The sequence below is a fragment of the Pedobacter panaciterrae genome (assembly GCF_013204795.1).
GTDB classification, from domain to species: domain Bacteria; phylum Bacteroidota; class Bacteroidia; order Sphingobacteriales; family Sphingobacteriaceae; genus Pedobacter; species Pedobacter panaciterrae.
Genome location: NZ_JABMKW010000018.1, coordinates 288,358 through 346,028 on the forward strand (window position 1 = coordinate 288,358; position 57,671 = coordinate 346,028).

General features: G+C 38.9%; 65 protein-coding genes (2 of these 65 only partly in view). 25 read left to right on the plus strand and 40 right to left on the minus strand.

Going from position 1 to position 57,671, the window contains the following annotated elements; all coding sequences use genetic code 11:
• The 4 genes from HQN86_RS16890 to uvrB form a co-directional block, all read right to left on the minus strand.
• On the minus strand, positions 1–2,001 hold the 5' portion of the coding sequence (locus tag HQN86_RS16890) for a YfhO family protein (protein ID WP_172662103.1). Its footprint begins 483 nt before the window's first position; the window shows 2,001 of its 2,484 coding nt (coding positions 1–2,001); its start codon is at positions 1,999–2,001; its stop codon lies off the left edge, out of view.
• Between the two features lie 84 nt (positions 2,002–2,085).
• Positions 2,086–2,346 (minus strand): DUF4834 family protein, encoded by a 261-nt coding sequence (locus tag HQN86_RS16895; RefSeq protein ID WP_172662104.1) that lies wholly within the window; start codon positions 2,344–2,346, stop codon positions 2,086–2,088.
• A gap of 167 nt (positions 2,347–2,513) precedes the next feature.
• On the minus strand, positions 2,514–2,714 hold the full coding sequence (locus HQN86_RS16900) for a YwbE family protein (protein WP_048903438.1): 201 nt from the start codon (positions 2,712–2,714) through the stop codon (positions 2,514–2,516).
• Positions 2,714–4,750 carry an excinuclease ABC subunit UvrB gene (uvrB, locus tag HQN86_RS16905; protein WP_172662105.1) on the minus strand — a complete coding sequence of 679 codons (2,037 nt, stop codon included), beginning with the start codon at positions 4,748–4,750 and terminating at the stop codon, positions 2,714–2,716. Before uvrB ends, HQN86_RS16900 begins: the two co-directional genes overlap by 1 nt.
• A gap of 172 nt (positions 4,751–4,922) precedes the next feature.
• Between uvrB and upp the strand changes: the two genes are divergently transcribed.
• The 7 genes from upp (at position 4,923) to HQN86_RS16940 (ending at position 10,458) form a co-directional block, all read left to right on the plus strand.
• Positions 4,923–5,567, plus strand: coding sequence for a uracil phosphoribosyltransferase (gene upp, locus HQN86_RS16910; RefSeq protein ID WP_172662106.1), 645 nt, complete (start codon positions 4,923–4,925; stop codon positions 5,565–5,567).
• 12 nt (positions 5,568–5,579) lie between these two features.
• Positions 5,580–6,269: a YjjG family noncanonical pyrimidine nucleotidase gene (locus HQN86_RS16915; protein WP_172662107.1), complete on the plus strand. Its 690-nt coding sequence runs from the start codon at positions 5,580–5,582 to the stop codon at positions 6,267–6,269.
• Positions 6,270–6,321: 52 nt separating this feature from the next.
• On the plus strand, positions 6,322–7,065 hold the full coding sequence (locus HQN86_RS16920) for a DUF4476 domain-containing protein (protein ID WP_172662108.1): 744 nt from the start codon (positions 6,322–6,324) through the stop codon (positions 7,063–7,065).
• Between the two features lie 30 nt (positions 7,066–7,095).
• Positions 7,096–7,485, plus strand: coding sequence for a hypothetical protein (locus HQN86_RS16925; protein WP_172662109.1), 390 nt, complete (start codon positions 7,096–7,098; stop codon positions 7,483–7,485).
• A gap of 22 nt (positions 7,486–7,507) precedes the next feature.
• Positions 7,508–8,848 (plus strand): flippase, encoded by a 1,341-nt coding sequence (locus HQN86_RS16930; protein ID WP_172662421.1) that lies wholly within the window; start codon positions 7,508–7,510, stop codon positions 8,846–8,848.
• Positions 8,849–8,930: 82 nt separating this feature from the next.
• A complete protein-coding gene (locus tag HQN86_RS16935; protein WP_172662110.1) occupies positions 8,931–9,554 on the plus strand; it encodes a class I SAM-dependent methyltransferase in 624 nt (207 codons plus the stop codon).
• Between the two features lie 4 nt (positions 9,555–9,558).
• The gene (locus HQN86_RS16940; protein ID WP_172662111.1) at positions 9,559–10,458 is read left to right on the plus strand and encodes a glycosyltransferase family protein; all 900 of its coding nucleotides are present in this window, start codon (positions 9,559–9,561) and stop codon (positions 10,456–10,458) included.
• A gap of 3 nt (positions 10,459–10,461) precedes the next feature.
• On the opposite strand, the gene HQN86_RS16945 is transcribed toward HQN86_RS16940, so the two are convergent.
• Positions 10,462–11,211 carry a class I SAM-dependent methyltransferase gene (locus tag HQN86_RS16945; RefSeq protein ID WP_172662112.1) on the minus strand — a complete coding sequence of 250 codons (750 nt, stop codon included), beginning with the start codon at positions 11,209–11,211 and terminating at the stop codon, positions 10,462–10,464.
• 169 nt (positions 11,212–11,380) lie between these two features.
• On the opposite strand from HQN86_RS16945, the gene HQN86_RS16950 reads away from it, so the two are divergent.
• The 3 genes from HQN86_RS16950 to HQN86_RS16960 are packed head-to-tail and all read left to right on the plus strand — an operon-like array spanning position 11,381 to position 14,162.
• A complete protein-coding gene (locus HQN86_RS16950) occupies positions 11,381–12,652 on the plus strand; it encodes a glycosyltransferase family 4 protein (RefSeq protein ID WP_172662113.1) in 1,272 nt (423 codons plus the stop codon).
• Positions 12,653–12,672: 20 nt separating this feature from the next.
• Positions 12,673–13,422 carry a glycosyltransferase family 2 protein gene (locus tag HQN86_RS16955; protein WP_172662114.1) on the plus strand — a complete coding sequence of 250 codons (750 nt, stop codon included), beginning with the start codon at positions 12,673–12,675 and terminating at the stop codon, positions 13,420–13,422.
• Positions 13,423–13,430: 8 nt separating this feature from the next.
• Complete coding sequence (locus HQN86_RS16960) at positions 13,431–14,162, plus strand: AAA family ATPase (RefSeq protein WP_172662115.1); 732 nt, start codon at positions 13,431–13,433, stop codon at positions 14,160–14,162.
• Positions 14,163–14,167: 5 nt separating this feature from the next.
• Here the strand turns inward: HQN86_RS16960 and HQN86_RS16965 are convergent, their stop codons facing one another.
• The gene (locus tag HQN86_RS16965; protein ID WP_172662116.1) at positions 14,168–14,884 is read right to left on the minus strand and encodes a 3-ketoacyl-ACP reductase; all 717 of its coding nucleotides are present in this window, start codon (positions 14,882–14,884) and stop codon (positions 14,168–14,170) included.
• A gap of 92 nt (positions 14,885–14,976) precedes the next feature.
• Positions 14,977–16,776, minus strand: a complete 1,800-nt coding sequence (gene typA / locus HQN86_RS16970; protein WP_172662117.1) for a translational GTPase TypA — start codon at positions 16,774–16,776, stop codon at positions 14,977–14,979.
• A gap of 138 nt (positions 16,777–16,914) precedes the next feature.
• Between typA and HQN86_RS16975 the strand changes: the two genes are divergently transcribed.
• Together HQN86_RS16975 and HQN86_RS16980 are read left to right on the plus strand one after the other, a co-directional pair.
• Positions 16,915–17,124 (plus strand): hypothetical protein, encoded by a 210-nt coding sequence (locus HQN86_RS16975; protein WP_172661890.1) that lies wholly within the window; start codon positions 16,915–16,917, stop codon positions 17,122–17,124.
• Positions 17,125–17,133: 9 nt separating this feature from the next.
• Positions 17,134–17,790: an oxidoreductase gene (locus HQN86_RS16980; protein ID WP_172662118.1), complete on the plus strand. Its 657-nt coding sequence runs from the start codon at positions 17,134–17,136 to the stop codon at positions 17,788–17,790.
• Positions 17,791–17,792: 2 nt separating this feature from the next.
• Here the strand turns inward: HQN86_RS16980 and HQN86_RS16985 are convergent, their stop codons facing one another.
• A complete protein-coding gene (locus HQN86_RS16985) occupies positions 17,793–18,614 on the minus strand; it encodes an alpha/beta hydrolase (RefSeq protein WP_172662119.1) in 822 nt (273 codons plus the stop codon).
• A gap of 207 nt (positions 18,615–18,821) precedes the next feature.
• Between HQN86_RS16985 and vapB the strand changes: the two genes are divergently transcribed.
• The 11 genes from vapB to HQN86_RS17040 all read left to right on the plus strand — a co-directional run bounded on the left by vapB (position 18,822) and on the right by HQN86_RS17040 (position 27,198).
• Positions 18,822–19,028, plus strand: coding sequence for a type II toxin-antitoxin system VapB family antitoxin (gene vapB, locus HQN86_RS16990; RefSeq protein WP_172662120.1), 207 nt, complete (start codon positions 18,822–18,824; stop codon positions 19,026–19,028).
• A 129-nt stretch (positions 19,029–19,157) separates the two neighbouring features.
• On the plus strand, positions 19,158–19,409 hold the full coding sequence (locus HQN86_RS27185) for a type II toxin-antitoxin system VapC family toxin (RefSeq protein ID WP_394367897.1): 252 nt from the start codon (positions 19,158–19,160) through the stop codon (positions 19,407–19,409).
• Positions 19,410–19,964: 555 nt separating this feature from the next.
• Positions 19,965–20,678, plus strand: a complete 714-nt coding sequence (locus HQN86_RS17000; protein WP_172662121.1) for an esterase family protein — start codon at positions 19,965–19,967, stop codon at positions 20,676–20,678.
• A gap of 20 nt (positions 20,679–20,698) precedes the next feature.
• Entirely contained in the window at positions 20,699–21,694 is a 996-nt protein-coding gene (locus HQN86_RS17005) for an ATP-grasp domain-containing protein (protein WP_172662122.1), read from the plus strand.
• A 27-nt stretch (positions 21,695–21,721) separates the two neighbouring features.
• Positions 21,722–22,828 carry a carboxylate-amine ligase gene (locus HQN86_RS17010; RefSeq protein WP_048903419.1) on the plus strand — a complete coding sequence of 369 codons (1,107 nt, stop codon included), beginning with the start codon at positions 21,722–21,724 and terminating at the stop codon, positions 22,826–22,828.
• On the plus strand, positions 22,825–23,658 hold the full coding sequence (locus HQN86_RS17015; protein WP_317171717.1) for a type 1 glutamine amidotransferase: 834 nt from the start codon (positions 22,825–22,827) through the stop codon (positions 23,656–23,658). The genes HQN86_RS17010 and HQN86_RS17015 overlap by 4 nt, the downstream gene beginning before the upstream one ends.
• 2 nt (positions 23,659–23,660) lie before the next feature.
• Positions 23,661–24,848, plus strand: a complete 1,188-nt coding sequence (locus HQN86_RS17020) for a hypothetical protein (RefSeq protein ID WP_172662123.1) — start codon at positions 23,661–23,663, stop codon at positions 24,846–24,848.
• Between the two features lie 50 nt (positions 24,849–24,898).
• Positions 24,899–25,057, plus strand: a complete 159-nt coding sequence (locus tag HQN86_RS17025) for a FeoB-associated Cys-rich membrane protein (protein WP_172662124.1) — start codon at positions 24,899–24,901, stop codon at positions 25,055–25,057.
• Between the two features lie 9 nt (positions 25,058–25,066).
• Complete coding sequence (locus HQN86_RS17030; RefSeq protein WP_172662125.1) at positions 25,067–25,663, plus strand: Crp/Fnr family transcriptional regulator; 597 nt, start codon at positions 25,067–25,069, stop codon at positions 25,661–25,663.
• A gap of 88 nt (positions 25,664–25,751) precedes the next feature.
• The gene (locus HQN86_RS17035) at positions 25,752–26,282 is read left to right on the plus strand and encodes a YceI family protein (RefSeq protein WP_172662126.1); all 531 of its coding nucleotides are present in this window, start codon (positions 25,752–25,754) and stop codon (positions 26,280–26,282) included.
• A gap of 40 nt (positions 26,283–26,322) precedes the next feature.
• Positions 26,323–27,198, plus strand: a complete 876-nt coding sequence (locus HQN86_RS17040) for a pirin family protein (protein WP_172662127.1) — start codon at positions 26,323–26,325, stop codon at positions 27,196–27,198.
• A 55-nt stretch (positions 27,199–27,253) separates the two neighbouring features.
• Here HQN86_RS17040 and ispF read toward each other — a convergent pair whose 3' ends face one another.
• Together ispF and porV are read right to left on the minus strand one after the other, a co-directional pair.
• Positions 27,254–27,730, minus strand: a complete 477-nt coding sequence (ispF, locus tag HQN86_RS17045) for a 2-C-methyl-D-erythritol 2,4-cyclodiphosphate synthase (RefSeq protein ID WP_172662128.1) — start codon at positions 27,728–27,730, stop codon at positions 27,254–27,256.
• Between the two features lie 26 nt (positions 27,731–27,756).
• Positions 27,757–28,935 carry a type IX secretion system outer membrane channel protein PorV gene (gene porV, locus HQN86_RS17050; RefSeq protein ID WP_172662129.1) on the minus strand — a complete coding sequence of 393 codons (1,179 nt, stop codon included), beginning with the start codon at positions 28,933–28,935 and terminating at the stop codon, positions 27,757–27,759.
• 213 nt (positions 28,936–29,148) lie between these two features.
• Here porV and HQN86_RS17055 point away from each other — a divergent pair, with 213 nt between their 5' ends.
• Entirely contained in the window at positions 29,149–30,735 is a 1,587-nt protein-coding gene (locus HQN86_RS17055) for an SUMF1/EgtB/PvdO family nonheme iron enzyme (RefSeq protein ID WP_172662130.1), read from the plus strand.
• Positions 30,736–30,790: 55 nt separating this feature from the next.
• Here the strand turns inward: HQN86_RS17055 and HQN86_RS17060 are convergent, their stop codons facing one another.
• The 30 genes from HQN86_RS17060 to HQN86_RS17205 form a co-directional block, all read right to left on the minus strand.
• On the minus strand, positions 30,791–31,288 hold the full coding sequence (locus tag HQN86_RS17060) for a biotin/lipoyl-containing protein (RefSeq protein ID WP_172662131.1): 498 nt from the start codon (positions 31,286–31,288) through the stop codon (positions 30,791–30,793).
• Positions 31,289–31,290: 2 nt separating this feature from the next.
• Positions 31,291–31,947, minus strand: a complete 657-nt coding sequence (locus HQN86_RS17065) for a DUF4159 domain-containing protein (RefSeq protein WP_172662132.1) — start codon at positions 31,945–31,947, stop codon at positions 31,291–31,293.
• Positions 31,944–32,648 carry a 16S rRNA (uracil(1498)-N(3))-methyltransferase gene (locus HQN86_RS17070; protein WP_172662133.1) on the minus strand — a complete coding sequence of 235 codons (705 nt, stop codon included), beginning with the start codon at positions 32,646–32,648 and terminating at the stop codon, positions 31,944–31,946. The genes HQN86_RS17065 and HQN86_RS17070 overlap by 4 nt, the downstream gene beginning before the upstream one ends.
• Positions 32,649–32,659: 11 nt before the next feature.
• Positions 32,660–33,976 (minus strand): hemolysin family protein, encoded by a 1,317-nt coding sequence (locus tag HQN86_RS17075; RefSeq protein ID WP_172662134.1) that lies wholly within the window; start codon positions 33,974–33,976, stop codon positions 32,660–32,662.
• Positions 33,976–34,530: an inorganic diphosphatase gene (locus HQN86_RS17080; RefSeq protein WP_048903407.1), complete on the minus strand. Its 555-nt coding sequence runs from the start codon at positions 34,528–34,530 to the stop codon at positions 33,976–33,978. Before HQN86_RS17080 ends, HQN86_RS17075 begins: the two co-directional genes overlap by 1 nt.
• A gap of 8 nt (positions 34,531–34,538) precedes the next feature.
• Positions 34,539–35,201: a DedA family protein gene (locus HQN86_RS17085; RefSeq protein ID WP_172662135.1), complete on the minus strand. Its 663-nt coding sequence runs from the start codon at positions 35,199–35,201 to the stop codon at positions 34,539–34,541.
• 45 nt (positions 35,202–35,246) lie between these two features.
• Positions 35,247–36,620: an NADH-quinone oxidoreductase subunit N gene (locus HQN86_RS17090; RefSeq protein ID WP_172662136.1), complete on the minus strand. Its 1,374-nt coding sequence runs from the start codon at positions 36,618–36,620 to the stop codon at positions 35,247–35,249.
• Positions 36,621–36,624: 4 nt separating this feature from the next.
• Complete coding sequence (locus HQN86_RS17095) at positions 36,625–38,091, minus strand: complex I subunit 4 family protein (protein ID WP_172662137.1); 1,467 nt, start codon at positions 38,089–38,091, stop codon at positions 36,625–36,627.
• A gap of 21 nt (positions 38,092–38,112) precedes the next feature.
• The gene (nuoL, locus tag HQN86_RS17100) at positions 38,113–40,005 is read right to left on the minus strand and encodes an NADH-quinone oxidoreductase subunit L (protein ID WP_172662424.1); all 1,893 of its coding nucleotides are present in this window, start codon (positions 40,003–40,005) and stop codon (positions 38,113–38,115) included.
• Positions 40,006–40,027: 22 nt separating this feature from the next.
• A complete protein-coding gene (gene nuoK / locus HQN86_RS17105; protein ID WP_216854440.1) occupies positions 40,028–40,348 on the minus strand; it encodes an NADH-quinone oxidoreductase subunit NuoK in 321 nt (106 codons plus the stop codon).
• Between the two features lie 8 nt (positions 40,349–40,356).
• On the minus strand, positions 40,357–40,854 hold the full coding sequence (locus tag HQN86_RS17110; protein WP_048903402.1) for an NADH-quinone oxidoreductase subunit J family protein: 498 nt from the start codon (positions 40,852–40,854) through the stop codon (positions 40,357–40,359).
• Between the two features lie 59 nt (positions 40,855–40,913).
• Positions 40,914–41,411, minus strand: coding sequence for a NuoI/complex I 23 kDa subunit family protein (locus HQN86_RS17115; protein WP_048903401.1), 498 nt, complete (start codon positions 41,409–41,411; stop codon positions 40,914–40,916).
• Positions 41,412–41,447: 36 nt separating this feature from the next.
• Positions 41,448–42,485: an NADH-quinone oxidoreductase subunit NuoH gene (gene nuoH / locus HQN86_RS17120; RefSeq protein WP_172662138.1), complete on the minus strand. Its 1,038-nt coding sequence runs from the start codon at positions 42,483–42,485 to the stop codon at positions 41,448–41,450.
• Positions 42,485–43,489, minus strand: a complete 1,005-nt coding sequence (locus HQN86_RS17125) for a 2Fe-2S iron-sulfur cluster-binding protein (RefSeq protein WP_048903399.1) — start codon at positions 43,487–43,489, stop codon at positions 42,485–42,487. Before HQN86_RS17125 ends, nuoH begins: the two co-directional genes overlap by 1 nt.
• A 5-nt stretch (positions 43,490–43,494) precedes the next feature.
• Positions 43,495–44,862: an NADH-quinone oxidoreductase subunit NuoF gene (nuoF, locus tag HQN86_RS17130; protein ID WP_172662139.1), complete on the minus strand. Its 1,368-nt coding sequence runs from the start codon at positions 44,860–44,862 to the stop codon at positions 43,495–43,497.
• Positions 44,862–45,374: an NADH-quinone oxidoreductase subunit NuoE family protein gene (locus HQN86_RS17135; RefSeq protein ID WP_172662140.1), complete on the minus strand. Its 513-nt coding sequence runs from the start codon at positions 45,372–45,374 to the stop codon at positions 44,862–44,864. Before HQN86_RS17135 ends, nuoF begins: the two co-directional genes overlap by 1 nt.
• Complete coding sequence (locus HQN86_RS17140) at positions 45,367–46,575, minus strand: NADH-quinone oxidoreductase subunit D (RefSeq protein ID WP_048903397.1); 1,209 nt, start codon at positions 46,573–46,575, stop codon at positions 45,367–45,369. The genes HQN86_RS17135 and HQN86_RS17140 overlap by 8 nt, the downstream gene beginning before the upstream one ends.
• 6 nt (positions 46,576–46,581) lie before the next feature.
• A complete protein-coding gene (locus tag HQN86_RS17145; RefSeq protein WP_172662141.1) occupies positions 46,582–47,085 on the minus strand; it encodes an NADH-quinone oxidoreductase subunit C in 504 nt (167 codons plus the stop codon).
• Positions 47,085–47,627, minus strand: coding sequence for an NADH-quinone oxidoreductase subunit B (locus HQN86_RS17150; protein WP_172662142.1), 543 nt, complete (start codon positions 47,625–47,627; stop codon positions 47,085–47,087). Before HQN86_RS17150 ends, HQN86_RS17145 begins: the two co-directional genes overlap by 1 nt.
• Before the next feature lie 107 nt (positions 47,628–47,734).
• Positions 47,735–48,106 carry an NADH-quinone oxidoreductase subunit A gene (locus HQN86_RS17155; protein WP_048903394.1) on the minus strand — a complete coding sequence of 124 codons (372 nt, stop codon included), beginning with the start codon at positions 48,104–48,106 and terminating at the stop codon, positions 47,735–47,737.
• A gap of 78 nt (positions 48,107–48,184) precedes the next feature.
• Positions 48,185–49,921: a tetratricopeptide repeat protein gene (locus tag HQN86_RS17160; RefSeq protein WP_172662143.1), complete on the minus strand. Its 1,737-nt coding sequence runs from the start codon at positions 49,919–49,921 to the stop codon at positions 48,185–48,187.
• 150 nt (positions 49,922–50,071) lie between these two features.
• On the minus strand, positions 50,072–50,977 hold the full coding sequence (locus HQN86_RS17165; RefSeq protein ID WP_172662144.1) for a substrate-binding domain-containing protein: 906 nt from the start codon (positions 50,975–50,977) through the stop codon (positions 50,072–50,074).
• Positions 50,978–50,980: 3 nt separating this feature from the next.
• Positions 50,981–51,184 carry a hypothetical protein gene (locus HQN86_RS17170; protein WP_246269676.1) on the minus strand — a complete coding sequence of 68 codons (204 nt, stop codon included), beginning with the start codon at positions 51,182–51,184 and terminating at the stop codon, positions 50,981–50,983.
• Between the two features lie 27 nt (positions 51,185–51,211).
• On the minus strand, positions 51,212–52,033 hold the full coding sequence (locus HQN86_RS17175; RefSeq protein ID WP_048903390.1) for an energy transducer TonB: 822 nt from the start codon (positions 52,031–52,033) through the stop codon (positions 51,212–51,214).
• 28 nt (positions 52,034–52,061) lie between these two features.
• Positions 52,062–52,595, minus strand: coding sequence for an ExbD/TolR family protein (locus tag HQN86_RS17180; protein ID WP_172662146.1), 534 nt, complete (start codon positions 52,593–52,595; stop codon positions 52,062–52,064).
• Positions 52,596–52,604: 9 nt separating this feature from the next.
• Positions 52,605–53,222, minus strand: a complete 618-nt coding sequence (locus tag HQN86_RS17185) for a biopolymer transporter ExbD (RefSeq protein ID WP_172662147.1) — start codon at positions 53,220–53,222, stop codon at positions 52,605–52,607.
• Positions 53,223–53,309: 87 nt separating this feature from the next.
• Positions 53,310–54,152: a MotA/TolQ/ExbB proton channel family protein gene (locus HQN86_RS17190; protein ID WP_172662148.1), complete on the minus strand. Its 843-nt coding sequence runs from the start codon at positions 54,150–54,152 to the stop codon at positions 53,310–53,312.
• A gap of 306 nt (positions 54,153–54,458) precedes the next feature.
• Entirely contained in the window at positions 54,459–56,063 is a 1,605-nt protein-coding gene (pckA, locus tag HQN86_RS17195) for a phosphoenolpyruvate carboxykinase (ATP) (protein WP_172662149.1), read from the minus strand.
• Positions 56,064–56,197: 134 nt separating this feature from the next.
• Complete coding sequence (locus HQN86_RS17200; protein ID WP_172662150.1) at positions 56,198–56,551, minus strand: translation initiation factor; 354 nt, start codon at positions 56,549–56,551, stop codon at positions 56,198–56,200.
• A complete protein-coding gene (locus HQN86_RS17205; protein WP_172662151.1) occupies positions 56,541–57,431 on the minus strand; it encodes a diacylglycerol/lipid kinase family protein in 891 nt (296 codons plus the stop codon). The genes HQN86_RS17200 and HQN86_RS17205 overlap by 11 nt, the downstream gene beginning before the upstream one ends.
• A 233-nt stretch (positions 57,432–57,664) precedes the next feature.
• Here HQN86_RS17205 and metK point away from each other — a divergent pair, with 233 nt between their 5' ends.
• Positions 57,665–57,671: the beginning of a methionine adenosyltransferase gene (gene metK / locus HQN86_RS17210; protein WP_172662152.1), read on the plus strand. It continues 1,244 nt past the right edge of the window; only the first 7 of its 1,251 coding nucleotides appear in the window; it begins with the start codon at positions 57,665–57,667; the stop codon falls past the right edge of the window.

Genomic DNA, 57,671 nt, shown 5'->3' on the forward strand with positions numbered 1-57,671 from the left:
TGCTGTTGCGTTATTTTTCATCTGGTAAGATCCATTTTTAGGGTCCTGAGTGATGATATATTTGGTATTCAACATATCCAATACGTCCTGATTTACGCTTTTGGTAAGCTGGTTGTCTATCAGTTCCTGATATCTTTTCAGTTTTGCGGCATGATACCCACCAATGGTTTTGTGGAAAGCGGAAGTACTCGCATCTGAGAAGGTGTTAATGGTTAAATCCATTACCCTAAAATCAGGATCTTTATCTGATGAGATGAAAGTATCTACTTCACGCGGCTGGAAATGGTTGTTTAAATCCGTTTTACTCGCAAAATTGCTGTTGTTCAAGTAACGGCGATCTACCTGCCACATGTCGATCATAACCGCGCATCCCAACAAGATAAAGGCAAGTTGTATGTTGATCTTTTTAGTGATAAGTGCCCATACCAAAGCGTATCCAACAGCAATAAACAGGAACGAACGAATGGCATCAGCGCGGGCAATATCAGCTCTATCGGCAATAAGTGCATTCGCGATAGATTGTGCTACACCTGCATTATTTTGAAGCATCTGTGTAAGCGCCTGCACCATTAACTGATGATTAGCAGTTGTGAAGCTAAACAGGGCTGTAGGCATGATGGCTACAATTAGTGTAAAACCACCGGTTATTCCACCTGCTATGCTTAGTTTTTTGACAAGTGTTTTTTGATCATAAGTACCTTCCTGAGCTTCTTTAATGGCAAGAAAAGCTAAAACAGGAACCATTAAGCCCACGAGGGCCAAAATAGACTCTACTGCTCTAAACTTATTATATAATGGAAAATACTCGAAGAAAAGGTCGGAGATCAACGGAAAGTTCTTTCCGAATGACAGGAACATGAAAAGAATGGTTGTACCGAGTATCCACCATTTTAATCTGCTTCTTACGATTAGTAAGCCAAACACGAACAGGAAGCATACGATAGCACCAAAGTAGTACGGGCCGGATGTTCCCGGTTTCTCACCCCAATACTGCTGCAAGCCGATTTGTCCTGCCAGCTGGCCTATTGCCTGTGTTGGATCGCCACCGGTTATGCCTTGCAAAGTTTTATAAGTATGGCTTTCGGGCTTTACCAGTGCATCTATACTGGTTGCACCACCATAAAGGTCCGGAATCAGGAAAGTAAAACTTTCGCCAATACCCTGACTCCAGCCATAAGCATATTCTTTTGACAAGCCATTTTTCTCCTCTGCCGCATCGGTAGTTAAGTTAGATTTGCCTCTGTTAGATTCTTTGCCGTACTCGTAAGTAGTCCATAGCTTACCTGTATTAACCATAAATGCAACCAGCATTCCAACTGCCAAAAAGCCTAAAGCCTTGCCCAACTGGTCAAGTTTTTTAGCTTTTACAGCATGGTAAATTTCAATACCGATGAATATTAACAAAGCAATCATCAGGTAATAGGTCATTTGAATGTGGTTTGACCTGATCTCTAACGCAAGGAATAAAGCAGTTAAACTTGCCCCTATCCAGTATTTTCCCCTGAGGGTTAAAATTACACTGGCGATGATGGGCGCACAAAATGCAATAGCAAGTGCTTTGTTGCTATGACCCGCGGCAATAATGATAAAATTATACGATGTAAAGGCAAAAGCTATCGCCCCTGCAGCTGCCAGCCATGGATTGATGCGCAGCACGATAAACAGGAAATAGGCACCAACAAGGTACAATAAAACCGAATCTACCGGGTCGGGAAAAATAGTTTTTATTAGAGAGATGACATAAGTTGCTCCATTATACGGATGCTGAACCCAAATCTGGTATGCCGGCATACCACCAAAAATCTGGTTAGTCCATAATGGACCTTTACCATCTTTTTCTTTGTAGTGCATGATTTCCGTGGCGGTTGCCTTAGCTCCCAAAACGTCTCCCTGAGCAGGTGCCTTACCTTGCAGGACAGGACTGAAGTAGACAAAACAGATGATTATAAAAAATCCAATAATGGCCAGGTGTATGCCATTTGCTTTTAACCAATTATTCATTAAGGTTTGTTTATGATTTAAACTAACCCCAAACTTAGATAAAAAATCCTTTTTAAAAAAAATAAAAAACTGGCAAAAAAACGGCTATTTTATCTCTTCGTAATCTACAAAATCGCCTAATTTATCTGAATTTCCCTTCTTTTCTCTAGGTGGTACGTATTCGATTGAGATGTCGCCTTCTGGCTTTGAATAGCGTTGATTGTTCGGCTGGCGAGACTGGTTTGCAGCTTGCTGCTGAACTTTGCTAAACATACTTCTCAATACTACAGGAAATATTAAACGGAGGATGATCCGGATAATATACATGACCAGTACCGATATTAATATGAATTTTATAAGTCCCATTTCTTTATTTTAATATTTACAAATTTAAGTAAAACTGTTCAATTACAGCCTTACTAACCTCTCTGCAACCTTTGAAAAGAGGTTTATTGGTAAAATATAGACACAGTTGCGATATCAATATTACAAACGCAATTAGATTATTGCAAAGCAATTACAATATACCTTATTTATTCTTCATCAACAATAGCGGCAACCCTGCCCACTTGCCCGTCTTCCAACCGAACCTTAATTCCTCTGGAGTGATATGGTGCTGAGGTTAATAAATTACTTACAATGCCTCTTGTTAATGTACCATTACGCTGATCTTTTTTCAATATGATATCCACTTCTAAACCTGGATATATGTCTTTTCTGTTTTTTCCGTCCATTATTTACTAAATCTTTCTTCAAACATTTTTTCCATTGCAAACATCTCATCTCTCAATCTTGCAGCCAACAAGAAGTCCATCTCTTTTGCAGCTTTAGCCATGTCTTTACGTGTTTTGTCTATTGATTTTTGCATTTCGGGCTTAGTCATGTACTGAACAATCGGATCAGCAGCTATGCTCACTTCATCAACTTCTACATATGCCTTTGCACGGGTAGCATTACCAGAGAAATCCAATACTGATGTTTGCTCGAGTATTGCCTCTCTGCTTTTACCTACAGTTTTAGGGACGATGCCATTTTCCAGATTATAAGCAATTTGTTTGTCTCTTCTTCTGTTGGTCTCCTCTATAGTTCTTGCCATAGAATCTGTAATTTTATCGGCATACATGATTACCCTCCCCCTATCATTACGTGCAGCTCGTCCAATTGTTTGAATTAACGCGCGATCAGAACGAAGAAAGCCTTCTTTATCTGCATCCAGTATGGCTACAAAAGAAACTTCCGGCAAATCCAGACCTTCCCTTAACAAGTTAATCCCTATCAGCACATCAAATTCACCTAATCTAAGTCCCCTTAAAATTTCTACACGTTCCAGTGTTTTTACTTCAGAGTGTATATAGCGGACTTTGATGTTTAAGCGGTCCATATATTTGGTCAATTCCTCAGCCATTCTTTTTGTAAGCGTGGTTACCAATACCCTATCGCCCATTTTAATGGTTTTATCGATTTCATCAAGCAAATCATCGACCTGGTTGATTGCCGGACGAACTTCAATTAAAGGATCTAGCAAGCCAGTGGGGCGAATGACCTGCTCCACATACACCCCATCAGATTTTTGCAGTTCATAATCGGCAGGTGTAGCACTTACATAAATCGTTTGTGGTGCCAAACGCTCGAATTCATCAAAATTAAGCGGGCGGTTATCCAGTGCTGAAGGCAAGCGGAAGCCATATTCTACAAGCGACATTTTACGGGATCTGTCGCCGCCATACATGGCTCTGATCTGCGGAACAGTGACATGGCTCTCATCAATCACCATCAAATAATCGTCGGGAAAATAATCAAGTAAGCAGAAAGGCCTCATTCCCGGCGAACGTCCATCGAAAAACCTTGAGTAATTTTCAATACCTGAACAATAGCCCAGTTCTTTCATCATTTCGATATCGAAATTTACCCTTTCTTCAAGTCTTTTTGCTTCCAGTAATTGTCTGTCGTCAATCAATTGATTTTTCCTGATCTCCAGTTCTTCCTGGATACCCCAGATAGAAGAGTTAAACCTGTCCTTTGGCGTTACAAACAAATTGGCAGGGTAAATGGCCATATCTTCAAGCTTCTCAAGTGTTTTCCCAGTCACAGGATCAATAGCACTAAGCTCTTCAATATCGTCGCCAAAGAATGAAACACGATAAGCCGTATCCAGGTAAGCAGGAAAAATATCTACGGTATCGCCCTTTACCCTAAACGTCCCCCTCTTAAAATCATTTGTGGTACGTGCATATAAAATCTCGACCAGACTATGTAAAAATGAATTGCGTGAGATCCGAGTTCCTACTGAGAAACGAAATACTGATCTTGAAAAATCTTCAGGATTACCCATACCATAGATACAGGAAATGGAAGAAACCACGATCACATCCCTGCGACCCGACATGAGTGCCGATGTAGTACGTAATCTTAATTTCTCTATTTCTTCATTTATACTAAGGTCTTTTTCTATATAGGTGTTGGTACTGGGCATAAAAGCCTCAGGTTGGTAATAGTCGTAATAAGACACAAAATAGTTCACGGCATTTTCTGGGAAGAATTGTTTAAACTCTCCATACAGTTGTGCCGCAAGCGTTTTATTGTGGCTGAGGATTAAAGTAGGCTTTTGCGTTTGCTGAATTACATTGGCAACAGTAAATGTTTTTCCTGAACCGGTAACACCTAAAAGAGTTTGATAATGTTCATCTCCATTCACACCCTCAACCAGTTGTTGAATGGCGTTAGGTTGATCGCCTGTAGGTTTATAATCTGAAACAAGTTGAAATTTCATCCGTGCTTTTTATGATTTTTAATTTTAGATGGTACCTGGCATAATTTTCAAATTTACAAAAAAAAGTACACAACGGCTATGCAGCCGCCAAGCTGAAGGTGGCAACTGTAACACCTTTAACTTAAAAGAGCAACCAATTGTTTTAGAGGGCAATTTTGTTTAAATTTATGTGATGATATTCGAACTCAGCAAAATAAATTCACATGCCAATGTTTTCATTTCGGAACTTCGGAATGAGCACATCCAAAAAGACGCCATGCGTTTCCGCAGAAATATGGAACGTATAGGTGAATTTTTTGCCTATGAAATCAGCAAGACGCTTGAATACACAAAAACGGAAACCCAAACCCCATTGGGCATTGCACCAAGCGTGCAATTGTTGGATCAGCCGGTTTTGGCAACGATTTTACGGGCAGGACTCCCCTTACACCAGGGATTGCTGAATGTTTTTGATCAAGCTGATGCTGCTTTTATTGCTGCCTACAGAAGAACCCACAAAAGCGGAAGTTTTGAGATACAAATGGAACATGTTTCGTCGCCTGATTTAACGGATAAAACCGTGATCATAGCCGACCCTATGCTGGCAACCGGTCTGACAATGGTACTTTGCTGTAAGGAATTAATACGAAGATATCCACTCAAAGAATTACACATTGTTTCAGTAATTGCAAGTACCGAAGGCGTTAGACATGTAAGGGCAAATTTACCTAAAGCTAAGCTATGGCTTGGTGCTATTGACGAAGAAATGACCAGTAAAGCGTATATTGTGCCCGGATTAGGCGATGCCGGAGATTTGGCATATGGGCTTAAGCAGTAAGGCGTTTTTACTATGATTAAACATATTTTTTTCGATTTAGACCATACCATTTGGGATTTTGACAGAAATGCTCAGGAAACTTTGCATGAGCTTTATACACATTATGAGCTTCAGAAACTCGGATTAACATCTGCTGAGGATTTCATAACGACTTATACTGAAAACAATCATCTGCTTTGGGCGCAATATCATGTAGGCACCATCACCAAAGAAACTTTAAGATCAGAGCGATTTAAAAAGACTTTTATTCAGCTAGGGGTATCCCCTGAACTTGTGCCACAACAATTTGAAGAGGACTATGTGAACCTGACCCCGACAAGAACTAATTTATTTGAAGGATCCGAAAAGGTATTGGCTTACCTTCAAAAAAAGTACACCTTACATATCATTTCCAATGGCTTTAAGGAAAGTACATTAACTAAAATGGACCGTTCAGGTTTAAATCCGTACTTTAAAAATGTGATCATTTCTGAGGATGTTGGTGTTAATAAACCTGACAAAGCTATTTTTGAATATGCGCTGGACAAGGCCAGCGCAGAAAAACATGAATCTGTTATGATTGGGGACAGCGTTGAAGCAGACATTCGCGGCGCCCAGGCATATGGAATTAAGGCCATTTACTTTAACCCTTTAAATAAAGAAAAACCTGAAGATGTTGAATGGCAAATTACACATCTTGAAGAATTATTGTTACATTTTTAAATGTTGCAGATCTTATGAAATTAGATTTAACAACATACATACTAAGAAAATCATGATGAAAACGCTCTTATTATTTATCGCAGCACTGCTGCAAACGTCTTTAATCTTTGCACAGAATTCAGGCACCGACACAGAATTGTTTATTGAAGTTGCCGAACAGGGAAAAATTGTTGTCTATGTAAATGATGAACAGGTTGGTTCTTCAAAAGGCCGCTTCCGCTTTTATGACGTAGAAAACACTTCTCCAACTGTTATCATCATGAGAAACAATAGACAGATCGCAAAAACAACCCTATCCCTTACAAGAAATAGCAGAACAATTGCACGTTATTCAAGTTTTGATGGGCTCAAGGTGGTTAAAACCCTACCCATGTTTGATGCCAATCAATATGCCTTAGATGACTGGGACGGGATATTTGATAGTACCCCTGATGGCCCAACACGCCCTTCGAGACCTGCTGAACCTGGCAGACCTACACGCCCTACATTGTCCAGAGATAAAATCATGAGTAACCAATCCTTTGATCAACTTTTAAATATGGTGAGGCGTACGGATTTTGATAGCGGCAAAATAAAGCTGGTTAAAAGCGCATTGAACAACAATAAAATTTCAGCATCTCAACTGACAGCTCTTGTAAAAGTTTTTGACTTTGATGCCTCCAGGCTTGAGATCAGTAAATCGGCCTATGATTCGGTTGCAGATAAACAGAACTATTTTAAAGTAACCGAAGCCTTTGAGTTTGACTTTAGTAAAGATGAGCTAATGGATTACATCAACAAAAAAACTTCAAGATAATTATCCCTTTAATCCCTAAAAAAATATTCAATGAAAAAAATCCTTTACATCTGCTTTTTAGCATTCGGCTTTTCTGCTTGTCAGACCAGCCCTAAAGAAACTCAGAATATTGTTACACCTACACCAAATGGCGTTCCATCAGCACCATCTACTACCACATCGGTTCCTGCTCAGCAAAGTGCAGCTACTGGCGAAAGGCCGGCAAATAATCCGGCACATGGTCAACCATTTCACGACTGCTCAATCCCTGTAGGTGCCCCACTTAATGCAAAAAACACAACCGCCCCTGCCGTACAAGCTCCTGTTGCAGCCCCTGCACAACAACAAGCGCCTGCAACAGATAAAGAAGTAAAATTGAACCCACCGCATGGACAACCTGGACATGACTGTAAAGTATCAGTTGGCGCACCTTTAACCTAAAAAACTAAGAGACAGATTGAGTGTGAAGATCCCAAGCATTAAAGGTTTTGATCAGGCGGCCCTGGAGAAATATGTGAAAAACACAGGCTGGCTAATGTTGGCCAGAGTTGGAAGCATGGCCATTAAAGTTGTGGTAGGTATTGCCGTAACAAATTATTTAGGGAAAGACCAAAACGGAATACTTAATTACCCCGTGGCTTTTGTAACCTTTTTTACTGCAGCAGCAGCCTTGGGGGTAGATGGTTTTATAACCAGAGAACTATTGCGCAATCCTGAAAAGAAAAATGAATTGCTTGGAACAGGCTTTGCCATAAAGTTTATGGGAGGCCTTATTGTTCTTCCGCTGATCTACACAACATACGTTATAGCTAATAGCTATAACAGAATCGACACTCCATTGGTTTTTATTATGACCGTTGGATTTACCGGTTTAATCCAATCGTTCAATATCATCGACAGTTTCTTTCAATCCAGAACGCAAGGCAAGTACATTATGCGTGTACAAATTGCAGGAAACGTTCTTTCTGCTGCGATTAAGCTTGCTTTGATCATCATTGGCGCCGGTTTGAAATGGTTTATTTTTGCACTTTTGCTAGACGCCGCATTGCTGGCAGCGGGTTACCTTTTTATTTATCAGAACAATGGAGAATCAGTTTTCAGATGGACATTTAAAAGCGATATCGCCAAATTTCTGCTAAAAAACTCCTGGCCCCTGGCATTTTCAGCGATCCTTGTTTCCATTTACATGAACATTGATAAGCTGATGATCGAATACTATAAAGGTACCGGAGAGCTGGGGATTTATGCCAATGCAGTTCAGTTTGCCGAAGCATGGTATTTTATCCCCGTTGCTGTAGCCGCCTCAGTGTTCCCCGCCATTATGAATGCCCGCAGGGACAACCTCCAGCGGTATGAAAAGAGGATGCAAAACCTGTACGATTTAATGGTTTGGATAAGCATGGTTCTGGCCATATTTATCACATTTACGGCTCCATATCTCTTCAGAATATTTAAACCTGAATTTTATAGTGGTGCGCATGTGTTGTCGATACACATCTGGGCAGGTATCTTTGTATTTTTGGGTACTGCAAGTGCTCAGTTCTTAATTGCCGAGGGCTACACAAAATTATCTATGCTGCGTACCGCGATGGGTGCCTTGATCAATATTATATTAAACGTTTTCTGGATTCCTAAATATGGAATAGCTGGGGCAGCAATGGCGACATTGGTTGCTTATGCCTGTTCTACATTTTGGATTTTACTTATCCCAAAAACAAGACATCAAGGTATAATGATGCTTAAATCGTTGCTGCTAATTACATTATACCAGAAATTAAAAGGTTCAAAAGACCAGCCAGGTTAGACCTAACATAAATTTTAATATTGATATATTAGCACCTTGCATTTAACGTTTTAAGTTTACCATAAATCATAACACATTAAAGATGTCCTTAAGAAAGGTAATAAGAGAAATTGTATATAAGCCCAAAAACATACTGGAGCTCATTCAGCTTAAGGCTAAAATAAAGAACAGTACCGGAAAACTCCAGATCATCATCGGGGCACATACCACTGATTATAAGGATTGGTTGCCTACAAATATTGAGAACCTTAATTTGTTAGAGATTGCTTCGTTTGATAATTTGTTTGGCGATAAAAAAGCAGACCGCTTTTTAGCCGAGCATGTTTTTGAACACATCAGCTACGACGATGCAATCGTTGCTTTAAAAAACTGCAACAAATACCTTAAAAAAGGCGGAGTGGTTAGAATTGCTGTCCCAGATGGTTTTCATCCCAATCCTGATTACATCAATATGGTGAAGCCAGGTGGACATGGAGAGGGCGCTCATGACCATAAATTATTATATGATTATAAAACGCTGTCTAAAGCTTTTGAAGAATCGGGCTATCGGGTAAATCTTTTAGAGTATTATGACGAGAATGGCCAGTTCCATTTTAAGGAATGGGATAGTAAAGATGGGCATGTGATCAGATCTAAAAGGTACGATAAACGTTTTAATGAACCGCTGGGTTATTCGTCCTTAATTGTAGAAGGTATAAAAGATTAGATTTATGCAAACCTTTGCTCCCATAGCATTATTTGTTTACAATCGTCCTGAACATACTGCGCGAACAATTAAGTTTTTACAACAGAATGAACTTGCATCTGAAAGCAGACTATTTGTGTTTTCTGATGGATTTAAATCGGAAACCGACGAAAAGAATGTACTTGAAGTAAGGGAGTTGCTTAAAAATATTGATGGGTTTAAATCGGTGGAGATTATAGAGCGCAAGGAAAATATGGGGCTTGCCAAATCGATTATCATTGGGGTAAGCAAACTCATAAAAGACTACAAGCAAGTAATTGTTTTTGAAGACGATCTGATCACCTCGCCTTATACATTAACCTATTTCAATGAAGCATTAAGTCGGTACCGTAATGAAAACAAAGTAATGCATATTGGCGCTTACATGTACAATTTAAAGGATGCTGATTTACCTGAAACCTTCTTCTATCGTGCTGCCACCAGCTGGGGCTGGGCTACTTGGGAACGCGCATGGGACCACTTTGAGCCAAACATAGACACCCTGATGGCTAAGTTTGACAAATCAGCAAAAAGTGCCTTTTCTATTGAGCATACCATGAATTTCTGGAAACAGATGGAAGACTTTAAAAGCGGCAGGAACAATTCGTGGGCCATAAGATGGTACGCTTCCATATTTTTAAAAGGAGGATTAACGCTTAATCCCTCTCAATCGCTGGTAAACAATATAGGTCATGATGGATCAGGCATACATTCGGGGATTAACGATATTTACAATGTCATCATCAATCCGAAACCTATCACCCGGTTTCCTGATACGATAGCCGAAAGTCCTGCTGCATATGCAGCCATCAAGGGTTTCCTGAAAAACAGAAAAGGAACCTTATGGGATAGATTGAAACGTTACGTAGTACAGCGAATAAAGTAAGCCTTATGGTTTTCTTGCTTCTAAAATAATGTAAGGCGAAAGCTGTTTGGAATTGAAGGGGAATACTTTGGTGAATATTTTACCGGCCAGCCACAGTGACTTTTTTAACAGCCTTATTCCGACAGGCTTTTGCTGCTGGTTCTCTAGCCATAAACTAAAATGACCAAAATATTTGGCTTTTACCACCTCTAAACCCGCTTGTTTACAAATGTTTTCGAGCAGCCTGGGATCCATACAATCAATATTGTGCTTGTCGTAATTCTCCTTATCAAAGTTCTTTTGAAACCATCCGTTTAACGCTTTAAAGTTAGGCAGCGTAATAAACAAAGTTCCCCCTGGTTTTACAAAATTAATATGCCTGTTAATGATGTCGGCAGTATCATTAAAATGCTCGATAAGACCACAAGATAAAACAAGATCATATTGTTGCTTCGGCACGTAATTAAACAAATCCGTTTCAATAATATGGATATCCGTTTCGTTTAGTTGATTGGCCTGCAATAAAGAGTTGGTAACCGGTGGGTGCACAAAATAATCGAGCAGGGTAACATCCAGTTTAAAATACTTCTTCAGAAACACGGCATAATATCCGGGGAAACCACCCAATTCAATAGCCGTTTTAACTTTTTGGCCATTAATGATGTCTGCGAGTTCTTTATGAAAAAGATAGTTCTCGGGAATACTAACCGATAACCCGGTCTTGCTTTCCCAATAATTCACCCAAAACTGTCTGTCGGTTAACAGGTTACCCATATTGCTTTTTTTGTTCTTATAAATAGACGATCATTACAGGACTGTTGCCTAAAGTCTGTAAAAAATCAATTCTGACGAAAATACACAAGAATTTAATAAAGATTGAAAATATATATTATTTTAGGCTGCATAACCGTTTAAAAAGAAACAATTATCTAAGTTTGATTCATTGAAAGTAGTACACCTAAATACATACGAAGGTAATGGAGGCGCCGGAAGGGCCTGCCTCAGATTAAGTGATGCACTAAATGCAAGTGGTATCCAGTCTAAAGTAATGGTTTACTTTCAGTTCAGCGAAAGCACAAAAACGGGAACTTTTAGTAAGGGGCCCTTTGCAAAAGCAAAAGCCGTGTTTAATATCCTTTCTGAACGTTATTTATCTAAAGCCGTAGCCAAAGCTGTGAAAACACCTTTCTCGCTCCAGTGGTTTGGCACTTCAGTAATTGACCATCCGACAGTAAAAGAGGCTGATATTATACACCTGCACTGGATTAACCATGGCTTCTTATCTCCAAAATTCCTGGCAGAAATTGATGAGTTGGAGAAACCAGTAGTTTGGACATTTCATGACAGTAATGCATTTACAGGTGGTTGTCATGTACGTTACTCATGCGAAAATTACTTTAAAGAATGTGGGAACTGCCCTTTGCTTCGGTCGAGTGGTAAAAATGATTTCTCGCACAAAACATGGTTGCGTAAGAAAAAAGCTTACTCGGAATTAAACTGTCATATTGTTGCCCCAAGCAGATGGATGGCCGATTCAGTTAAACTGAGCAGTTTAATGGGATTTAGAGAAGTAACGGTTATCCCAAACACAATTGAGACTGAGGTTTTTAAACCTTATGTAAAATCTGAAGCCAAAAAAATACTTAAGATAGATCCAAAGAAATTTGTACTGATGAGTGGTTTTATGCCGTCTAAAAATGACAAGCATAAAGGCACATCTTATTTAATAGATGCGCTAAATGATCTTGCAACAAGACCGGGGATTATTAAAGAGCATATAGAACTGGTGATTTTTGGCAATAAGGATAGTGCCGAAATGCCGGAGTTTCCATTTAAGACAACATTTCTAGGCACCATTAGCAATGACGCCCACCTGGCCAAGTGCTATTCGGCGGCAGACGTATTTATAACCCCCTCCCTTGAAGATAATCTACCAAACACAGTAATGGAAAGCTTATCGTGCGCAACGCCTGTAGTGGCCTTTAAAACAGGCGGGATACCAGACATGGTAAAACATCTTGAAAATGGGTATCTGGCAGAGTACGAGTCATCTGAAGATCTTGCTACAGGGATAGAGTGGCTATATCACGATGAAAATGCGCCTGAAATTCAGAAAGAAGCAAGAAGAACAATTTTAAATCAATTCTCTGAGCAAGTAATTGCAGAAAAACACTTATTATTGTATCAGTCACTGATAGATTTACAACCCCGATAATTTTTTAGATTCAGAACCGCATGCAGCCAAAGTTAAGTGTTATTACTATCGTTTATAATAATGTAAAGGATATTGAACGCACCATGCTTTCTGTGCTGAATCAAACCTATCAAAACATTGAATACATCATTATTGATGGCGCTTCAAAGGATGGTACTGTAGAAAAAATCTATAATTATAAATCGAGGTTAGCCCAGTTTATCTCTGAACCCGATAAGGGCATATACGATGCCATGAATAAAGGGCTAGCGCTTGCAACCGGGGATTATGTGCTTTTCATGAATTCCGGGGACGAGATTTATGCACCTGAAACAGTAACCGAAGTATTTCAGAGTGCTGCATCGGCAGATATTTATTATGGTGAAACTGAAATGTTTGACCAGGACTGGATCAGCTTGGGCCAAAGACGACACCATGCACCTGAGCACTTTGACTGGCAAAGCTTCAGGTATGGAATGAGTATAAGTCACCAGGCCATCTATGTTAGAAGAAGCCTGGCAGAGCCTTTCGACTTAAAATACAAGTATAGCTCCGATATTGACTGGATCATTAAAGCTGCCAAACATGCTTCGAGTATTGTGAACACACATATTTACGTGGCCAAATATCTGGTGGGCGGAATTTCTAAGAAAAAGCATCTGGCTAGTCTTAAAGAGCGGTTTCACATCTTCACAAAGTATTACGGTCTAATTCCAAACCTGATTAATCATATTTTTATCGGGATTAACCTGGCTCAGTATTTTATCCGTCACCGCAGAACCAACGATTAGTTTCATAAATGCCTTTTTTGCGTCAAATATCGTTACCTAAAATAGATGCACCTGATTATCCATTTTCTATCCCTGCGTTTAAGGAAGGAGTACTGTTAAGAATAAACAGCAATGTTACCTTTTTTGTTGGAGAAAATGGTTCAGGCAAATCTACCTTGCTGGAAGGACTTGCAGAACATTGTGGATTTAACCTGCGCGGAGGAAATCGCAATCATAACTTAAATACCGGACATAATTTTGAGGGCTATGAAAATCCATTAACAAAGCATCTGGGCTTACAATGGATACCCAGACGTATTACTGAAGGATTTTTTATGAGAGCAGAAAGCTTCTTTAACTTTGCAGATTACATAGATGAAATAGCCCTATCTGATCCCAGGATATTTGAGGCGTATGGAGGAAAATCGCTTCATCATCAATCACATGGAGAATCATTTCTGGCTCTTTTTCAAAATCAGTTTCAGAGTGGAATTTATATCCTGGATGAGCCTGAGGCGGCATTATCACCAACCAGACTGATGACCTTTATGTCAATCATTAATAATCTCGAAAGATCGGGAAGGGCGCAATTTCTGATTGCGACTCACTCCCCGATGCTTCTTTGTTATCCTAATTCACAAATCTTTAATTTCGGCGAAGACGGACTAAAAGAGACCTGCTACGAAGAAACGGAGCATTACCGTTTAACCAGAGGTTTTCTGGAAAATCCGGATGCCTACTTCAGGTTTTTATTTGAATAGCCAGATTACGGATTTGTAGACCAAAGACCTGCTTCTTTTACAAATACCCTTCTGTTTAATTTTAACTGGGCAACAACCAATTCGGCAAAGTCTTCTGGTTGCATCACCTTATCGGGATTTCCGTCAGTCAATTTGAGATCCTTAGCCATATCGGTTGCGATGGTACTTGGCAATAGCGTGCTTACGCGGATGTTGTGCTTACGCACTTCCTGCATTAACGACTCTGACATTCCTATTAAACCAAATTTTGAAGCGCTATAGGCACTGGTTACTGCCGCGCCATTTTTACCTGCTGTAGATGATATATTAATAATATCACCGGTTTTTCTTTCTATCATTTCAGGTAAAACTGCCCTGGTGGTGTAATAAGCCCCAAATAAGTTTACCTTAACAATCTCTTCCCATCTTGACGGTTCCAATTCCAGGAATGGCCCAAAAGAAGCAGTTCCGGCATTATTAATTAAAATGTCAATTACACCCAATTCAGATTTAACCTTTGTAACCGCGGCATTCACATTTTCAATATCAGAAACATCGACTGTAGCAATTGCTGTTTTAATCCCATATTGCTTTAATTCCTCTGCAAGAATTTGTAAATCCGATGCTGTTCTGGCCATTAGACCTATATTGACGCCTTCCTGTGCCAAAGCAATAGCCATTGCTTTCCCTATTCCCTTACCTGCTCCGGTAATGATTGCGTTTTTACCTTTTAATGACTCCATAGTATCTTTTATTAAAATGCAAAAATAACAAAAAACAAAAGCCTGTCTCGCAAGAAACAGGCTTTATGACTTATCAATAGAAAATTTCCTATTTATACAATTTTATTAAGCTTACGTGCAGCTTCAGTTAAGTGAATTTTACGTAAACGCATGCTTAACGGAGTCACCTCGATGTACTCATCAGCCTGGATGTATTCCATAGCTTCTTCCAATGAGAATTTAATTGCCGGAGCGATACGCTGACTATCATCTGTACCAGAAGCACGCATGTTAGTTAAAGCTTTACCTTTTACAATGTTAATTACCAAATCATTATCACGGATGTGCTCTCCTAGAATTTGTCCTTCGTAGATATCTACTCCCGGATCAACAAAGAAACGACCACGATCCTGTAATTTATCAATTGAATAAGCTGTAGTGCTTCCTTTTTCCATAGAAACCAATACACCATTCAATCTACCAGGGATAACACCTTTCCAAGGTTCGTATGCTTTGAAACGGTGTGCCATAATCGCTTCACCACCTGTAGCAGTTAATACGTTATTTCTTAGACCGATAATCCCACGTGCAGGAATATCAAATTCTAAATGTTGTAAATCTCCTTTTGGTTCCATGATCAATAACTCACCTTTACGTTGTGTTACCAATTCAATTACCTTACCAGCAACTTCACCCGGTACATCAACGATTAAGGTTTCGATAGGCTCACATTTTTTACCATCAATTTCTTTGATGATTACCTGTGGCTGACCAACCTGAATTTCATATCCTTCGCGACGCATGGTCTCGATCAATACTGATAAATGGAGGATACCCCTTCCGTATACCAAGTAAGAATCAGGAGACTCAGTTTCTACCACTTTAAGCGCAAGATTTTTCTCAATTTCTTTGTATAAACGCTCTTTTAATCGCTGAGAAGTTACAAATTTACCTTCTTTTCCAAAAAATGGTGAGTTATTGATCGTGAACAACATGTTCATTGTTGGCTCATCAATTTTGATTACCGGCAATTGTTCCGGAGCTTCGAAATCAGCAATAGTATCACCGATGTCAAAACCATCAATACCCACAACTGCGCAGATATCACCTGATTTTACTTCAGTGGCACGGATTTTCCCTAAACCTTCGAAAGTATATAATTCTTTTACTCTTGATTTTACCATTTTACCATCACGCTTAATCAAAGTAACCGGTTGGTTTTCTTTAATTACGCCACGGTGTACACGACCAATTGCAATACGACCTACGAAAGATGAATAATCTAAAGAGGTGATTTGCATTTGTAAAGTACCGTCGTTTGTTGGCGCAGCAGGAATTTTCTCAACAACTGCGTCTAAAAGTGCGAAAATATCTGTTGTAGGTACTTTCCAGTCAGTACTCATCCATCCTTGTTTGGATGAACCGTAAATTACTGGAAAATCAAGTTGCTCTTCTGTTGCTTCTAAGTTGAAGAACAATTCGAAGATCTGTTCGTAAACTTCTTCAGGGCGACAGTTTTCTTTATCAACTTTATTTACAACAACAATAGGTTTTAGACCTAAAGCCAAAGCTTTTTGAGTTACGAAACGTGTTTGAGGCATGGCACCTTCAAAAGCATCACACAATAACAATACACCATCAGCCATTTTCAATACACGCTCTACCTCACCACCGAAATCGGCGTGACCAGGGGTATCGATAATGTTGATTTTAACGTCCTTATACTGAACCGAAACGTTTTTTGACACGATGGTAATACCGCGCTCACGCTCCAAATCATTGTTATCAAGTATTAAATCTCCCGATTGTTCGTTATCGCGGAAGATTGAACAAGAGTGTAAGATCTTATCGACCAGTGTAGTTTTACCGTGGTCAACGTGGGCTATGATAGCTATATTTCTTATTTTTTGCATAAAATGCTACTAATTTTTGGCGCAAAGATAAGATTAATTATCGAGATTTCAGTACATTAGTTAAGAGGCATTTAACTCTTTTTAATTTTAAACAATGTACACCTTCAGATGTTTCATATATACTAAATTACGATGGTGATGAGCAAAACAAAAAAAACCGACAAAAAGAATCCGCCAAAAGTGGACCAGCACAATAAAACAGGACTAGATGAGTGGAATGACCGTTTGGATGAAAACTGTGAAAATGAACACGAGGGCAATGAGCTTGCTGACGAAAAAGCAAGAGATTATTCCTATAAAGCAGGAAGTGGAGACCAATCGGACGAAACCATAGATATTCAAAAATAAGTTCCTTTAATGTCAAAAAAAGCAATATTACTTGGTGCGAGCGGATTGATAGGCAACAACTTATTGGCACAACTACTGGATAACCCTAGTTATAGTGAGGTGCTTGCTATTGGGCGAAAAAAGTTAAATATTGAACATCCAAAGCTAAAAGAACTGATTGTTGATTTTGATCATATAGATCAGTACGCAGCAGGTATTACCGGAGATGTCGTATTTTGTTGTTTGGGTACCACAAACAGTAAAACCCCGGATAAAGCACAATACAAAAAGATTGACTACTGGTACCCTCTGGAGATTGGCTCGATTGCGCAAAATAATGGAGCGACTTCATATCATTTGGTCTCTTCAATGGGTGCAGATATCAATTCATCCTTATTCTACCCCAAAACCAAGGGAGAGGTAGAAAGAGATCTAAAGGCGATCCCCTTCAAAAGCATTTATATTTATCGCCCTTCACTACTTGATGGTGATCGCAAAGAAAAACGCAGCACCGAAAGAATCTTGATAGGTCTGATGCGTCTGCTCAACCCAATTTTAATTGGTGGCTTAAAAAAATATAGAAGCATTAAAATTGAAACTGTCGCCTCAGCAATGCTTAAAGAATCATTAACCGATAAAAAAGGTGTATTTATTTACGCTTCGGACCAGATTCAGGCGCTAGGATAAATTTAAAAAAGGTTCTTTTTCCCAAAAGCCCATATCAGAAATGGCGACATTGCTTTGGCCCAGGTTTTTAATTCGTGTTTGCCTCCGACCATTTCATAGTATGCGATATCATCGGGTCTTTTATAGCCTTTCTTTAAAAGTTCTTTGATCACATCAATGGTATCGTCAATGGAATCGATGATAAAGTTTTTGTTTCTATCAGCAAGCTCATCTTCGGTACCTGTCATCAGCCAGAACTTTAATTCCGGTTTGACCTCCGTATCAATAATTCGCTGATGCAAAATACGATCGCTATCTGTATAACCATCTTTAAGGTCTTTTTTACGCCACCAGAATGACCCTGAAAAAACACCGACAGCATCAAAATAGTTATCATTGTTCCAGGCAATATCAAACGCGGTTAATCCGCCAAGCGAGAATCCCCCAAAAGCACGCTTCCCATTTATTGGAAACTCAACTGTGGTTTGTATGAAAGGAATAAGCTCTTTAATAATGAAATCTGTGTAGGATTGGGCTTTGCTGCCCCTATCCTGAAAATCAGGTACACCCGCAACTCCGTACTCTTGTAAACGGTCTTTGGAAGCTTTTATAGCCACAACTACCAGGGGCTCTATTTTGTTTTGGCCATACAGGGCAGTAAGCGTATTTTGCAACGCCAATTCTTCTGTATCCTGACCATCGTTTAACAACAGCAGATTTAATTGTTCATTCCCCAAAAGGTTGTCTGGAACAAAGATTTCAAGCTCTACTCCTCTTTTAAGGTATTTAGATGGTATGGTTTTTTCAGTTTTAATAACTTCCGGAAGTGTTAGTGTAGTATACATAATTCAGCAATTTCCCTTCTCTCAAATGCACTGCAAAAGTAATACTCTTAGCAAAAATTAAAATAATTGGTGTGTAATTTTATATCAAACAGACATTTAGCATAATATGAAGGGCTTGTTCTTCGTCAAAAAATGTAAGGTGTGTTTTTCAGCATGGTTATTGTAGAAATATCCCTTAAATTTGTGTTTAACTGAAATAATTAAGGTATGACCAGTTTGACTCTTTATGCAAAACTAGAAACACTTCCACCTGATCTTAAATCGGAGGCGAATGACTTTATCGATTTTTTGATGGAAAAGGCGAAGAAAAAAGATCATAAGGCTGGTGTCGCTAAATTTGGCAGTCTAAAAGGTAAGATCACGTTGTCTGATGATTTTGATGCCCCTTTAGAAGACTTTAAGGAGTATATGTAATGGCATATCTGCTGGATACGCATACTTTTCTTTGGTTTTTGAATGGAAGTGATGACTTATCGGCCAAAGCAGAAAGACTGTTGAGGACAATAGGCAATTGAACTATGTCAGTATTATTCATTTTGGGAAATTGCCATCAAGATAAGTCTTGGAAAGCTGGAATTAGGAATTTCTTATGAAGAGTTACAGCTACAGGCAATAAAAAATGACTTTGAATTTCTTCCCCTAACTTTTGAACATTCCGCTGGCTTGATTGGTTTGGAATTTCATCATCGAGATCCATTTGATAGAATGATCATCTCTCAAGCTATCGTTGAAGGGTTGACAATTATCGGAAAAGACCAAAATTTCCCTAAATACCCTGTAAAGCTTCTTAGGTAATGCTTCTGGATCTGACTTTGATATAAGGGGCCTTTTATGCTGTTTCCTGAATATATTTTTCTTTTGTCGGCGCATATGCTGTGTCTGGTGTGCACAGGGTTTACGATTTGATTTTCTTTTATTCCTAGGGGTGTGTCCCCATGATTCTAAAATGGAGCGTTCTTTCAATTGACCAATGTCACCGATACCCCCCTGAACTGTTGTTTAAAACAAATCCCTACAATTATGTTTCGAATATTCTTTTAGCCTATATTGATCCTTAAGGATTAGACACTAAGAGCTGAAAGAGATATTTACCATTAGAACCATCGACATTACAAGTATCCAATTGACAATACCGTTATAAAATGATGAAGGCAATATATTGCTATTATTACTTGCTCTACACAAAGCACTTCCAAAAGATCTGTTAAAGCTACCATGTTTTTCTTCTTTGGCGGCGTCCTAGATGTTGGGGGGGGTGAACTATAAATGATATTTAGTGTAAGAAATAGGCAGGTTGCTTGCTTTTAATATTCTTTATTTCTTATCTTAAAGCATCTAAATTTTACGGGGATGAAAGAGGAATATAAAAAGTGGCACAGCAATAACTTAAGTGCCGATTTTGAATTGCTCGCTTTTGGGCACAGCGGCTATCCAATCCTTCTTTTCCCTACCAGTATGGGGAGGTATTTTGAAAATAAGGACTTCAAAATGATCGAATCTATTCAATGGTTTATAGATGAAGGGAAAGTTAAGGTTTACTGTATTGACAGCATTGATGGCTTGAGCTGGTACAACAAGGGCATCCATCCGGCCGACAGGGTAAAAAAACATATTTGTTACGACAAGCTATTACTGGAAGAGGTTTCAACAATGGCCCGTCAGGAAACAGGGCATTCCAAAATCATCACTGCAGGCTGTAGTTTTGGAGGGTATCATGCGGCAAATTTTGCTTTCAGGCACCCATGGCTGGTCAGCCATATGTTTAGCCTGAGTGGGGTTTTTGATATTAGATCGCAATTGGACGGATTTTATAATGATGAGGTTTACTTTAATAATCCGGTAGATTTTTTACCAAATGACAATAATCCGGAGCTATGGAACATGAAAATAATACTGGGCACAGCTGAAAGAGATATATGCAAGCCAGACAATGAACGATTGTCGCAGATTTTAACCGATAAGGGAATTAACCATTGGCTGGATGTAAGGCAAAATGCAGATCATGACTGGCCCATATGGCGAAAGATGCTACCAGAATACCTATCTCAATTATCATTTAACTAAAAACATCTAAAATATATACCATGAAAAAAATCGGAATACTGTTCGGCAAAGAAAGATCTTTCCCCGAGGCTTTTGTAAAGCGCGTAAACGAGATTGCAGGAAAGGACATTAAAGCCGAATTTGTGAATATTGATAAAATATTTCAGGCTAAAGCATTGGACTATGCTGTGATTATCGACAGGATATCTCAGGATGTTCCTTTTTATCGTTCTGCGCTAAAAAACGCGGCGATTACAGGAACCGCGGTAATAAACAATCCCTTTTGGTGGAGTGCCGACGAAAAGTTTTTTAATAACGCATTAGCCGTAAAAATTGGAGTTCCTGTCCCTAAAACGGCTTTGATACCTTCTTACGAACAACCTGATGACACCTCTGACGAATCGTTCAGCAATCTGGCATTTCCCTTGGATTGGGAGGCTATTTTTGAATACACCGGTTTCCCTGCATATATGAAACCTTTTGATGGCGGAGGGTGGAAAGAAGTTTACAAGCTACATGATATTGAAGATTTTTTTGATAAGCATAGTCAGACAAAAAAGACAGTGATGATGCTTCAGGAAGAAATCGTTTTTGAAGAATATTTTAGGTGCTATTGTATCGGTGGCAAATATGTTCGGATAATGCAGTATGAACCGCGTAATCCCTTTCACTTGCGCTACCAGGTAAACACACCTCCTTCCAGTGAGAAATTATTAAAAACCATTCATGACTATGTGATAAAACTGAATCAGTTTTTGGGTTATGACTTTAACACCGTAGAATTTGCTGTACGTGATGGAATACCCTATGCCATTGATTTCTGTAATCCGGCACCTGACGCTGAGGTAACCAGTGTTGGCCAGGAGAATTTTGATTGGGTTGTTGAAACCTCGGCACAGTATGCAATAGAAAGAGCAAAGGCTCAAATCGACGGGCAAGACAATTTAACATGGGGAGCGTATGTTAAAGCCTCCGCGGCAGGGTTACCATTAGTGGGTAAAACCAAACCTAAAAAAGCTCCCGCTACAAAAAAATAATCAGGGATAAACAGGAGGGAATGAATTATGATGAATGAATTTACGCTTGGTGTAGAAGAAGAATACATGGTGGTTGATCCGGTAACCCGTGAACTTACCTCACATGATCAAAAAATAGTTGAAGCGGCTCAAAAAATACATAAAGATCAGGTTAAAGCTGAAATGCATCAGGCTGTTGTAGAAGTAGGAACAGGAATTTGTAAAAATACAGAGCAGGCACGAGCAGAAATATCGCAATTAAGGTATACCGTTTCGCAGCTGGCAGGGGAGCAAGGGTTAAGAATTGGTGCGGCAGGCACCCATCCTTTTTCCCATTGGGAAAAACAGCTGATCACTGAGCATCCACGTTATAGTGAGATCGTAAACGAGTTACAGGAGGCTGCACGATCCAATCTGATTTTTGGCTTACATGTACATGTAGGTTTCCAATCCAGGGAGCTTGCCATTCATATTGCAAATCAGGTGCGCTATTTTTTACCGCATGTGTTTGCCCTATCTACCAATTCCCCCTTCTGGGAAAGCAGGAACACGGGATACAAATCTTTTAGAACTAAGGTGTTTGATAAGTTCCCCAGGACGGGCATTCCTGATATTTTCAATAGCATTGAAGATTACGACAACTATGTTAAGCTGCTCATTAAGACCAATAGCATTGACAACGCCAAAAAAATATGGTGGGACATCAGGGTACACCCTTTCTTTGAAACCATAGAGTTCAGGATTTGCGATTGTCCAATGTTGATTGATGAAACCATGGCTTTTGTAGCATTATTTCAGGCCCTTTGTGCCAAGTTGTATAAACTACGCCTGCAGAATATGAAATTTATCAGCTATTCCAGAGCACTGATAAATGAAAATAAATGGAGGGCTGCCCGTTACGGCATTGACGGGAATCTAATTGATTTTGGTAAGGAGATGGAAGTAAACTGCCGAAATCTGATATTGGAATTACTGGATTTTATTGACGATGTTGTAGATGATCTGGGCTGCAGAAATGAGATCAATTATGTGCTTAAAATTCTTGAGAATGGAACCGGGGCCGATAGGCAATTGGCTGTTTACGAACAAAATGGTAACTTTGAGGCCGTAGTAGACTACATTACTACTCAAACATTAATTGGGGCTAAGCAGTGAGCATAATAGATAGAAATAAGATTAGGGTTGCCGTAATTGACATGAATAATGGCGTGACCAACCAGGGGATGCGTGGGATACAGGAAATCTTGTTGCGCTATCGCATGGAGAATGATATAGATCTGGGGTATGATATTTTTGACTTAAGACAGCGGGGAGAAATCCCTGATGAGCATTATGATATCTATATTTCAAGCGGGGGCCCGGGAAGTCCCTTTGATGGTGTGGGGGAAAAATGGGAAAGTGACTTTTTTAACCTGCTAGGTAAAATAGAAACCCATAATCAGATCAGCCAACAGAAAAAACACGTTTTTTTAATCTGTCACTCTTTTCAAATGGCTTGCAGAAAGTATCATGTTGGAGAAGTGATCAGACGAAAATCAACCGCTTTTGGCATTTTTCCTGTGTTTTTAACAGAAGAAGGGGAAAATGATTTAATTTTTAGTGGCTTACCTAATCCATTATATGCTGTTGACAGTCGTGACTGGCAGGTTATAAATCCTGATGATGTACCATTTTCCAACTCGCAGGCCAAGGTATTGGCTTTGGAAAAAGAAAGGCCGCATGTTGATTTGGAACGCTGTGTAATGTCGGTTCGTTTTACCAACGAAATAATCGGAACACAGTTTCATCCCGAGGCAGATCCTGTTGGGATGAAAATGTATCTGTTACAGGATGATAAGAAGAAAGCAATTACCGAGAGTTACGGGCAGGAAAAATATGAAGACATGTTGTCAAGTCTTGACAATCCTGATAGAATCAAACTCACGCAGAGTGTTATTCTGCCTAATTTTTTAACTGAGGCATTAAATGCCTTACAGGAAGCGTAACTATGATTAGCAAATACAGGGGCCAGTTTAACAGTTCCTTCACGGAACAGAAGTACAAAAGCTTTTTAAAAATTCTGGAATCCGGATTAACAAGCATCCCTTTTAGAGTTGCCGAAACTCCTGTGTTTATTCCTTCAGATCTGCAGAAGAAACTAATTGATGCAGGGGAAGAAATCATAAAACTCATAAAGCAGCCTGATTTTAAGGCACTTACTAAAGATGCTATTCCCTCAAATTGGAATGTTCCAAATGAAAATGAACACCCGCATTTTTTAACTTTCGATTTTGGGATATGCAAGGATGCAAATGGTCTTTTGACACCAAAGCTAATTGAAATGCAGGGTTTCCCCTCCTTATATGGATTTCAGCCTGAGCTGGGGAGGGTTTATAAGGAGTCGTATGAATTGCCTGCGGCTTTAACCCCGTTTTTTAATGGATTTGATGAGCAGAAATACGTTAGCCTACTTAAAAGGGTAATTATTGGCGATTACGCACCTCAGGAGGTAGCACTAATGGATATTGATGCGCCGAATCAAAAAACAGCAATTGATTTTTTAATTACCCAAAAATATTTAGGTATAAAAATTTTGAGCCTGACAGATATCTTTAAAGAAGGGAATGCGCTATTCTATAAAGAGGAAGGGAAAAAAATACGGTTAAAAAGGATTTACAACCGACTGATTTTTGATGAAGTTGAAGATAAAACAGCTCTTTTTGAGCAATGCTTTGATCCCCGATCAGAAATTGATGTGGAATGGATCACACACCCAAACTGGTTTTACAGGATCAGTAAATATACCATGCCCTTTTTGAAAAGCGAATTTGTACCAGAAACTCATTTCCTGGATACGTTAACTGAAATCCCTTCAGATCTCGAAAACTATGTTTTAAAACCCTTGTTTTCTTTTGCAGGCATGGGTGTGATTATTGATGTAACAAAAGCGGACATCGCTGAAATTAAAGACCCGAAGAATTGGATACTTCAGCGAAAAGTTGTTTATGAGCCCATTGTGCAATCGCCGGATGGTGGGGTAAAACTGGAAATCAGATTGATGTATTTATGGGCGGATGGCCAGGAGCCCCAGTTGTGCATTAATTTGGCACGCTTAAGCAGAGGAAAGATGATTGGCGTGAGATACAATAAAGACTTTGATTGGGTTGGCGGCACGATTGGCCTTATGGAAAAGTAAATTTACAATTAACAGACCTGCGAGAAGCAGGCATTAACTAATTTTGGGATATGGATATTCAGACTATTCTGGTAATTATACTGTTTGCGGGGGCATTATTTTATGTTGGCCGCATCGTTTATCGCTCAATAGCACCTAAAAATGGTGGCTGTGGTTCCAACTGCAAGTGTGGCGTAGATTTTTCCAATGTTAAAATAGACAAGAAATAGATTTTATCTATGACAGCCTTACTTGAGCCATTTAAAACTTATTTAAAAAACAAAGTAGCGATAACTGATGAGCAGTTTGGCCTCATTTCTGACAAACTTAAAGTAAAAACCTTCGATAAAAACGAGATGATCCTGATGAAGGGCGAAGTTTTATCTCATGGCTTTTTTGTTTTAAGTGGTCTGTTACGCAGTTATTCAATAGATAGTAAGGGGAAGACGCATATCATTCAGTTTGCCCCCGAACAATGGTGGCTTTCGGAACGTAACGGGATGTTCAATGAAGCATCAGAGTTTTTTATTGATGCCATTGAGCCTACAACAGCTATTGCAGTAAACAAGGATTTTATGAATGATGCTGCAAAGCATGTTCCCTGCATGAGTGACCTGAATAGCACCATGCTCAATAATTCCATCCGGTTTATGCAGAAAAGGATCAATATGCTTTTAAGTGCTACAGCCGAAGAACGCTATCTGAATTTTATAAAATTATATCCAAATCTTACATTGAGGGTGCCGCAGTGGATGATTGCCTCTTATTTAGGCATTACACCTGAATCATTAAGCAGGGTCCGTAAAGACCTGGCGCATAAGCATTTTAAACCTTAGTGTTTTCTTATCATAGGTCAATGTGAGGCCAAACATCTGTTTGTAATTTTGTGTTGTAATTAAAGAACAACTTAAAAAAAACAATATTATGGCAACTACACAATGGGTTTTAGACCCGACCCACAGCGAATTACAATTTAAAGTTAAACACTTAATGATTACTACTGTAACCGGTAGTTTGCACCTGATCAGCGCGACATTAACTTCAGAAGGTGACGATTTCGAAAACGGAAAGGTTACTTTTGAAGGCGAAACCTCCTCTATCAATACCGGAAACGCTGACAGAGACAATCACTTAAAAAGTGCTGATTTTTTTGATGCAGAAAATTTCCCTAAAATCACTTTTGAATCTACCTCATTAACAAAAGACGGTGATGATTACATTTTAAATGGAAATCTGACAGTTAAAGGCGTTACCAAACCGGTAGAATTGAATGCTGAATTTGGTGGTATCGCAACTGATCCATGGGGCAATACAAAAGCTGGTTTTACGCTAAGCGGCAAAATAAACAGAACTGATTTTGGCCTAACATGGAATGCGGCATTAGAAACTGGTGGTGTTATGGTTAGTGAGGCAGTAAAAATAGCAGGTGAATTACAGTTTGTAAAACAAGCCTAAACAATTAAAACCAAGCATCCATAAAAAATTAAAGAGAAAAATGGAAGCAAAAACTAAAACGGTGTCGGCCATTTTAAATGCGCCGGCACCTCATATGGTTGGCGATGGCTTTAGGGTGCACAATTTTTTTCCGAAAGGTTATAAAATTAAAATGAGTCCATTCTTTCTGCTGGATTATAACGCCAGGATAGAATTCTCAGCACGTAATGAGCCCAGAGGTGTAGGTGTTCATCCCCATCGGGGGTTTGAGACGGTAACCATCGCGTACCATGGCGCAGTTGCACATCATGACAGCGCAGGCAACAGCGGTGTAATTTATCCCGGTGATGTGCAATGGATGACCGCTGGAAGTGGGATATTACATAAAGAATATCATGAAGAGCAGTTCAGTAAAAAAGGCGGAGCCTTTCAAATGGTTCAGTTGTGGGTGAATTTACCTGCAAAAGATAAAATGACCTCACCAAGGTATCAGGATGTAAAGCATAGCGAGATGGCAAAATACAATCTGGAGAATGGAGCTGGTGAAATTGAGGTAATTGCAGGTGACTATAACGGGACCAGAGGGTCTGCAACCACCTTTACCCCACTTAATTTATTCAATGCCCGACTAAATGAAGGAGGCAAAGCATTTTTTAATTTTCCTGCCGGACACAATACTGGTTTTGTAGTTATAGAAGGTCGTGTAAAAATTAATGATACTGAAATTGCCAAAACTGATCAGTTTGTTCATTTCAAAAATGACGGTTCGATAATAACAGCTGAGGCTTTAGAAAACTGCATTATCCTGATATTAAGCGGCGAGCCGATAAATGAACCGATTGCTCAGTACGGACCTTTCTTAATGAACAAGCCAGAAGAGATACAGCAAGCGATAAATGATTACAACCAGGGTAAATTTGGATACCTTGACGAATAATAGCTACTTTTTTGATTTTTAGGAACCCGGAAAGCTTTACAGCCCTCCGGTTTTTCTATTTCTCGATAAGGCATACCGCGTAGGCCACAACGCCCTCCTCCCTGCCTATAAAGCCCATTTGCTCATTGGTGGTCGCTTTTATAGAAATATCATCAATAGACATTCCAATTGCTTCCGCTATATTCTTTTGCATCTGGGGAATATGGGGATTAATTTTTGGCGCTTCCAGGCAAAGCATTGCATCGATATTGCCAATCTGCCATCCCTTGTCTTTAAGAAGCTTTACACTTTCCTTTAGGAGGATCAGACTGCTTATTCCCTTCCACTGAGGGTCGGTATTCTTAAAATGAAAGCCAATGTCTCTTAAATTCGCAGCGCCTAACAAGGCGTCGCAAATTGCATGGAGCAAAACATCTGCATCGGAATGGCCAAAAGCTCCTTTATGATGTTCCAGATGAACTCCGCCTACTACAAATGGGTGATTATCCTTTAACTGATGCACATCGAACCCAAACCCTACTTTAATTTTCATTTGTCAAATTATGTTGTTATATACTGTTATTTGGCATCGCCAAAATTGAAAAGCAATGTAAAGCGTAATGTATTTGCCAATGGACTCTTTTGTGCATTGGCCGCCAGATACGCAAAATCGATATTGAAGACATTGTATTTTAATCCGGCACCAAGTGTAAAATATCTTCTATCTCCCTTTTGCGGGTTCTCATAAAAATACCCGGCCCTTAGCGCAAACTGCTGGTTGTACCAATACTCCACGCCTGCAGCGATATTAACTTCCCTTAATTCTTCTGAAAATCCTCCCGGAGCGTCGCTAAATGAACCAAATATTCCAGATGGTACCGAGCGATCAGGATCCTTTCCCGCTAAGATCCTTCCATTTTCATCATATATTGGTTGAGTTGGCACCAGAAGCTTGTTAAAATCAAGCGCAAAAGTAAACTGATTGTAATCGTCGATTAAAAAGGTTGAGGCTCCTCCTATTTTAAAGTTTGTGGGCAGAAAGTTCTTTTCCCCACCCTGTACATAGCTGATTTTTGTTCCAATATTTGAGATGTTAATTCCGGCGGAGAGGATCGCATCTTTACCCAGGAAAATAGTCGGTTTTTTGTAATATGCAGAAACATCAACTGCAATTGCTGAGCCAGCCTGCGTTTGCTGTCCTGCTGCAAACTGACCTGACAACAAATTGGAATAAATGTATCTCAATGAGGTACCTAGTGAAAACGAGCTGCCAAATCTTCTGGCATAGGTTACGTCCAATGCTAGTTCATTTGGACTATAAACTCCTAGATCTTGCTTGTTAATGTCTACGAACTGTATTTCACCCAAAGAAAAATACCTTAAAGAGCTCCCCAGGGTACTCTGGTCATCAAGTTTATAAAACCCACTTAAATAGGCCAGATTAATATCAGGAACCAGGCTTTTTAACCAAGGACTATAAGAAGCGGAAAATCCATATGGTTTATCTAAAAAAGCTAGTTTAGAAGGGTTTATACTCATTGAGTTTGCATCCGGAGCAATTGCCACTCCAGCATCTCCCATGCCTCCGATCCGGGCATCAGGAGTAATCAACAAAAAAGGGACCGCTGTAATGATATTATTTGGAACACTTCCATTTGTTTGGGTACCTGGCTGTACTTCCTGGGCAAACAGTCCTGTAGCAACTGTTACCAGCGAAAAAATGCTTAATGCAGTTTTTACAGCGTACCTTAAATTCATGCGTCCCGTATAATTAATACTATTGCACGCAAGTTAACATAGTGCTACTAAATTTCAAAGTATTCCGCCGGTTTACAAAGCATTTGAATAATATCCTACCTGAAAACTCTGTTCGGAGATAATTTGTTTCAATTTTATAAAAAAAGTTTTTTTTGGAGCGAACACCTTTTTTTGTGTAGTTTTAACCTTTAGAGTAACTATTTGCGCAATCCAATGAAAAAATCATACCTATACTCGCTTGCATATCTCGCACTTGTAACCTCCCTTGTCTCCTGTAAATCTAAATCAGGAACTTCGGACAAGACAGGATTAGCCTATAATAAAAAGGAATATGGAGGATTTCAGGTCAACAATAAATTCAAAAGAGGACCCGGTCCCGGCCTGGTCGAAATTGAAGGTGGTGTTTTTGTAATGAGTGGTAGCGCAATAAATGTTGCAGGACAAGAACTAAGCGATTACAACCATAAAAGAGAAACTACTGTTTCTTCTTTTTATATGGATGAAACGGAAGTTTCGAACACGAACTGGCTGGAATACCTAAATTGGATAAGAACCAATTATCCAACTGATTACGAATATTATTATAACGAAATACCCGATACCTTGGTTTGGCGAAGACCGTTATCATACAATGAACCTTATGTGGACAATTATTTAAGGCACCCTGCCTACCAGGATTATCCTGTAGTTGGGGTTACCTGGGAACAGGCGTCAAGGTATTGTGACTGGAGAACTGATCGGGTGAACGAATTGCTCCTCAGGGATCAGGGTTATATGACGAGCTTTAAAGACATAAACGGGGATACCAGAAGCGGTGTTGCCGAGGCAAGCGAAAGACCGACAGCACCTTTTAATACGGAAACCTACCTAAGTGGCCAGCATAATGATAAAGGTAAAAAGGCGATGAAAGATCTAAGCCCTACCAGTGCTAAAGCTGCCGATGCCGGCGCGAATGGGAAAGGTGCAACCAGAACGGTAAGACTGGAAGACGGGATTTTAAAACAACCGTATCGCCTGCCAACTGAAGCCGAATGGGAATATGCTGCACTTGGATTAATTGGCAATACGGAGTACGAAAACATTCATGAAAACAAAATTTATCCATGGAATGGGCTGGGGTTAAGCTCTGCAAAGAAAAAAACCCGTGGTTTGATATTAGCCAACTTCAAAAGAACAAAAGGTGACTATATGGGTGTTGGAGGTTCTTTAAATGACAAAGGCGGGCTAACCGTTCCGGTAAGATCTTACACGCCAAATGATTTCGGCTTGTACAATATGGCTGGAAATGTAAATGAATGGGTTGCGGATGTTTATCGCTCCAAAACTTTTGAGGCTGCCGATGCGTTTAACCCTTACAGAGGAAACTTTTATGAGGATAAAAAAATAGCCGATCCCAGCACCGGAAGGATAGAAATAGACAAACACAACCGTCCTGTGATGACTGCAGCTGTATCGGCAAGAAAACAAACATGGGCGGAAAAACAAGCCGCTGCGAGTAAACCTGCAGATTCTGTGAATACTTACGCCGATCAAAGAGGGTACCGTGACAAGGCAAATGACCTGTATGGTGAAATTACGCTTATTACGGATAAATCCAGGGTATATAAGGGTGGATCATGGGATGACCAGGCCATGTGGTTAAATCCTGCAACCAGAAGATTCCTTCAACAGGATGAATCAACAGCCGACATTGGCTTCAGGTGTGCAATGACAATGCTTGGTGCCTCTGAAATTAGATCTATGGGGAAACCGCAATTCAAGACTAAACCGCAAAAGGCCTTTAAAGCTGGCAAGAGATAAACATATTTTTATTTTGATATAACAAAAACCCGGGTCATGTGGCCCCCGTTTTTGTTTATTGAAATTGTATCAATATTTCATTTTTCTCTACCTTGTCTGCCTTATTGATGAGGATCTTCTTAATCATTCCCGAAGCTGGAGATTTAATAACATTTTCCATTTTCATGGCCTCCAGCACCAGTAAGCTATCTCCTTTGCTCACCTCTTGCCCCTCAGTAACCAAAACACTCAAAACCAGGCCTGGCATAGGGGCTTTAATTTCACTAACCTTATTGGCCAAAGCACTATCCATGCCCAACTGCTTAAGTAACTGATCATATTGATCTTCCATTGCGATGGTATAGGTAGTTCCATTTACCTTGATGACACTTGTTTTATCAGCTTTACTTTCGGAGACGACCTCTATGTTGTAGGATTTATTATTGTAGATCACGTGAGTATGGTTATTCCCCAAACTTCTTGAATCTAAAGTTACTTCCAAACCATTAACACTCATTGAATTATTGTTTATTTCGACATTGAAATTGTAGTGTTCGTTGACTTTTACCTTCATAACTATTGTGTTAATGCGTATTGAATTAAATTTGCGCCCATTTTAAGCGCACTGGAGCGCTTATCCTGAGTATCTCCAGGGTAAGTTCCATAATCCTCCCATCCATTCCCCAAATCGCATTCATAAGTGTAATAACAAACGATGCGTCCTTCCCAGATTAATGCAAAACCCTGAGGTCTTTTATTGTCGTGTTCATGGATCTTGGGCAGGCCATTGGGAAACTTAAATTTTTGATTGTATATCTGATGATTGGCTGGTAATTCTGTGAATGTTAATTCAGGGAATACTTTCTTCATTTCTTTACGGATAAACTTATCCAGTCCGTAGTTATCATCAATATGTAAGAAGCCGCCACCGATTAAGTATTTACGGAGGTTACTGGCTTCAGCACTGCTAAAAACGACATTTCCATGTCCCGTAAGGTATACGAATGGGTAATTGAACAATTCGGCACTTCCAACTTCGACAATTGCCTCCTGAGGGACAAAGTTTGTTTGCAGGTTCTTGTTACAAAAGTCGATAAGGTTGGGAAGTGCGGTTCTATTGGCATACCAATCGCCACCACCATTATATTTTAGTTTTGCTAATTTATAAGTAGGGGAATAAAAGCTTGAGCATATCAAAATTATTCCGGCGAAAAAAAGGGGTGTAAACTTCATCGATTTAAATAATTCACCTCAAAACAGGCCGCTAAAGCAGCGGTTTCTGTTCTCAGCCGTGTATTACCTAAAGTTAAGGGTTTATAGCCATTCTGCAAAGCCAAATCAATTTCCATCGGTGTAAAATCACCTTCTGGTCCGATCAGGATAGTATAATGCTGATGAGGTTCAGCAATTTGACTGATGTACTGCCTGGAAGACTCATCAATGCAATGCGCTATCATCCTATTAGTGGTATTTTCTATTTTTAAGAAATCGGAAAAGTTTATCTGAGGATTAACTATAGGATGATAGGCCTGAAGGGATTGCTTCACAGCAGAAGTAACGACCTTAACCAACCGGTCTTCTTTAACTACACGACGCTCAGAACGATCACAAATTATTGGCGTTATCTCTTCTATCCCTATTTCAGTCGCTTTTTCCAGAAACCATTCTAATCGATCTATGTTTTTAGTTGGTGCAATAGCAATATGCAGCCGATGATTCCGCTTGTTGTAGTTATGGGTTGCTTCCAGAACTTTTAGTTCAACGTTTCTCTTTGTCTGGCCTACAATTGCAGCCTTGTAAAGTCCTCCAACGCCATCAATAAGGTAAACTTCGACCCCAATATTTAATCTTAAAACCTTTATGCAATGCCTGCTTTCATCCTCATTTAAGACATAATCATCAGAAATGATGTCTGGTGTATAAAAAACATGCATTACAAAGTAGATTAATGGTTGTCGACCATATCACTCTTGCTAATCACGAGCTCCAGTTTTATGGTTTCTATATTCTGTTCTGTTTTCTTTAAGATCGTAAATAAATACCCATAACATTCTTCGCTATCACCTACTTCAGGGATCTTTCCAAATGCATGAGACACAAGCCCTCCTACTGTATCAAAATCCTCATCTTCGGGCAGATCATGAGGTAAATGCTCATTTACATCATAAACAGTTGCATAAGCATTAATGATAAATTCTGTATCAGATATTTTTTCAACAGTTGGTTTTTCCTCATCATACTCGTCCTGTATCTCACCAACGATCTCCTCTACGATATCTTCCAGCGTTACCATTCCGGCTGTACCGCCGAATTCGTCAATGACAATAGCAATTTGAATGCGCTTCTGTTGAAGTTCACTTAGGAGATCATTTATTTTCTTTGTTTCAGGTACAAAATATGGCTTCCTGATAATATCACTTAAAGACCATTCTTTATTACCCGCCAATAATGGGAGAATATCTTTAGCGTGTACAATCCCGATAATCTTATCAATGATGTCATCATAAACAGGCATCCTTGAATATCCTTCGCCAATTATTGTTTCTACAACTTCCTGTTTAGGTGTAGATAATTCAATTCCAGAAATTTTGGTTCTTGGAACCATGATATTTTTAACAACTCGCTCATTAAAATCAAAAACGTTTTTAATCAGTTCGTGTTCATTGGTATCCAGCGCGCCACTTTCTTTACCCTGATCCAATAAATAATACAACTCTTCTGTACTGTGTACTGATTCATGTCCACCTACGTTGGAAATACCAAACATCTTAAGGATTATATTAGCCAAGCCGTTTAAAACCCATATAAAAGGTCTGAATAGCCAATAGAATGCCTGAAGGGGAACAGCAATGAATAATGTTGTAGCCACAGGTCTTTGTATCGCTACCGACTTTGGTGCCAATTCTCCAAATACGATGTGCATTACCGTAATAAATAGAAATGCAATAAACGTAGATATAGAGGTAATGTAAACCTCTGATAAATTAAAGTTAATCAGCGCATCGTGAACAATGTTATGCATCACAGATTCACCGACCCAACCCAAACCAAGAGAGGCAAGCGTAATACCCAGCTGTGTTGCGGCTAAATAGCCATCAAGATGCTGGGTAATGTATTTTGCGATATTTGCAACCCTACTTCCGGATTTCGCTTTAATTTCAATTTGCGAGGCCCTAACCTTTACAATTGCAAATTCTGCTGCAACGAAAAATCCGTTCAGCGCTACTAAGAAGAATGTTAAAAATATCTTGAGACCTTCCATTAAGAATTCTTATTTCTAAACTTTTCGTCATAGAGAGCAATGCTTTCCTGTATGACTTTATGTGCATATCTTACACCCAACAGATGTTCGATAGTTACTTTCTTTTCTTCCAGTGCTTTATAATCCTGGAAGAACTTAACGATTTCTTTCATTGTATGCGGAGGCAGATCAGCCAAATCATTAATGTAATTAACCGACATATCGTTTTTAGCTACCGCAATGATTTTATCATCTTGTTCGCCGTTATCTACCATATGCATTACGCCGATAACTTTCGCCTCGATAATTGACAATGGATAAACATCCACTGAGCATAACACCAAAATATCAAGAGGGTCATTATCATCGCAATAGGTTTGTGGAATAAACCCATAATTAGCTGGGTACATCACTGAAGAGAATAGTACTCTATCTAATTTAATCAGATTAGACTCTTTATCAATTTCATATTTCGCTTTTGAACCTTTTGGAATTTCTATAATGGCATTAACAATTTCAGGTAAATTATCGCCTGGAGAAACGCTGTGCCATGGATGATGATCGTAATTATTCATTTTTTATTTTATTGTTCTGTATTTGTTGTTTCTTTATCTGTGTTATTTACCACCTTCTTTTTCACGAACGTGATGATAAGCGGAATGGTCGTAACAATAATAAAGCCTATAATTATGTATAATAAATAATCGGTTATTTCTTTTTCAAATCTTTTACCTAAGAAATAACCAAGCAAAGTTAAGGAAGCTATCCATAATATTGCACCTGCAATGTTATATAATGCAAATCTCTTAAAATCTAGTTTAACTACGCCAGCAAAAATCGGGGCAAAAGTCCTGACGATCGGAACAAACCTTCCCATTATTAAAGCAAAAGCTCCCTGTTTGTTGTAATATTCCTCGGCAGCTTTCAAATAACGCTTTTTAAAGAAGAAAGTGTCCTTCCTATGATAGAGTACAGGGCCCGTCTTTCGACCAAACCAATACCCGGTAAAATTACCTGAAATGGCGGAAAGGCATAAACCCAGGATAAGCACGTAGATATTTACATCCAACTTTCCTGTTGCTACAAACATGCCCGCAAGAAATAAAAGGTAATCGCCTGGTAGGAAGAACCCAAAAAATAAACCAGTTTCAGCAAAAATAACGAACATTACAACATAAAAACCACCTTCTTTAAGTAATTTTTCAGGGTCGATAAAATGCTGTAATGAGGTCCAGAAATCTTGCATAGTTCAATTACTCGTAAAACTACAAATAATTATCTAGAGAAATGGTTATATCAAATTTAAAATTACCGCAGGGTATACCCCTAAAAATAATGTAATTACAACTGAAAAAATCAATACTGCTTTGTATTGAAGCGGTACTTCCAGCTCAATTTCATTACCCTCTTTAAAGTACATGGCCACGATTACTTTAAAATAATAATAAAAGCCAACCAAGGCATTTAAAATAGCGAATGCAACAAGAAGGATCTGATACTCTCCCATTACATTCAGAAACATTAAATACTTCCCGATAAATCCTGCTGTTAACGGTATACCGGCCAGCGATAGCATAGCTATTGTGAGCACCAAAGCAGTTAGTGGATTTCGTTTAGCCAGTCCGTTAAAGCTGTCAAAATGATCATTACCTGTTTTCTGTTTAACCATAATTAGCACCGCAAACGCAATGATACTGGCAAAAGTATAAGCTGCTGCATAAACCAATACATTATTTGATGAGTTTGCAGACAAGGTTACTAACGAAAACAATAAGTAACCTGCATGAGATATACTCGAATAGGCAAGCATTCTTTTAAAGTTCTTTTGAAATAAGGCAGTAACATTTCCAATAAACAATGTAATACAAACAATTGCAACTAGTGGTGGTAGCCAGAAATCATGAAGCGGAGCAAAAGTATCAGCAAACAGGCGTAAAAAGGCAGCAAAACCTGCAGTTTTCACTACTGTGGACATAAAAGTTGTAATCAAAGTCGGCGCACCCTCATATACGTCCGGTGTCCAAAAGTGAAACGGTGCAGCTCCTACTTTAAAGCTCAGTCCTATTAACATCAGAATTACACCCGGATAAAACATCGGGGAGATGGATTTGTAATTGCCCACTAAATACTGATTAATGGTCTCCAAATCGAACGAGCCTGTCGCACCATAAATCAAGGTAATGCCAAATAGTAAGAATCCCGTTGAGAATGCTCCCATTAAAAAGTACTTCAATGAAGCCTCATTAGATGCAAAGTTACTTTTCCGAATACCCGCAAGGATATATAAACAAACAGACATAATCTCAATGCCAATAAACAACATGGACATGTTCTTGTAAGAAACCATGATGATGATACCTGCCAGTGCAAATAATATTAGTGTGAAATATTCAGCAATATTTTCACTATCCGCTGCAAAATAATTTTGTGTAAGTAGAAATACAAACAATGTACCCAGGATGGTTATACCTGAAAAAGCCAATGCAAAATTATCCATCTGCATCATGCCAAAATAGGTCTGATTAGTGTTCCATGAAGTAGCAACAAAAGCCAGTGAAATAAGCAATCCAATAAGAGTAATGGGTAATAATGCTTTTTTAGCCTTAAACAAACCTGCGTAAAGCACTACTAAAGCTGTAACAGTAATTGTTATTATGATATTCATTTGCTTAGTTTACCGATGTTAATTTTTGTGTTACTTGTTCTATTAAATGCTGCACTGATGCTTCAGACAATTGCAGAATTGGTTTTGGATAAACGCCTAATACAATAATTAGTGCGCAAATGATATATAGTACTATCCTTTCCGAACCTTTAACGTCTGTAAAGGTAATTGTTAAATCGTTCGTTTTACCCAGCATAATGTTCTGGTACATCCTGAACATATAAACTGCCCCGAAAATAATTGTTAATCCTGCAAAAACAGCTAACCAGATATTGTACTGATACACGCCTATCAGCAACAGGAATTCTCCTATAAAGCCGTTGGTTCCAGGTAATGCAACCGTTCCAAGAACGATGATCAAAGCCGTAATTGCCAATACAGGTGCCTGTTTTGCGATTCCACCCAATTCACTTATTCTATTTGTTTTCAAACGGCTTGAGACTATGTCAAGAACAAAAAACAAACCTACCACATTGATACCGTGACTTAGCATCTGAATCATTGCACCCTGCATACCTTGTGTATTCAAAGCAAAAATACCTGCACTGATTAGGCCAACGTGGGCAATTGAAGAATAAGCCACCAAACGCTTTGCGTCTTTTTGTGTAAATGCGATAATTGATGCATATACGATTCCTATAACAGACAGTATGATTGCTACATGACCCCAATCCTGAACTCCGGAAGGAACTATAGGCAACAACCAGCGGATAACCCCATAAATACCCATTTTAAGCATGATACCCGCCAATAACATGGTACCTGCAGCAGGAGCTTCGGTATACGTATTGGGCTGCCAGGTATGGAAGGGGAATACAGGCATCTTAATTGCAAAAGCAATAAAGAAAGCCCAAAATATCCAGCCCTGTTGTGTTGCATCCAAATTAAGATTATAGAAAGCCTGGATATCAAAATTATGCGCAGGGTTCTGTAAGTAAAGGTAAATCAGCCCCAGAAGCATAAATAACGAACCCGCTATGGTATAAACAAAGAATTTCATGTTTACCTTAATACGATCTTTTCCGCCCCAAACTGCACAGATAAAGTAAATCGGAATTAATGCTGCTTCCCAGCCAATATAGAACAAGAAAGCATCAAGAGCGGTAAATACGATTAACAATCCGCTTTGCATGAAAAGAATTAAAGCAAAGAATGCATTTGAACTTTTGTAGCTATGCTGGTAACTTGCCAATATGATTAATGGTATTAACACGTTGGTCAATAGTATTGTAATCATACTTATTCCGTCGACACCAGCGTGGAAATTTATCCCAAGATCATGAATCCAGGAGTAGTTTACCACAAATTGGGTGCTGGCATCAGGTGTAAAATTACATACCATCGCCAATGCAAAACCTAAAGAGACAATTGCCGAAACCAATGCCACATGCTTTGCTGCATTTCCGGAAAGAGCGGTAACCAAGGCGCCTAGCAATGGTAAGAATATAAGAAGTAGTAAAAGTTGTTCCATTATGTTTTCTTGAACGATCTTTTATAGAGATAAATAAGTATACAATAACAATGAGATGATTCCTACCACCATCATAAAAATATAAAACCCAACATTGCCGGATTGTATTAAACGCAAACCTTTACTGGCTTCGGTAGTTCCCCAGCCTAAGCTGTTTACAATACCATCAACGATCTTATTATCTACGATTTTGTAGAAGAATACTGAAATTGCATCCAAAGGTTTTCTAATTAATGCATCATATATCTCATCAACATAAAATTTATGGTAAGACAGGTTTGCCAGCACAGAACGTTTAGCTTCATCTGAAGCCGGTATGTGATTTTGTTTGATGTATTTGCCATATGCTATTGCAATAGAGATTAAAACACCAACCACAGAAACTGCCATAAGGATATATTCAGTAGCGTGATCCGGTGATTCCCCGGTATGCTTAATTACCGGAGAAAGCCAATGTGATAACCAATGATTTCCGCCCAAAGCCTCAGGCACACCAATGATACCACCAACGGCTGACAATACCGCCAACACGATCAAAGGAATTGTCATTGATTTAGGTGATTCATGAATTTTTTCTTCGGCATGATGCGTTCCGCGATATTTACCGTAAAAAGTAAGGAACAACATCCTGAACATATAAAATGCAGTAAGAAACGCGCCAAATACTGCAATTCCCCACATTACTTTATCGTGCAGGTACACATGTGCCAAAATCTCGTCTTTAGAGAAGAATCCAGAAAAAGGAGGAAGCCCTGCTATAGCAATGGTACCAATAAGCATTGTGATAAAAGTTACAGGTAGTTTTTTACGTAAACCGCCCATATGTCTCATATCTTGTTCGTGATGTAAGGCATGAATAACAGATCCTGCACACAAGAATAATAATGCTTTGAAGAATGCGTGAGTAATCACATGGAAGAAAGCTCCATTATATGCGCCAACACCTAAACCTAAAAACATGTATCCCAATTGTGATACAGTAGAATAAGCAAGTACTTTTTTGATATCTGTTTGCGTGAGTGCAATAATTGCCGCTACAATAGCGGTAGCAAGGCCAACGATGGCAATTACGTGTTGAATTAAAGGGGCCAAATCAAAGATCAGGTTAGATCTGGCGATCATATAGATACCGGCAGTAACCATGGTTGCGGCATGTATTAAGGCTGAAACAGGTGTTGGTCCAGCCATCGCATCAGGTAACCAGGTAAAAAGAGGTAGCTGAGCAGATTTACCGCAGGCTCCGATAAATAACAACAATGCGATAAGCGCTATGGTTGTGTTTCCAGGGAGCATATTAGCTGCCTGAGGAAATATTTTAGAAAACTCTACACTTCCGAAAGTAGTGAAGATAAAGAATACACCCAGCAAAAAGCCCAGATCACCGATACGGTTCATCACAAAAGCCTTTTTAGCTGCAGAAGCATAGCTACTATTTGTATACCAAAACCCGATCAGAAGGTAAGAGCATAACCCAACCCCTTCCCATCCAATGAACATTACGATGTAGTTTGATCCCAATACCAGTAAAAGCATAAAAAAGATAAACAGGTTCAGGTAGCTAAAAAACTTACCGAATCCTTCATCGCTATGCATATATCCGATTGAGTAGATATGGATCAGAAACCCTACTCCGGTAACAATAAGTAGCATTATAGCACTTAACGGGTCTACCAGAAAAGATACCGGAATATGTAACGCACCGGCATTTATCCAATCAAAAAGAAAAATTTCATGAGATTTATTTGCGTCTGCACCTAAGGCCAGAAATATACCAACACTGATCGCAAAAGAAACAAAAATAACACTGCTTCCTATAAAACCAATAAGGCTTTTAGATAATGTGTTTCTTCCCAAGCCATTGATTATAAAACCAATCAGAGGAATCAACGGAACCAGCCAAACTAAATCTATTATCATTTTTTATCTATACTTAATATTACCACTTAAGGCGATTCAACACATTAATATCTACTGACTGTGTATTTCTATACACCATCACAATAATACTTAAGCCCACCGCAACCTCTGCAGCGGCTAAAGCCATTATGAAAAACACAAAAACCTGTCCGGATGGATCATTGTTATGCACTGAAAAAGCTGTTAGCAGCAAATTAACTGCATTCAGCATCAATTCAACCGACATAAATATAACTATAGCGTTTCTGCGGGTTAATACTCCAATAACGCCAATGGTGAAAATAATAGCACTTAGCCAGATGTAGTGGTTAAGTGGTACGCCCTGCAATTGTTGAGTCATGTTCTCCACTATACTTTTTCTTTTTTAGTTAACAATACTGCACCAACCATCGCAGAAAGCAATAAGATTGATGAAAGTTCAAACGGCAACATAAAAGGGCCGAACAATTCCTTGCCCAGATTTTTCAGTAAGCCCAAATTAGGATTTCTTAAAATCACCGGATCAGACACTGCAGTAGCCTTTAGGGATCCAACCAAAGTAACCACAAGACAGCATCCTGCGATCACACCGACAACTTTTACTGCTCCTGATTTTAACGGCTCGTTATCCTTATTGAGGTTCAGTAACATCAGCACAAAAAGGAATAGAACCATAATTGCACCCATGTAAACAATGAAATTTACCACAGCCAAAAACTGTGCGTTTAACAGAATGTAGTGAACCGTAAATGTGAAGAATGTAACAATCAGATAAAGCACACTATGCACCGGGTTTTTTGAAAAAATAACCATCAGTGAAAAGATCACGCTTAATGTTGCTACGAAATAGAATACTGAAGTACCCATTATCTATGTTTAAACTGTTTATATTAAAAGGCCCTTAACAGGCATTGTATACTAAATTACTATTTATTCAATGGTTGCTCTACCAATTTATCCTTCCCGTAAATAAAATCTTTACGAAGATAATCGGCAGGTACGATTGGGCCATCCAGGTAGATTGCTTCTTTTGGACAGGCTTCTTCACATAAACCACAGAAAATGCAGCGCAACATATTAATTTCATATACTGCAGCATACTTCTCTTCCCTATAGAGTTCCTTTTCTTCAGGCTTGCGTTCTGCAGCAATCATAGTGATTGCTTCAGCCGGGCAGGACAGCGCACACAACCCACAAGCAGTACAACGCTCTCTTCCCTGCTCATCTCTTTTCAAAGAATGCATCCCTCTAAAGTTGGTTGAGAATTCTCTTTCAACTTCAGGGTATCTTATGGTAGCCTCTTTTTTAAATAGGTGGCTAATTGTAACAGACAAACCTTTGGCTATTGCAGGCAGATACATTCGTTCTGCAAACGTTAATGGTTTTTGTTCTAATACTTTCTTTTTACTGGTTAATGGTTCCATTAAACCTCCTTATTATTTATCCGCTAGTGCGGGTAGTTAAAACTTTTCAATTATTGCAATCACAATTCCTGTGATAATGATGTTAGCGATAGCCAAAGGAATTAAACCCTTCCAGCCAAGGTGCATCAATTGATCATAGCGGAAACGAGGGATTGTCCAGCGTACCCACATAAAGAAAAATATGAATGCGAATATTTTTATAAAAAATACAAACGTTCCAATCAGAGGACCAATAACCGGTCCTGTATGTAACAATACCCAATCCATACCCGGATAGTTATATCCTCCAAAATAAAGCGTAGCCATAACTGCTGATGACACAAACATATTGATGTATTCAGCAAATAGATAGAAGCCCAGTTTCATTGAAGAATACTCCGTATGATAACCACCAATCAGCTCGGTTTCACACTCCGGCAAATCAAAAGGAGCCCTATTGGTTTCTGCAAAGGCACAAACCATAAAAATGACAAACCCTAAGGGCTGGTAAAGTATATTCCAGTGCCAGCCATGTTGTTGTTCCACAATCTCTTTAAGACTCATTGTTCCTGTAACGAGCAACAAAGCAATAATAGATAAGCCCATAGCGATCTCATAGCTGATATTTTGCGATGCCGCACGAATGGCACTTAACAATGAGTATTTATTATTTGATGCCCAGCCACCGATCATTACTCCGTAAACACCTAGTGAAACCACACCAAAGATGTATAAAATACCTACATTGATATCCGTTACCTGCAATGGAATAACACGATCTCCGATGGTTATATTGCTGCCCCATGGAATAACTGCTGTTCCAATACAAGCGGTAAGCATGGCCAATCCCGGTCCTACCATAAATAACCACTTACTGGCGTTTGAAGGAATAATCTCTTCCTTCATGAACATTTTAACCCCATCAGCCAATGGCTGAAGTATCCCAAAAGGCCCTGCTCTGTCTGGTCCAAGCCTGTCCTGTAAAAAGGCAGCAACTTTCCGCTCAGCATAAGTAGAGTACATAGCAATCAATAAACTGATACCAAATATGATGGCAACCAGTACAAATTTTTCTATTACAAAAGCTATATCCATTAGAATTTGGTTGTTTTTTCTAGTTCTACTTTATTTGCCTGTTGTAATTGAGGATTGTTTTGAATAACAGGCAAAGGCTTTAAGGTTTCATAATGGTTAGAAGCAATAACGGAAGTATCGCTAATATGAGTGGGATGCTCAATTACCCAATCAGCCGTTTTCTTTTTATCGAAGCGGCAGGTATTGCAGATAAATTCTTCCACCTCACCATAAATATCTTTACGTGCTGTAACCCTTAGCACATCTTCTCCCTTATACCATAAAGTAACTTTACCACTGCATGTAGGACAATCTCTGTGTGCGTCAATTGGCTTGGTAAACCAAACACGATTTTTAAATCTGAATGTTTTATCGGTTAATGCTCCAACAGGGCATACGTCAATCACGTTTCCGGAAAAATCATTATCTACAGCTGTTTGTATATAGGTAGAAATTTCTGAGTGATCACCTCTATTTAAAATACCATGTACACGTTTGTTTGTAATCTGGTCGGCAGTAAATACGCAACGATAGCATAAAATACATCTGTTCATATGTAACTGGATCTTATCTCCAATATCGATACGTTCAAAAGTTCTGCGCTCAAATTCATATCTGGTTTTCTGCAAACCGTGCTCATATCCAAGATTCTGAAGGTCACATTCTCCGGCCTGATCACAAACAGGGCAGTCTAAAGGATGGTTGATCAGTAGCATTTCTACTACACCGCTTCGCGCTTCAATAACTTCCGGAGAAGTGATATTTTGAACCTCCATGCCATCCATAACTGTTGTACGGCATGATGCTACCAACTTTGGCATTGGCCTGGGATCTTTCTCAGACCCCTTGCTAACTTTAACAATACAAGTACGGCATTTTCCTCCGCTACCTTCTAATTTGGAATAATAGCACATTGCAGGAGGCACTATATCACCACCTATTTGCCTTGCAGCATTTAGAATAGTTGTGCCGGGTGCTACTTCTACTGTTATCCCGTCTATGGTTACCTTAACTTTGTCACTCATGATTGTTAATTTCCTGTCGTAACTTCTGCTTTCGCAATAGGCTCAGCATAATTTGCCAAACCATAATTAGTATCTAAACATTTGATTGGCTCTTTAACATGCCATTCAAACTCATCTCTGAAATGTCTGATTGCACTTGCAACCGGCCATGCTGCCGCATCGCCTAAAGGACAGATTGTGTTTCCTTCAATCTTTTTAGAAACATCAACCAATAGGTCAATATCGCTCATTTTACCATGGCCATACTCTATTCTGTGCAGCACTTTTTCCATCCATCCTGTTCCTTCTCTACAAGGAGAGCATTGTCCACAGCTTTCATGATGATAAAAACGAGCGAAGTTCCAGGTGTTTCTAACAATACACTGATCTTCATCAAATGCGATAAAACCGCCAGAACCCATCATTGATCCAGTAGCAAAACCACCTTCTGACAACGATTCATAGCTCATTAATCTTGGTTCGCCATTCGCTAACTTCAGGGTAAGATTTGCGGGTAAGATAGGAACAGATGATCCCCCGGCTACAGTAGCCTTTAATCTTTTACCGTTTGCGATACCTCCGCAATATTCATCAGAATAAATAAACTCTTCTACAGGCAATCCCAGATCTATTTCATATACACCTGGTCTCACTAAGTTACCAGAAGCTGAAATCAGTTTAGTTCCTGTACTTCTGCCGATTCCTATTTTGGCATACTCATCACCACCATCGTTAATGATAGGCACAGTCGCCGCAATAGACTCCACATTGTTTACTACAGTTGGACATCCGTAAAGCCCTGCAATTGCAGGAAAAGGAGGTTTAATCCTGGGATTTCCTCTTTTACCTTCTAAAGACTCCAATAATGCGGTTTCTTCTCCACAAATATATGCACCGCCACCTGGTTGAACATATAGTTCCAAATCATAGCCGGTTCCTAAAATATTCTTTCCTAAAAACCCAGCATGCTTTGCTTCTGCAATTGCTTTTTCCAGTATTCTAATCTGGGGCATCATCTCACCTCTTACATAAATGTAAGAGGTATTAGCACCCAGCGCAAAACTTGAAACGATCATTCCCTCAATAAGTGCATGAGGGATATGGGTCATCAGATAACGATCTTTAAAAGTTCCTGGCTCAGACTCGTCTGCATTACAAACTAAATATCTTGCTACGCCTTCAGGTTTCGCCAAAAAACTCCATTTCATTCCCGTAGGGAATCCTGCACCGCCACGTCCACGTAATCCAGACTTCTTAACTTCTTCCACTACTTCATCAGGAGTCAAAGTTTTTAAGGCCTTTTCTACGGCACGATAACCGCCTTTTTGGCGATAAACATCAAATGTATTGATGCCTGGTACGTTTATGTGTTCTAATAATAGTTTACGGGCCATTATTTCTTGCGTAAATCTTGTATCAACTCGTCAACCTTTTGTTCATTAAGGTTTTCGTAAAATGTATATTCCGGACCGATCTGTAATACCGGGCCATATCCACAGGCAGCTAAACACTCTACACCTCTCCAGCTAAACAAGCCATCAGGTGTAACCTCCCCTTCTTTAACGCCTAGATTTTGTTCTATATGGTTCATCAGCTTCTCAGCACCCACTAAACAACAAGGGCCGGTTCTGCATACTTCCAGAACATACTTACCCTGAGGTTTTAAAAAATACATGCTGTAAAACGAAGCTACTTCATATACCTCAATGTTCTGGATATCCAGATAAGCAGCAACTTTATCCATTGCATCCGGGCTTAACCAGCCTAATTCAGCCTGAACCTCATGAAGCATCGGCAATAAAGCAGATTTATGTTTACCCTTCGGGTATCTGCTAATTATCTCATCAAACTTCTCTTTTAAAGCTGATGAAAACTCTACAGGTTGTTGTTGTTCTACTTTAAGCATCTAATTCTCCTGCAATAATGTTCATACTACTCATGTTGATAATGGCATCTGACAGCAGCATGCCTTTACTCATTGGTGCAAACATTTGGTAATTAATAAAACTAGGTCTTCTGAAGTGTAAACGATATGGCGTTCTTCCTCCATCATTGATTAAATAGAAGCCCAACTCACCATTACCACCTTCAACTGAATGATATACTTCAGCTTTAGGAGCATCAATTTCGCCCATCACGATTTTAAAATGATAGATTAAAGCTTCCATGTTATTATAAACTTCTTCCTTAGCAGGCAAATAGAATTCAGGTACATCCGCATGGAAAATACCTGCCGGTTCGTGCTTTAATTTTTCTAAAGCCTGTTCGATTAACCTAACACTTTGCCACATTTCTTCATTCCGAACAAGATAACGGTCATAAATATCACCACTTGTTCCTACCGGAACTTCAAAATCAAAATCTTCATATGACGAATATGGATCACTCACGCGAACGTCATAGTCAACTCCAGCTGAACGCAACAGCGGTCCGGTCCATCCATAATCCAGTGCCTGTTCCGCTGATACCGCTGCAACTTTCGCTGTACGGTCAATAAAAATACGGTTACGGTTAAGCAAGCTTTCAAATTCTCTTAGTGCTACGGGGAACTCTTTCAAAAACTTATTGATTTTGGCAAAGGCAATTTCATTAAAGTCTCTTTCGAAGCCTCCAATACGACCAATATTGGTCGTTAATCTTGCACCACAAATCTCTTCATAGATCTCATAAATATGTTCTCTGAATTGAAATAAATATAAGAATGTGGTTGTTGCGCCTGTATCCTGAGCAATAATGGTATTACAGATAATGTGATCTGAAATACGTGCCAATTCCATAATAATTACCCTTAAGTAATCCACACGCTTTGGCATTTTAATATTCAATAACTTCTCTACAGTCATGTGCCATCCCATATTATTTATGGGAGAAGAGCAGTAGTTTAACCGATCTGTTAAAGGAGTAATTTGATAGAATGGGCGATGTTCCGCAATTTTTTCAAAAGCACGGTGAATGTACCCAATAGTAGATACACCACTAACGATGCGCTCACCATCCAATTGAATTACATTCTGAAAAACACCATGTGTTGCAGGGTGAGTTGGACCTAAATTTAAGGTTACCAATTCATTCTGTGGGTCGTTATCTGTATATACCGGTTGATTCATTTTTTCTTATCTACCAAAGTATTCGTCTTTTTTATCTACTCTGTTCGGATCTTCCAAAGGATATTGTTTTAACATGGGATGCACACCTAGCTCGTCCATATTCAATATTCTTCTCAAATCCGGATGGCCTTCAAACTTTACTCCAAACAAGTCATAAGTTTCTCTTTCCATCCAATTAGCTGCATTCCATAAGGTTGTAGCGGTTGGGATTTCAGGATGATGCTCATCAATGAAAACCTTAACCCTAATCCTGATTTTGTTCACCATACTGTGTAAATGGTAAACTACAGCAATGCCATGCTTTTTCTCAGGATAATGTACTGCAGTAATATCGGTAAGAAAGTTAAAGCTAGCTAGCGTATTTTGTTTAAGAAATGCCAGAACATTAATAATAACATCCTTTGTGGTTTCAAAAGTAAGCAAGCCATAAGGCTCATTAATTCCAACTATTTTTTCACCGAACTTTTCAGTCAGTTGTTGTATTAATTCCTGATTAGTAACCTCTGCCATTAGTCAATTCCGTATGAAGCCAACATTTCTCTATATTGATCTGAATTTCTTCTTCTTGAAGATTCATTCCTAACCAATTCCTGAATTTTACCAAAACCATCCAATATAGCTTCTGGTCTTGGTGGACATCCTGGCACATATACATCGACCGGAATAATTTCATCTATTCCCTGTAAAACAGAATAAGTATCGAATATACCTCCACTGGATGCACAAGCGCCAACAGCCATCACCCAACGGGGTTCAGCCATCTGCAAATATACCTGTTTAAGAACCGGGCTCATTTTCTTAGCTATGGTTCCCATTACCATTAATAAATCTGCCTGACGGGGAGAAAAGCTTAAACGCTCAGATCCGAATCGGCCAAAGTCATAATGAGATCCCATGGTGGCCATAAACTCAATACCACAGCAAGAAGTGGCAAATGGTAAGGGCCATAATGAATGGGAACGGGCCAGGCCGATAACCTTGTCTAAGGAGGTAGCAAAAAAACCAGATCCTTCTATGCCTGGAGGCGCGTCTACTATATTGATGTTACTCATGATACAAAACGAAAAAGGTTCATTCCTTTAAAGAATGAACCACAAATCTACAATTTTTTAAAAGCAAATGAATTAAGTTGAGGGCATTTAGAAACAATCTAAATAACCTAATTCCAATCCAATGCTTTCTTTTTTATCACATAAATAAAGCCTAATAATAAGGTTCCCATAAAGATGAACATCTCTATCATTCCAGACATTCCAAGTGCTCTAAAATTAACTGCCCAAGGGTACATGAATATCACCTCCACATCAAACAGGACAAACAGTATAGCCACTAGAAAATACTTGATGGAAAATGGCTGACGCGCATTACCGACAACTTTTACACCTGCTTCAAATGTTGCCAGCTTATCAGCTGTTTTTCTTTTTGGACCTAAAAAGTGTGTCGCGATTAAAGTAACCACCACAAATCCTAAGGCAACAACTACTTGAAATATAATTGGTAAAAAATCTACGGGTACGCTTTGAGTTTCCATTTAAATATAAATTATGAGGCAAAAATAAAAGAAAAAGGCGGGATAACAACCCCGCCTTTTTCTTTTATTATAAAATTATTACTTTTTCTTTGGCTTAGCTGCAGCTTTTGGTGCTGGAGCTGTTAATGATTTAATACCTTCTAATGCAGTGGTATTTGCAGGATCAATAGCTAAACTTTTGTCCCAGAATAATTTTGCTTTTACTTTATCTTCTTTGTATGAAGCAAAACCCGCTATTTGATTATAGGCTTCCACCATATTCTTTTTTACTGCCGGAGTTTGTTTATCAACATGAGCCTCGACAGAATCTAAATACTGTTGGTAGAAAGGTATTTTTAACCCTGTTGGATTTGCTTCATCATCCATGAAGTCATTGATTCTAGCTCTATACAAAATCGCATCATAAGTCGATGGAGCTAACTTCAGCAATTTCGCTAACGAAGAATCTCCTTTCACTAAGATTTGTTTAGATGGATTGGTCTTTGCCGTATAAGCCTTATAATAAGACACATAAGAGGCAATAGCATGGTAAAAATAGTTATACAATGAACCTTTACCTTCTGGGTTCAAACGGTTAACCACATCATATGTTGCAATTGCTTTAGGATAGTTTTTAGCATCATAATATGATTTTGCAAGTTCCGCTAAAGCCTCAACTTTTGTAGAGTCCATATTAACCGCTTTAATCACATTTACTAAACCTAAACTGTCGTTAGCCTTATCTGTAGAATCCTTCATTAAGGCTTTACCAAGGTACATATAGTCATCAGAGATAATACGTGAAGTATCTTTTACCTTCGCAAAAAAGTCTTTCATGTACTGTAAACTCTGAGGATAGTTTTTGTTTTCATATGCAGAGTATCCTCTTAACCTTGAAACGATCAAGCTTTTAGGATCATTCGGATTTACTGAGGCAAGTTCTGAAGTTTCTTGTTCCAGCGTTTTAAAGTCTTTCGCGTAAAACAAGAAAGTAGCATAACGTAATCTTGAATCGTATGATTTATCAGTCAGGTCAAGATACTTTTTATAGTTTGTTAATGCTTCAGCCGCCTTAGCATCGAAATTTGCAGGCTCCTGATTTCCCCATTGCATATACAACTCAGCTAACTCACGATAAGCAGGACCATAATTTGGATCAGCAGCGATCACATTTTTCAATTCAACTTCTGCATCGCTGAATGCTCTTGACTCTTTATACATTCTTCCAATCTGAACGGTAGATCTGTAAAGGGCCGGATTAATACTCAAAGCTCTCATGTAGTTTTGAAGTGCCTCTGAGTTCTTTCTTTGTGCTGCATAGTAATCACCTAAAGCAACAAATGTTTCTGCTTCTTTATCTTTATCATCAAGCTCTTCCGCTTTTTGCAAGTTAGGTAGTGCTGCAGCAAAGTCTGGTTTTTCAGCCTCCAAATAAGCTTTACCTATATACAAATATGGAGTAAAGTCTTTTTTTGAAGAAACTTCAATTGCTTTATCAAAATTTGTTTTAGCTGACGCGGCATTATTTGAAGCAAGATCAGCCTGGCCTAAACCTATATAATTTAAAGGATTTTTTGGATCAGCTGTCACACCTTGAGTAAAGGCAGCTCTAGCAGAATCAATATAATCCCTTCTTAAATAAACATCACCTAAACTAAAGTAATTCTCCCCTTTGCCTTTTTGTGACGACACCAACGCTTTAAGCATTGAAGTCGCTTTTTGGTACTGTTCGGCATCTATCGCCTTCTTTGCATCGGTAATGCTCTGAGCAAAAGAGGCAGAACCCATCACTACTAAACCTAAACCTAAGGTTATTGCTTTCTTTGTCATTTTCATAGTTCCTCTATTTTCAATTAATTGTTATGAAGCCGGCTTTGCAGCTTTCATGGTTCGCTATTTTGTTTTTAGTTTCAAATATTTAAAAGGCATTTCTAAAATCAAACTCATCTTACCCTGCCCATTACTTTCGTTTTCCAAATATAAAATTTACTTTGTATTCTTCAAGTTAAAATCCCGTGACATCATCTTATGCGGACCAAGTCCAGATTTCAGTACGATCAACTGACCTCTCGGGCTTAATAACCAGTTTGCAAAACCTGTGCCTAAACCATCCCGTCCCTCACAATTTATGATGTAAACATTTCTTAAAAACGGATAAATACCACTAATTAGATTTGCCTGATCGGGACGATAGTATGCATTATCCCCCTTTTTCCCCTTAATATTCTTCACCCCCATCGTTTTCACCTTTGCAATATAAGAAGTCATATCGGAATTATTAGCTATTAACCAATTTACACCGACTACTCCTATAAAATTCTTATTTTCAGCAACGTACTTTATAACGTCATTATTGTTCTTCAAAGTATAAACTCCCTTTTTTGGAAGTTCTGTGATTTGAGCCAGCTCCTTAAAATACCGGAGCGTGCTGGAATAGGCATTGTCAAAAACAAGCTGTTTTCCACTGTTTGAAGTTCCTTTTAATATCGCTATCACCTCCTCAACAGTGATATTTGAGTCAAGATCGTCCTTCTGGGTAAGCAATGAAATTCCGTCTATGGCAAATCTGGATGTCTTTGGAACGATGCTTCTGTTTCTGTATATTTTATCTTCCTGGGGTGTTAGCATCCGGGATAATATGATTACTCGAATGCTGTCATTTAAAAAAGCAGGCACTATTTTATTCTCGTTACCGGCAGTGACTGCAAACTCCGCATGCTTATAATCAGATTTAAATACCATGATCTGATCAGCGATAATCGAAGAAAAAGATTCGTCAACAAGAATTTTAACCGATCCTGATGTCCGTGTTTGTTCAACAACCTCAGTCTGCTTTTTATTTTTGCAAGACAGCAGCACCAGAAAAATGAACGCAAAGCTTAGATTCTTCATTCTTTAATTATCTTTTTGATTAATTATCCGGGTAAATCTTATTGCTGCATAAACGATAAGCAACACACCAAGGAGAATTCTGTAAGTCCGTTCGATGGTTACCGGCATGTCTTTCCAAACGATTAATGTAAGGCCCAGAACCAGGTAAAAGGCAAACATAACTAGCCCTAAAATAAACAGAAATCGCTGTTGAGGCGATTTCTGCATAAATGTTTTCAAATTAAACATTGTATTCTATTGTGATAAGGTAAAACTGATTGGGATGTTATATTTCACACGCACCTTTTTACCATTTTGAACTCCCGGGATCCATCTCGGACTTGCTTTTAGCACCCTAACAGCTTCCTCATCTGTACCACCACCAAGTTTTCTATCAACTTTAATATCGGTTAAGCTACCATCCTTTTCAACAACGAACGATAAAAACACTTTACCTTGAATGTTGTTCTCCTGAGCCATAGGAGGATATCTTACCGCTTTTTTCAAATAAGCGTAGAATTTCTCCATACCACCAGGGAAAGATGGCTGCGTTTCAAGACTCACAAAGTCATAAACTTTGGTATCCTCTACTACCGCTGCTTGTTTAGGGCCATCACCTGCCGGACCTGCAATAACGATATCCGCATCAGGGTCGCCGGCAATGGTTTTCTGACCTGGGTCAGCCTTTTTCAAATCTTCAATTTCAACCGGTTCCTCGTCACGTACCAACTCATCCGGTTTTACAATTGGAGGAGGGAACTTAACCTGATCCTGTTTTGGCGGCGGTGGCTCAACCGGTGGCGGTGGAGGTGTTTCCGGGTTTACAGGAGGAGGTGGCTGCACCACTACTTCCGTTTGCTTAACAATTTCCTCTTCTGGAGCTTTTCCTTTGAATAACTCCATAATTTTAGGGGATAAGAACAACAACACAAATGCTGTTGATGCTATTAGCAATGATTTCGTTGTATTCGCAGAACTTCTCTGACGAAGCTCGTAAGCTCCGTAGCTTTTGTTCTTATTGGCAAACACAACATCAAGCCAATCCCTTTTTAATAAATCTATTTTAGAACCAAACATAGCCTAATATTTTTATGTTTATAATTATTTATAATATCCCAGCTTGTTTCATCGCATCTTTCTCACTATCGATAATGTTTACATCATCAATAGCCGGAGCAGTTTTAATTTTAGCGATATTCAACTCGTCCATTATATCAACAAAATTCTTATAAGTAGCTCCTTCTGTTGGTTTCACTACTATCACTATTTGTCGGCCGGTAGTTTTACTTACCTCGTCTTTATTTTTTAATATTGATTTTCTAACCTCAGCAAAGCTTTCAATATTTGGTGGAGTCTTTCCTGCTTCTCCCATGTACCAGGCAACCTTATTGTTTTTACCCAATAGAATTGTCATGGTCTGAGATGCACGAAGCTCGTTTTTCACATCATTGTCCTCTTGATCAGGTTTTGCAATGTCCATTGCAATCGGCTTTGACAACGAGGTGGTTAACATGAAGAAGGTGATCAGCAGGAAGGCTAAATCTACCATGGCAGTTAAATCTACTTTGGTATTTGCTTTCTTACTTCTTACTTTGCCGCCTTTTTTCCCACCCCCGCCGGAGGTATCTAATTCTGCCATAGTATGATTTTATTTAGCATCGCCCTCGGCCGATGTAATTAAACTAAATTTGTTAATTTTTTGCTTCTGAAGAATATCAACAATCTTTTTGATGTTTGGATATTTTTCTTCAGCGTCTCCCTTGATACTTATCCTCATTGAAGTCTGGTGTAACTCTGCAACCGCCTTACGGGATTGCAACAACCACTCAGACAATTCATTGTTTGTTGAATCAGCCGGGATACCCAAGTTGGCCTTAGCAAACTTATCTCTCTCGTCACCGTTCATCATGATAAACTTTTTCAAGCTGCTTACAGGAACTCCGAATGATCCAAGAACACCGAAACGTTCTCTCTCTTCAGGAGTAAACTGAATTTTGTATTGCTCTCCAATTTTATCAAGCGTTGCCATTTTTACGTCCTTTCCTACGATTTCGTAGAACACCTTACCCTGACCAATAGATAAAATCCCCATATCCAAATCTGGAACTTTAATCTTGTAGGTAGAACTTGGAATTGTTACTTCCAAAGGATCCGGCTGGCGCGCTGTTGCTGTTAATATAAAGAAAGTAAGCAGCAGGAAAGACACATCGCACATGGCGGTCATATCTATCGAAGTACTCTTTCTTTGAACCTTTGCTCTTGCCATAATATTTAATAAATAAACTTACTTTTTACTAATGATGTTAATTCTTCCGGTTTTCCATAAAGCCGGTAAAAAAAAATACATTATTTTTTATTTATGTGTACTGGCGTAAGTTTGAATGATGCTGAAACCTGCTTCATCAATTGCATAAGTTAATTTATCAATTTTAGAAGTAAGGATGTTATACATGATAATCGCAAAAGTAGAAGTACCGATACCAGTAGCTGTGTTAATTAGGGCCTCAGAAATACCAGTTGCCAATGCAGCCTGATCCGGAGCACCAGAGTTAGCCAAACCACCGAAGGCCTTGATCATACCTGTTACTGTACCTAATAGTCCTGTTAATGTACCTACTGATACCAAAGTAGCAATTACAGTTAAGTTTTGCTCTAACATTGGCATTTCCAAAGTAGTAGCTTCTTCGATATCTTTCTGGATAGCTAAACACTTTTGATCTGTATCCATGTTTGCTTCAACTTCCATCTCACGATATTTTTTCAATCCTGATTTGATTACGTTAGCAACTGAACCTTGTTGTTTATCACACTCAGTTAAGGCTGCTTCGATGTTGTTTGAATTTAAAAATCCTTGGATTTTTTTAACGAATGAATCCAGGCTAGATTTTCCAGTTGCTTTACCAATTACAATAAGACGCTCGATAGAGAATACAATTACCATAAGAAACATACCCAATAGAACAGGTACGATAACTCCGCCTTTGTAAGCCATACCCATGTAGTTACCTACTTTTGGAAGTGTATCGTGAAGATCTGGATCAGCCCCATCGATGAAATTCCCTCTATCTCCGAAAATAAATTTGTAAACACATATACCAATAATGATACAAATTGGAATAGTAAGAGTTGCGAATAAATTTGAAGCTGTAGAAGAGCCTTCTTTTTTAACTGTTGTTGGTTTTGGTGCGTTTGCCATTTTTTTTTAGTTTTTTAGTTTTTAGTACTTTGTTTTTTAAAATTAGATTAAATATTCCGTAATACACACAACGACTATTACAAACAATTGTTGCCGTAACAAATTTATAACTTTGATTTTAATTCCAAATTAAATAATCGTTAGCTTGCTAATTCGTTTTGTCCCGTCAATTTTACCCGTTTGCACTCCCGTTATATCTAACGTATTACTGTATAATTAAAAAAGATTGTCTCGTTGCGGAGACAATCTTTCGCAATTAAAACTAAAAAAAAACTGAAATGCAAATTTTTAGGCAAAAAAAATGCTTTAAACTGTGTTTTCGGTTATTTTTGGTAGTGAACTAATCATTTCTTCGCTTGCGAAGGCTTCAAATTGCTTGAAATTATTTATGAAGGCCAAAGAAAGTTCATTGGCTTTATGATCATACTTTTGCTTGCTTGCCCAGGTATTTCTTGGATTCAAAATTTCTGATGGAACATTTGGGCAGGTCAAAGGAGTCCGTAACCCAAAAACAGGATCAGTGGTAAATTCAACATCTTCAAGCGCTCCATTCAACGCTGCAGAAATCATCGCACGGGTATATGCTAACTTCATCCGCTTACCTTCTCCGTAAGCTCCTCCGCTCCAACCAGTATTAACCAGCCATACATTTACATTATTCTTTTCCATCTTTTCTCCAAGGAGTTCTGCATATCTTGTTGGATGAAGTGGCAGAAATGCTTTACCAAAACAAGCAGAGAAGGTTAGCTGGGGCTCAGTAACACCTGCTTCTGTGCCGGCAACTTTCGCGGTGTATCCGGATATAAAATGGAACATCGCTTGTCCGATATTTAATTTGGCAATTGGTGGTAAAACGCCAAAAGCATCAGCTGTAAGAAAGAAAATGTTTTTCGGTTCAGGAGCAATTGAAGGGACTATGGCATGATCAATGTAATTTATCGGATAGGCGACCCTGGTATTCTCCGTTTTATCAATGTTGGAAAAGTCAACAGTTCGGGTGCCCTCAAAGTAATTGGTATTCTCCAACAAGGCACCGAATTTTATGGCATTAAAAATCTGTGGTTCTTTTTCAATAGTCAAATCCACACATTTAGCATAACAGCCCCCTTCAAAATTAAATACAGATTCACTTCCCCAGCCATGTTCATCATCTCCGATCAGTCCACGTTCGGGATCGGCAGAAAGAGTGGTTTTACCTGTTCCTGATAAGCCAAAAAATATGGCTGTATCTCCTTTTTTCCCAACATTTGCAGAACAATGCATTGATAATGTACGTCTCTGCTCTGGAAGAATAAAGTTTAACACTGAAAAAATCCCTTTTTTAATTTCTCCTGTATATCCCGATCCTCCTATAAGGATTATTTTTTTTGAAAAATTAAGGATCGTAAAATTAGGCTGTCTCGTTCCATCTACAGCTGGGTCCGCCAAAAAAGAAGGGCAGGCAATAATGGTCCATTCCGGTCGCTCTTGAATATCTCCGTCTTCCGGTCTTAAGAATAGATTATGAGAAAACAGATTTTGATATGCTGTCTCACTTACTACCCTAATGGTCGTTTTGTAAGCCTCATCTGCACAGGCAAACGAATCTCTTACATAATATTTTTTTTTGCTAAGATGAGCTGTTACTTTTTTATATAACGCATCAAATTTCTCCGGCTCGAATTTGAAATTTATATCACCCCACCAGACCGAATCGCGGGTTAGCTCGTCACAAACGATAAATCTGTCTTTTGGAGAACGGCCTGTAAATTTCCCTGTATCTACTGCCAATGCACCTGTATCAGCCAGTGAACCTTCTCCATTTTTTATGGCCTCCTCAACCAATTGTGCTACGTTAAGCTGATATAAAGCCATATCCGAATCCAGATCCAGATAGCTCAAATCAGGCCTAAGCATAAATGCTTTGCTCATAAGAATAATAAGTTAGTCAGGCAAAGTTATACAGATAAAAAGGTAAAAACACCTTTTTTAAAGAAAATTTTAACTTATTGTTGCTTATACACTTACAATTAAAATACTGAAAATCAATAAATTAAGTCAACGATTTATCCTCCAGATTTCTTTACTTTATAACCCTCCTTTTGCAAGAGTGAAAGCACTTTATCTCTAAAATCTCCCTGGATGATGATCTCGCCATCTTTTGCTCCCCCTCCTACGCCACATTTCGTTTTCAGCATTTTGGCCAAATTTTCCAGTTCTTCATCACTTTCTCTAAATCCTGTGACTAAGGTAACTGCTTTTCCACCTCTGTTCTTTCGATCCAATGTAACTCTTAGGTCCTGTTGGTTTTTAGGTACTGATTCATTGGAACCGTCGCTTTCTTCCTGATAAACAAAGGAAGGGTCTGTGGAATACATTATTCCTCCAAGATCACTTAGCGTTTTCTTTTTAGACTTCATAACTAGGAGTAATTATATTTAACGATAACGGCACAATAGACACTTCTATTTCCTTTCCCATGAAAAAGGGTTCTCCATCAATATGTATTGCATCGTCCTGACTGCGGCTGATCTTTATATTTTTACCTTTTATAATTTCAACAATTTTGGAGCGATCAGTTCTTGCACTTAACATTTCATATGCCAGTAACGGTAATTTGTACATTGGAAATTCTTTAACCACACAAACATCAAGAAGTCCGTCTACTACCGATGCCTTGGGGGCGATGTGTGCATTGTTGCCATATTGAGAAGAATTGGCTATGCTGATCACAAATGCCTTACGTTCATAATCTACTCCATCTATATTCAGCCGATAGATTTGAGGCTTATAGTTTAACACTTCTGTTAATCCTAATTTGAGGTAGCCCGTTAATCCCCTTGATTTATTTCCGGCAAAAACAGAGCTGATATGTGCATCAAAGCCCATCCCCGCCATATTGAAAAAGGATTTATCATTAAATCTGGCAGTATCGATGAGTTCAACGTTAAGCTTATTAATCACCTTGATTGCAGCAACAGTATTCATGGGTATTTTCAAGAACCTTGCCAGCCCGTTTCCAGAGCCAAAAGGAATAATACCCAGCACTTTATTCTGTTGCATGACCTTAGTTGCAATTTCATTTATGGTACCATCGCCTCCAACGGCCACAATTACATCAAAATTCTTATTTGCAGCTTCCTCAGCTATTTCCGAGGCATGACCAACATATTCCGTAAAGCTAAAATTCGGGCTAAACTTAGAGCGGTCCAGGTGTGCATCTATCAATGCAGGTATCTTTAACTTATCCTTCCCTCCTGATATGGGATTAATAATAAATAGAATGTTTGATTTCGACAAAACCTTTTGATTAATGATAGTACAAAATAATTGATATTTTTTGACTATTTAAATATATATGCTAATTTTGCAGCATTAAAGTGGACTGATTTGCGATGCTATTTAAGAATAGCGGGATTGCAACCACGTAAAAAAAAGTGCTAACCTTATCATACACTTCATTTTACTGCCTGCTACGCAGGGTCTGATTCCATTTTATATAATTGTTTAAATTAAATTTTTAATTATTTAAAATGTCGT

Coding starts and splice junctions, on each gene's coding strand:
- HQN86_RS17135 (WP_172662140.1), bottom strand. CDS start 45,374: ATGCTTAAAGTAGAACAACAACAACCTGTAGAGTTTTCATCAGCTTTA.
- HQN86_RS17005 (WP_172662122.1), top strand. CDS start 20,699: ATGAAAAAAATCGGAATACTGTTCGGCAAAGAAAGATCTTTCCCCGAG.
- HQN86_RS17060 (WP_172662131.1), bottom strand. CDS start 31,288: ATGAAGGTAAAAGTCAACGAACACTACAATTTCAATGTCGAAATAAAC.
- HQN86_RS17170 (WP_246269676.1), bottom strand. CDS start 51,184: ATGCAGAAATCGCCTCAACAGCGATTTCTGTTTATTTTAGGGCTAGTT.
- HQN86_RS17000 (WP_172662121.1), top strand. CDS start 19,965: ATGAAAGAGGAATATAAAAAGTGGCACAGCAATAACTTAAGTGCCGAT.
- HQN86_RS16940 (WP_172662111.1), top strand. CDS start 9,559: ATGCAAACCTTTGCTCCCATAGCATTATTTGTTTACAATCGTCCTGAA.
- HQN86_RS16980 (WP_172662118.1), top strand. CDS start 17,134: ATGTCAAAAAAAGCAATATTACTTGGTGCGAGCGGATTGATAGGCAAC.
- HQN86_RS17115 (WP_048903401.1), bottom strand. CDS start 41,411: ATGGAACCATTAACCAGTAAAAAGAAAGTATTAGAACAAAAACCATTA.
- HQN86_RS16895 (WP_172662104.1), bottom strand. CDS start 2,346: ATGGGACTTATAAAATTCATATTAATATCGGTACTGGTCATGTATATT.
- HQN86_RS17145 (WP_172662141.1), bottom strand. CDS start 47,085: ATGGCAGAGGTTACTAATCAGGAATTAATACAACAACTGACTGAAAAG.
- vapB (WP_172662120.1), top strand. CDS start 18,822: ATGACCAGTTTGACTCTTTATGCAAAACTAGAAACACTTCCACCTGAT.
- upp (WP_172662106.1), top strand. CDS start 4,923: ATGATATTCGAACTCAGCAAAATAAATTCACATGCCAATGTTTTCATT.
- HQN86_RS17160 (WP_172662143.1), bottom strand. CDS start 49,921: ATGAAAATGACAAAGAAAGCAATAACCTTAGGTTTAGGTTTAGTAGTG.
- HQN86_RS16975 (WP_172661890.1), top strand. CDS start 16,915: ATGAGCAAAACAAAAAAAACCGACAAAAAGAATCCGCCAAAAGTGGAC.
- HQN86_RS17110 (WP_048903402.1), bottom strand. CDS start 40,854: ATGGGTACTTCAGTATTCTATTTCGTAGCAACATTAAGCGTGATCTTT.
- HQN86_RS16985 (WP_172662119.1), bottom strand. CDS start 18,614: ATGTATACTACACTAACACTTCCGGAAGTTATTAAAACTGAAAAAACC.
- nuoF (WP_172662139.1), bottom strand. CDS start 44,862: ATGGCCCGTAAACTATTATTAGAACACATAAACGTACCAGGCATCAAT.
- HQN86_RS17020 (WP_172662123.1), top strand. CDS start 23,661: ATGATTAGCAAATACAGGGGCCAGTTTAACAGTTCCTTCACGGAACAG.
- HQN86_RS17175 (WP_048903390.1), bottom strand. CDS start 52,033: ATGTTTGGTTCTAAAATAGATTTATTAAAAAGGGATTGGCTTGATGTT.
- HQN86_RS17180 (WP_172662146.1), bottom strand. CDS start 52,595: ATGGCAGAATTAGATACCTCCGGCGGGGGTGGGAAAAAAGGCGGCAAA.
- HQN86_RS17185 (WP_172662147.1), bottom strand. CDS start 53,222: ATGGCAAGAGCAAAGGTTCAAAGAAAGAGTACTTCGATAGATATGACC.
- HQN86_RS17125 (WP_048903399.1), bottom strand. CDS start 43,489: ATGAGTGACAAAGTTAAGGTAACCATAGACGGGATAACAGTAGAAGTA.
- HQN86_RS17150 (WP_172662142.1), bottom strand. CDS start 47,627: ATGAGTAACATCAATATAGTAGACGCGCCTCCAGGCATAGAAGGATCT.
- HQN86_RS17055 (WP_172662130.1), top strand. CDS start 29,149: ATGAAAAAATCATACCTATACTCGCTTGCATATCTCGCACTTGTAACC.
- typA (WP_172662117.1), bottom strand. CDS start 16,776: ATGCAAAAAATAAGAAATATAGCTATCATAGCCCACGTTGACCACGGT.
- HQN86_RS17010 (WP_048903419.1), top strand. CDS start 21,722: ATGATGAATGAATTTACGCTTGGTGTAGAAGAAGAATACATGGTGGTT.
- HQN86_RS17190 (WP_172662148.1), bottom strand. CDS start 54,152: ATGGCAAACGCACCAAAACCAACAACAGTTAAAAAAGAAGGCTCTTCT.
- HQN86_RS16935 (WP_172662110.1), top strand. CDS start 8,931: ATGTCCTTAAGAAAGGTAATAAGAGAAATTGTATATAAGCCCAAAAAC.
- porV (WP_172662129.1), bottom strand. CDS start 28,935: ATGAATTTAAGGTACGCTGTAAAAACTGCATTAAGCATTTTTTCGCTG.
- HQN86_RS16960 (WP_172662115.1), top strand. CDS start 13,431: ATGCCTTTTTTGCGTCAAATATCGTTACCTAAAATAGATGCACCTGAT.
- HQN86_RS17140 (WP_048903397.1), bottom strand. CDS start 46,575: ATGAATCAACCGGTATATACAGATAACGACCCACAGAATGAATTGGTA.
- HQN86_RS17075 (WP_172662134.1), bottom strand. CDS start 33,976: ATGGAAGGTCTCAAGATATTTTTAACATTCTTCTTAGTAGCGCTGAAC.
- nuoH (WP_172662138.1), bottom strand. CDS start 42,485: ATGGATATAGCTTTTGTAATAGAAAAATTTGTACTGGTTGCCATCATA.
- HQN86_RS17030 (WP_172662125.1), top strand. CDS start 25,067: ATGACAGCCTTACTTGAGCCATTTAAAACTTATTTAAAAAACAAAGTA.
- HQN86_RS16945 (WP_172662112.1), bottom strand. CDS start 11,211: ATGGGTAACCTGTTAACCGACAGACAGTTTTGGGTGAATTATTGGGAA.
- HQN86_RS16955 (WP_172662114.1), top strand. CDS start 12,673: ATGCAGCCAAAGTTAAGTGTTATTACTATCGTTTATAATAATGTAAAG.
- HQN86_RS17070 (WP_172662133.1), bottom strand. CDS start 32,648: ATGCATGTTTTTTATACACCAGACATCATTTCTGATGATTATGTCTTA.
- HQN86_RS17090 (WP_172662136.1), bottom strand. CDS start 36,620: ATGAATATCATAATAACAATTACTGTTACAGCTTTAGTAGTGCTTTAC.
- HQN86_RS16965 (WP_172662116.1), bottom strand. CDS start 14,884: ATGGAGTCATTAAAAGGTAAAAACGCAATCATTACCGGAGCAGGTAAG.
- nuoK (WP_216854440.1), bottom strand. CDS start 40,348: ATGACTCAACAATTGCAGGGCGTACCACTTAACCACTACATCTGGCTA.
- HQN86_RS17065 (WP_172662132.1), bottom strand. CDS start 31,947: ATGAAGTTTACACCCCTTTTTTTCGCCGGAATAATTTTGATATGCTCA.
- HQN86_RS17025 (WP_172662124.1), top strand. CDS start 24,899: ATGGATATTCAGACTATTCTGGTAATTATACTGTTTGCGGGGGCATTA.
- pckA (WP_172662149.1), bottom strand. CDS start 56,063: ATGAGCAAAGCATTTATGCTTAGGCCTGATTTGAGCTATCTGGATCTG.
- HQN86_RS16900 (WP_048903438.1), bottom strand. CDS start 2,714: ATGGACGGAAAAAACAGAAAAGACATATATCCAGGTTTAGAAGTGGAT.
- HQN86_RS16925 (WP_172662109.1), top strand. CDS start 7,096: ATGAAAAAAATCCTTTACATCTGCTTTTTAGCATTCGGCTTTTCTGCT.
- HQN86_RS17035 (WP_172662126.1), top strand. CDS start 25,752: ATGGCAACTACACAATGGGTTTTAGACCCGACCCACAGCGAATTACAA.
- HQN86_RS17080 (WP_048903407.1), bottom strand. CDS start 34,530: ATGAATAATTACGATCATCATCCATGGCACAGCGTTTCTCCAGGCGAT.
- ispF (WP_172662128.1), bottom strand. CDS start 27,730: ATGAAAATTAAAGTAGGGTTTGGGTTCGATGTGCATCAGTTAAAGGAT.
- HQN86_RS17040 (WP_172662127.1), top strand. CDS start 26,323: ATGGAAGCAAAAACTAAAACGGTGTCGGCCATTTTAAATGCGCCGGCA.
- HQN86_RS17155 (WP_048903394.1), bottom strand. CDS start 48,106: ATGGAAACTCAAAGCGTACCCGTAGATTTTTTACCAATTATATTTCAA.
- HQN86_RS16920 (WP_172662108.1), top strand. CDS start 6,322: ATGATGAAAACGCTCTTATTATTTATCGCAGCACTGCTGCAAACGTCT.
- HQN86_RS17085 (WP_172662135.1), bottom strand. CDS start 35,201: ATGCAAGATTTCTGGACCTCATTACAGCATTTTATCGACCCTGAAAAA.
- HQN86_RS17095 (WP_172662137.1), bottom strand. CDS start 38,091: ATGGAACAACTTTTACTACTTCTTATATTCTTACCATTGCTAGGCGCC.
- HQN86_RS16915 (WP_172662107.1), top strand. CDS start 5,580: ATGATTAAACATATTTTTTTCGATTTAGACCATACCATTTGGGATTTT.
- HQN86_RS17165 (WP_172662144.1), bottom strand. CDS start 50,977: ATGAAGAATCTAAGCTTTGCGTTCATTTTTCTGGTGCTGCTGTCTTGC.
- uvrB (WP_172662105.1), bottom strand. CDS start 4,750: ATGAAATTTCAACTTGTTTCAGATTATAAACCTACAGGCGATCAACCT.
- HQN86_RS17200 (WP_172662150.1), bottom strand. CDS start 56,551: ATGAAGTCTAAAAAGAAAACGCTAAGTGATCTTGGAGGAATAATGTAT.